Raw genomic sequence first — 57,671 nt, 5'->3', positions numbered from 1 at the left:
TGGACAACGATGTCGGCGCCATGTTTGATCGGTTGGACAAGATAGGGCGACGGTAAGGTGTTGTCGACGATGAGAGGAATGCCTGCCTCATGGGCGATGGCCGATACGGCTTCAAAGTGAAGTGTATCCAGTTTCGGGTTTCCGACAGACTCTGCATAAAGAGCTTTCGTTTTCGCCGTGATGGCTTTGCGGAAGTTTTCCGGATCTTTGGGGTCCACAAAATGTACTTTCACGCCCAGTTTCGGCAGTGTATAGGCAAAGAGGTTGTATGTTCCGCCATAGAGGCTGTTGGCAGAGACGATTTCGTCTCCGGCATGTGCGATGTTGAGGATGGCCAAGGTAATGGCGGCCGAACCGGAAGATACGGCGAGAGCGGCCACACCGCCTTCCAAAGCAGCGATGCGCTGTTCCAATACATCTGTAGTGGGGTTCATGATCCGTGTATATATGTTGCCGAATTCCTTCAGCCCGAACAAGTTCGCGGCATGATCGGAGTCCTTAAAGACATATGATGTAGTCTGGTAGATGGGTACAGCACGAGATCCTGTGGTAGGGTCAGCTTTTTGTCCCCCGTGCAAAGCGGTTGTGGCGAATCCTTTTTCGTTGCTCATAGGTAAAACCTCCTGCTAATCTATATTCCGTCTCCGTAAGCTCCTTCTACTTGAGGGAACCGTAGTTTTTCCGTCCGTTCCAGTTGAACGATACGGCCGTTCTGTACGACGATGACCACTTCGCCGTATTTCAATCCACGAACGGCCTCGATAATTCGCGCTCCTGTGGGGCTTACGTTGTGATTATTTTTTTGACTGGACGTGCTCGGACGAGCTTGCCGGTTTTCAGACATGAGACTGCTCCTTTTCACCCAGATTCCCAGCCCACTTTCGAGTAGGTTACTCAAAATCCTGATTGAGGCTTTATCGAAAGCGGATCTTTTCAAACTTGTTCATTTGGATGACATGGGAATCTTGAATGATTAAGGTGATCGTCCCGTGCTTTATCTTTTTGATTTCTTTTTCGATCCGTTCAAGCACTTCCAAAGAAATGATATCTTTATCGTTATCTTTATCTCTGTTTTCTTCCACTCCGCTTTCCACCTCCTCAAGATATCAAACAAATCCGATTTGATTACTTGAATTAAGGTGAGTATAGAGCCAACAGGAGTGGAGTGTCAACACATTTTTGCCACCTGATTACACTTCTTGGAAGAGGGCGGTGCTGAGATAGCGCTCTCCTGTATCAGGCAGTATGGTCACGATGAGTTTTCCTGCGTTTTCCGGTCGCTTGGCGATTTCTAGAGCGGCGAAGGCAGCGGCACCGGAAGAAATTCCGACGAGGATTCCCTCTTCACGGGCTAAACGACGGCCCGTTTCCAAGGCTTCTTCATTTTTGACCTTGTAGATCTCGTCGACAATAGCGAGATTTAATACGTCTGGGATAAAGCCGGGGCCAATTCCTTGAATCTTATGAGGTCCCGGCTGTCCACCCGAGAAAACAGGAGAATCAAATGGTTCTACCGCAACCACCTGCAAATCGGGTTTGCGCTTTTTCAGCGTCTCCCCTACGCCGGTGATCGTTCCTCCTGTACCAATACCACCGATCAGGATGTCGATCTGGCCGTCTGAGTCGTTCCAAATCTCCTCCGCTGTCGTATGCCGGTGGATCTCCGGGTTCGCCGGGTTCTTGAACTGTTGCGGTATGAAAGAGTTAGGGATCTGGGCTGCCAGTTCCTCAGCCTTGCGAACAGCGCCTTTCATGCCTTCTGAGCCAGCGGTGAGAACGAGTTCAGCTCCGTAGGCCTTAAGGAGGTTCCGTCGCTCTACACTCATCGTCTCGGGCATCGTCAAGATCAGCCGGTAGCCCCGGGCCGCCGCAACCAGGGCAAGGGCGATACCGGTGTTTCCACTCGTCGGTTCGACGATTACCGTATCTTGATTGATAAGTCCTTTTTCTTCAGCGTCTTTAATCATGGCATAGCCGATGCGGTCTTTCACGCTGCCGCCAGGGTTAAAGTACTCCAGTTTGACGACGACCTTACCAACGACTCCCTCCGTAATCCGGTTGAGTTTTACCAGGGGAGTCTTTCCGATCAAATCGGTTAAGTTCTCAATGATTTTAGCCATTTTGGTTCCCTCCATGTTTATAAATTTTCCTTGTTAGACTTTTTTCATGTTACTGCTTTCCAAAAACAAAAGGAGGCCGAGGGTAACCTGACCTATCCTCGATAGGTTACCCACCGGCCTCCGGTATTTCCGGTCAGCACGTAATTCCGAGTTATTCGATTTATATTTATGATATTAAAGGCTGTTCGTCCTGTTGTCAACGGGTTATTTCACAGAATTCTTTAACCGAGGTGTAATGACTCCGCTCGCTAAGGGCTTCGTCATTGCAGTTTAGATTTTCATTGAAGTGAAATAGCCCTCTTATATAAAACTCAACATTTATCCTTACAGCGCCTTTAAAGCCTCTTCCAAATCGGCCTTTAAATCATCGGGATTTTCTAGGCCTACAGACAAGCGGACCAATCCGGGCCCGATACCGCGCTTCTCCCGTTCAGCCGGTTCCATCGCCGCATGGGACATCGTCGCCGGATAGGAAAGAATGCTTTCCACCCCGCCGAGGCTGACCGCCACGAGGGGTAACTTGATATGAGCAAACAGTTTTTTCACTTCATCTTTGCCACCCAGATCAAAGGAGAGGACAGCTCCCGCTCCCTTGGCTTGTTGACGGTGGATTTCCTGGCCCCGATGGCTGGACAAACCGGGATAATAGACGCGCTTTACTTTGGGATGACCAGACAAGTATTCTGCCACCTGAGCAGCCCCCCGCTGCGAAACTTCCATCCGTACAGCTAAGGTTTTGATTCCTCGCAGGAGCAGCCAACTGTCATGGGGACTTAAGATTGCGCCAAAGGCGTTCTGTAAAAAACCGATTCTTTTTCCGAGCTTGTCGTCTTTAACGACAATAGCGCCGGCGATCAAATCACTATGACCCCCTAAAAATTTGGTCGCACTATGTACGACAATATCGATTCCCAATTCAAGAGGCTTTTGTAGACAAGGTGTCATAAAGGTATTGTCTACAATCGTCAACCAGCCCCGTTCCTTGGCTAAGCTGGCACAAGCCCTCAGGTCGGTGATGGACAATGTGGGATTGGAAGGCGTTTCTAAGACGAGACCACGGGTATTCGGCCGGGCTGCAGACCGGATCGCTTCAATGTCAGTGGCATCGACAAAGGTCGTCTCTACGCCGAAATTCGACCAGACCTTGTCCAATAAACGATAAGTCCCGCCATAGATGTCCCTAGTAGCTATCAAATGATCGCCGGCACCGAACAATCCAAGGCAGGTAGACATGGCTGCGATCCCTGAGGCGAAAGCAAACCCTCGCGTCCCCCCCTCCAGCAAAGCGATGGTCTCTTCTACGGCTTGACGAGTCGGATTGCCGGAACGGGAGTAATCAAAGGGCTGAGGGGTATCGATGTCTTTTTGATGAAAGGTAGAACCCATGAAAATCGGCACCGAAGAGGCTCCCGTATGTTCTTCCGGTTCAACACCCGAGTGGACGACCAAAGTGGATGGATGGAGTTTCATCGTTCATCAGCCTTTCAAAAAATCATTCTAGCTTTCATTCAAATGCGAGTGCCTGGTCCAAGTCAGCGATCAAATCCTGCACGTTTTCGATCCCCACCGACAGCCGCAACAGCGAATCGGTCACGCCGCAGCGCTCCCGGATTTCCAGGGGGATATCGCCATGGGTCTGACGGGCTGGAAAGGTGAGCAATGATTCTACACCGCCCAAGCTTTCGGCAAAAGAGATCAGTTGAATCCGCTGAAGCACTCGGGCGATGATGGCCGGGTCTTTGACTCGAAAAGAGATCATAGCACCTGGCCCCTTCGCTTGTCGAAAGTGAACTTCTCTCCCCGGGTGATTCTCCAAACCGATAAAATCGACGCCTTCCACAGCAGGATGAGTTTCCAACCAGCGGGCAATTGTAGCCGCGTTTTCCTGGGCCCGATCGAGACGGAGTCCCAACGTCTTTATTCCTCGAACGAGCAGCCAAGCATCCCAGGGCGCCAACACGGCACCGGATGCATTCTGATGAAAGGCCAGCCGTTCCCCAATGTCTTCCGTCGCCGCGACGACGAGTCCGGCGACTACATCATTATGGCCACCCAGATATTTAGTCCCACTGTGGACAACGATATGGGCGCCTAAGGCGATAGGCTGCTGCAAATAGGGACTCATAAAAGTGTTGTCCACGATGAGCAGTAGATCCCGCTCTCGGCAAATCTGGCTGACGGCAGAGAGGTCTGTAATTCTCATCGTCGGATTCGTTGGCGTTTCAATGAATATGGCCTTCGTTTGGCTGGTTATGGCCCCATAGACTTGTTCCAGATCGCTCGTGTCGACATAACTGGCTGTCAAACCCCATGGTCCATAGACCTGTTCCAGAAGCCGGTATGTTCCTCCGTAGAGGTCCTGACAGAGAACTAGATGGTCACCTGGACGAAACAAGGATAAGACGTTCGTGATCGCTGCCAATCCGGAAGCAAAAGCCAGACCCCGTGCTCCCCCTTCCAAGTTGGCGATCAGATCTTCCAATACCTGACGAGTCGGGTTTCCCGAGCGGCTGTAATCGTAACCTGTACTCTCCCCTAAAGCGGGGTGACGAAAGGTGGCTGTCTGATAGACAGGAAAGCTGACGGCGCCAGTGACTTGATCTTTTCCATTGCCTGCTTGGGCCAAGAGGGATTCAATATGCATGTTTGCTTCTCTCCTTCGTTTTCTTGTCTTACTGCCTGCCTATCAAAAAAATCCTTCTCGGGAATATGAAAACGGGTCTTCTCTCTGAAAGAAAAGACCCGTAAATCGGCAGTAAGTCTTATCTTTCAGGGTTTCCCCTGCAGGAATTGGCACCATACAAGCATAAGCTTGCTGGTTGCCGGGCTTCATCGGGCCAGTCCCTCCGCCGACTCTTGATAAGAAACAGGTTATTCGGTTGTATTTCGTCATTTCGGTTGCGACTGCTATAAAAATAAATGGGAACTGCCGATCTCGTCAAGACTTTTTTAAATAGTTTTTTTCACAAATCGAATTTATAGCTTTTTCATAAGGAAAAGAGCCTATTCTCTTGACAGTCATGACGGCCTCACGTATCATGGAAATAATAATTTATCATATTCCGACCTAAATAGTCGGATTGTATCGATTGGGAGAGTGATCGTTATGGGCCCTATCGCCAAAGATGTTACGGAACTGATCGGCAATACGCCTCTCGTTCGACTGAACCGGATCGCCGGTTCCGAATCTGCAGAAATACTCGCGAAATTGGAATTCTTCAACCCCGGTGGCAGCGTGAAGGATCGTATCGGCCTGCACATGATTCAGGACGCCGAAGAAAGAGGTTTGCTCAAACCGGGCGCCGTTATCGTGGAACCGACCAGTGGAAATACAGGGATCGGCCTCGCTTTGGCTGCTGCGGTAAAGGGCTATAGACTTGTCCTTACCATGCCGGAATCGTTCAGTATGGAACGGCGCAATCTTTTAAAAGCTTTTGGCGCTGAACTGGTATTGACGCCGAGCATTGAAGGGATGCGCGGAGCCGTCTTAAAAGCCGAGGAGATCGTGAAATCCACTCCCGGCGCCATCATGCCCCAGCAGTTTGCCAACCCAGCCAATCCGGCCGTACACCGTGCTACCACCGGTGAAGAGATTTGGCGGGATACGGAGGGAAAAGTGGATATCTTTGTCGCCAGTGTGGGAACAGGCGGCACTCTGACCGGTACCGCTGAGGTGTTAAAAAAATACAATCCCGCCCTCCAAGTGATCGCCATTGAACCTTCCGGATCGGCGATTCTCTCCGGTGGCAAGCCCGGCCCTCATCAGATTCAAGGGATCGGCGCTGGATTTGTGCCGGAAGTCTTAAATACCGATATCATCGACGAAGTCATTCCTGTCGACGATGACGACGCATTGAATACAAGCCGCCGCCTCACTCGTGAAGAAGGCTTGCTCGTCGGTATCTCGTCAGGGGCTGCCGTCTTCGCAGCTTCCGTCATCGCCCAACGCCCAGAGAATCGAGGAAAACGCATCGTCGTCATTCTCCCCGATACAGGAGAACGCTACCTGAGTACAGCCTTGTTCGCTGATCTTTCGTAGGAACTCTCTATTTTATTCTTCTTCCCGTTGACTTCACGGCATAACTCACCTATTGTAGATAAAGAGTCTTTATTTCAGATGGGAGTTATGTCATGGATAGTTTGTATTTTGTCGCCGTCGTTTTAGGAATCGTCGAAGGGTTGACCGAGTTCATCCCCGTATCGTCGACAGGTCACTTAATCCTGGTGGGAAATCTTCTTGGTTTTACCGGTGAAAAAGCGGCCACCTTTGAGGTCTTCATCCAGTTAGGAGCTATCTTGGCTGTCGTTGTGCTCTACCGGCAGCGTTTTTTAAATATGATTCTCAATCTCTTTGCCGATGGGTTTCGATTTGACGGCCGCGGACTCACCCTTTGGCATGTGCTTGTGGCTATGCTTCCAGCATCAATTTTAGGCCTGTTGGTGCACAAAGCGATCAAAACATATCTTTTTTCGGTCCAAACGGTGCTCATCGGTCTAGTTCTTGGTGCCATACTCATGCTGGTGGCTATGAAAACAGGTCCAAAACGGCCTGTGTCGGACTTAGATGATATGAATTACCGTCAAGCTCTTTGGGTGGGCCTGGTACAGTGCCTTTCCTTGTGGCCCGGCTTTTCCCGTTCCGGCTCCACCATCGCCGGCGGAATGCTCGGCGGCCTCACTTCTAAAGTGGCCGCAGAGTTCTCTTTTATCGTCGCCGTTCCGATGATGATCGGTGCGACAGGGGTAGATATGATCAAATCCTACCAGTACCTTACCGCCAGCGATCTCCCCGTCTTCGCCATCGGCTTTGTTGTGTCATTCTTCGTGGCCTGGGCCGCTATCGTATGGTTTTTAAACTTATTGCAACGAATCGGCCTAGCTCCTTTTGCCTACTATCGTTTTCTTCTTGCCTTTGTCTACGGCGTTTTTTTCTTGCTCTAATCTGATTAAGAAAATCTAATATGCTCTGACGGTTAAAAGGTTAAAGATTCAAAGTGTAGATTCGATGTGCTCTACTCTAGCACTAAAGAATTGACCAAAATGATAAACAGGGAAAGCACCGCAAATGTGCCGCGATGCTTTCCCTGTTTCTTTATTAACCGGGATCCTTTTGTATCTCCGGGATGGCGTCTATCTCTTCTATGCTGCTCGCTACATCTAACTCTTGAATTTCTCCCAGCCCGTCCGGATCTGTTGACGCTCGGAGATCGCCGCGGTCGCTTTTTTTGGGGTCTGTCGACATGGCATCCATCCTCCTTTGGTCACAGTATCCCCTGACCCTGCTAGGTCTATGAAATTACTGTCTCATCATCATGCCTAGGAGATTGAGACGTTACGTCCCAAGTCCTGCAGCATTTGAATATCTTCCGCCACTGTTCTGCCGCTGGTGGTTAAATAGCTTCCGACTAAAGCCGCGTTGGCACCGGCCATAAAACATAAGGCCTGCAAGTTTCGCAATGCCCCTTCGCGCCCTCCAGCCATACGCAGATAAGCTGACGGGAGTATGAGACGATAGATGGCGATAGATTTAAGAATCTCCATCGGTTCTAAGACTGGTTGTCCCTCCATCGGTGTTCCTGCGATGGGATTGAGGATATTGATCGGGATAGATGGGATATTTAGATCGCGCAACTCAAAAGCCATGTCTATGCGGTCCCGAATCGTTTCACCCATGGAGAAGATACCACCGGAACAGACCTTCATGCCCACCTCTTGAGCCGCTTTGATCGTCTCGATGCGATCTTCATAGGTATGGGTTGTGCAAATGCTGGGAAAAAAGTTCCGGCTCGTCTCCAAATTGTGGTGATACATGGTTACGCCACAGTTCCAGAGACGTTGTAGTTGATCCTTCGATAATATACCTAAGGATGCGCACAGGTGGAGTTTCGTCTTCACACGGAGTTGCTCATATATGTACAAAACCTGGTCCAAGTCGTCGTCACCCATCCCCTTGCCGCTGGTGACGAGGGAAAAGCGGTGGGCACCAGCTTGTTCCATTTCTTTAGCTCGTTCTAAGATTGGTTCCACATGAAGCAGGTCATAATGTTCCACATTTGTGTTATACCAGGCCGATTGGGCGCAAAAACGGCAGTCTTCCGAACATGCCCCGGACCGTGCGTTGATAATAGAACACAAGTCTACATGCTTTCCAGCGAACTGTTCCGTCACCCGACGGGCTGAGTCCATCAAGCCATAGATCTCGCTTCCTGCGATTTCAGACAATTGATAGGCCAACTCCCGATCGATACCTTTTCCGGCAAAAGCCATCTCTTCGGCTTGGTGTAATCTTTTTTGCATGAATGATTCGCCCTCTCTGTCTTCGTCGTTTGTCAACTTTTTAGTCTTGTAATGGTATACAATTCGATTATACCCTCCCCTTTCCCACCTGTCTATAAGGGGAACTTGTCTGACCCCTTGCGAAAAGGCACACTTCTTGTTAGGCTTGATCTTGAGAGCGCATTTGCGGTATCATATATGTCTTCTGGAGAGGAGGCTTTTTCATGTTTGAACATCAAATCCTGTTATTCTTGGCACAACGGATGACGATTGTAATCACGATCGCCTTCCTTCTATCCAGACATTCCGCCATTCGCCGCTTTTTCGCCTACCAGCGAACGACGACAGGCGACGTCATTCGTTTGATCGGGATTTTCGGGACCGTTTCCATCTTGGGAACCTATTCGGCCATTCCCATCGACGGTGCCCTGGCCAACTCCCGAGTCATCGGACCAGTGCTGGCTGGACTGCTCGGCGGACCTGCAGCAGGTATCGGAGCCGGCCTGATCGGAGGGATTCACCGTTACTCCATGGGTGGCTTTACCGCTTTGGCCTGTGCTCTTTCAACGGTCACAGAGGGTTTGATCGGCGGTCTGATTCGACGGTACCACCCTCATTCCTTAAATGGATTGAGCGCCTTTATCACTGGGCTCGTCGCTGAGACTTTACAAATGCTGATCATCCTGACCGTCGCTAAGCCTTTCGAGGATGCCGTGACTCTCGTTACCCATATCGGTGTGCCCATGATCCTCGTCAATGCGACAGGGATTGCCGTTTTCGTTCTGCTGATTCAAGATATTCGAGCGCAAGAAGAGCAGGCTGGTGCCCTTGTAGCTCAAAAGTCCCTGCATATCGCCAATATCACCTTGCCTTTGCTGCGACGAGGTTTAACGGAAACATCAGCCCAAGCCGTTGCTGAACTCGTCAAGAACATGACCGATTTGGACGCCGTCGCTCTGACAGATCGGGAAAAAATACTGGCACATGTCGGAGCTGGAGCCGATCACCATCTACCTGGAGAACTGATTATGACTCGTGTGACTGCCGAAGCATTAGAAACGGGAAGGGCTGTTGTCGCCTCTTCGAAAGAAGAGGTCCAATGTGTACACCCGAAGTGCTCTTTGAACGCGGTGATTGTGGTCCCCTTGCTCTGTATGGACAAGCCTGTCGGTGCACTAAAGCTGTACCGTACAAAAGAAGTGGGTTTGGTGGACCAAGAGTTGGCGAAAGGACTAGGCCATCTCTTTTCGACGCAGTTAGAAATTGCCGAATTGGAAAAAGAAGCTCGCCTGAAAACGACCGCCGAAATTCGGGCCTTACAGGCACAGATCAATCCTCACTTTCTCTTTAATGCATTGAATACGGTCGCTTCCTACGTGCGGACACAACCGGAGACTGCCCGAAGACTGTTGATTCAATTGGGAGACTTTTTTCGAAAAAACCTTCGTGAACCGGCTCAATTCGTTTCACTGCGGGAAGAACTGCGGCACATTGAATCTTACCTCGCCTTAGAACAAGCTCGCTTTGAAGATCGTCTCCAGGTGGAGTATGACATTGCCGATGATGCGGCCAACTGCCAGGTACCGCCTCTGCTGCTGCAGCCTCTCGTGGAAAATGCTGTTCGCCACGGGCTCCTTCCCCTGCATGAGGGAGGAACCATAACGATTCGAGCCTATCGGGATGCTGAGATTGTCTTTATCACCATCGTAGACGACGGGGCAGGCATGACGTCAGAGCGGATGGCACAGCTTTTTGCGGAACGTCCGCCTTCTGCCTCCTCTTCCAGCGGTATTGGGTTGCGCAATGTGAATGAACGGCTCTGCAGCATTTATGGTCCTGACTATGGCTTGCATATCGATTCGAAACCGGGTTTAGGGACCGTTTGTTCTCTTCGAATTCCCGATGCTCCTCAGTCTCTTTTAATGGCTGGTTAGGAGGTGACCTTGATGGCGATTCGTACGCTTATCGTCGACGATGAGGCGCCAGCTCGACGGGAGTTGCGCTTTCTTTTGGAAAAGTTGCCCGAATGCCAAGTGATCGGGGAAGCTTGCAGCGGTGAAGAAGCCTTGGATTTTCTGTCCACTACAGCTGTAGATGTCCTTTTTCTCGATATCCAAATGCATGACCTGGATGGGTTAATGGTAGCCCGCAGACTTTTGGAACAAGGGCAACTGCCTTTAGTCGTATTTGCGACAGCCTTTGATGCCTACGCGCTTCAAGCTTTTGAAGTCCGGGCCTTGGACTATATCTTAAAACCTTTTGATCCGCAACGGTTGGAGACAACCTGGAAACGGGTTCAGGAACGGCTGCTTCAGCCCAGAGGCTTGGAGGAGCAGTTGGGACAATTGCGAAGCTTGTTGCTCAGCCAGAGCGATCCCGTCCATGGGGCGGTAGACCACCGGCAAGCTGAGGCCGAATCCCCTTGCCCCCGCCTGTTTCGCTGTGTCGCCGTTAATAAGGATGGTAAGATGTTACTTGTCGATACGACGAAAATCCTCTACGCCACTGTGGAAGGACGGAAAGCTATCGTCAAAGTCGATGAGGAACGGCTCGAATTAAACCTGACTCTACAGGAGTTGGAAGATCGCCTCGATACGAATCAGTTTTGCCGTACTCACCGGGCCTATTTGGTAAACATCTCAGCCATTCGAGAAATCATTCCTTGGTTTAATGGGGCTTATAATCTTATTTTGAACGACCAAAGCGAAGTTCCTGTCAGCCGCCATTATGCAAAAGCGTTAAAAGAACTTCTGGGACTTTAATCGCTAAGAGCAGAATTCTTCTACCGAACGGATAAGTGTGGTACATTACGGTCTCATGATTCAAAGATCTTGTTATGAACCGAAGGATGTATTCCATGTGAGAATGCGTGCACGTTGTGCACGCTTTTTTGCATTTTATACGGGGTTCATAGACGATTGTGCATATTATAACTATTATAAAAGCAAGGTGACTGTTCTACGCTCTGATCACGATTTTTCAAAAAGGAGGAACTTTTATGAGTGCATTGACTTTGATCATTGCCACAGCCTGCATTCTAATCTTGGCTTACCGCTTCTATGGCGGTTTTGTTGCCGCCAAGGTTCTAACCCTTGATCCGGCACGGAAAACGCCAGCTCACGAGTTCAATAACGGTACAGACTATGTTCCGATGAACAAATGGGTCGCCTTCGGTCATCACTTTGCCGCGATCGCCGCTGCTGGTCCCCTTGTCGGACCGATTTTAGCAGCTCAATTCGGCTATCTCCCCGGTACCCTCTGGCTGCTCATCGGGGCCGTACTCGGTGGTGCTGTCCATGACATGGTTGTCCTCTTTGCTTCGGTACGACACAAAGGTCAATCCTTATCGGAAATTGCTAAAGAAGAAATCGGTCCCATCGCTGGTTTTGCAGTCGGCTTAGCCATCCTCTTTACCATCACTATCACCATGGCTGGCTTATCTCTCGTAGTTGTTCATGCCCTAAAAGAAAACCCTTGGGGAACCTTTACCGTCGGTATGACCATCCCGATCGCCATGGTAGTTGGCCTAATCATCAAAGCACGACCAGACAAACTCCGGGAAGCGACGATTCTCGGGATGGGTCTCATTATTCTGGCTGTTGCCTTTGGCCCCTATATCAAAGGCACTTGGATCGGCCATCTGTTCACCCTCTCTGAAACAGGCGTCAAACTTGCGCTTCCCATCTATGCCTTCTTCGCAGCTGCCCTTCCTGTATGGTTCCTTCTGGCTCCACGAGATTATCTCTCTTCCTACATGAAAATCGGTACGATCGGTGCTCTCGCTCTTGGCATCATCTTTGTCAATCCCATTTTGCAGATGCCAGCGGTGACTCAGTTTATCAACGGCGGCGGCCCCATCATCAAAGGACCGGTCTGGCCTTTTGTCTCCATTACCATCGCTTGTGGTGCCATTTCCGGATTCCACGCTCTGGTCGGTTCTGGAACGACGCCCAAGATGATTGATTCTGAAAAGGACATTCTCTTAGTCGGTTTCGGTGGTATGCTGATGGAAACTTTCGTCGGCATGATGGCGCTCATCGCAGCTTGTGTTCTGCAACCTGGTGATTATTTCGCCATCAACTCCGCTCCTGCCGTCTTTGCCAAGTTAAATATGCCCATCGTCGATCTCAATCATCTGTCCCAATTGGTCGGTATGGATCTGGCCGGCCGGACCGGCGGCGCTGTCTCCCTGGCTGTCGGCATGGCCTCCATCTTCTCGAGCCTCCCTGGCATGGATCATCTCATGTCTTACTGGTACAACTTCGCCATCCTCTTTGAAGCGGTCTTCATCCTGACCGCCATCGACGCTGGTACCCGGGTAGCCCGGTACATCGTTCAAGATTTCTTTGGTCAAGTGATTCCTAAACTAAAAGATAATGATTGGAAACCAGGCGTCATCGGTTCTAGCGTTCTTGTCTGCTTCCTCTGGGGGTACTTGCTCTACGGCGGCGATATCGCTACCGTCTGGCCGCTCTTCGGTGTGTCCAACCAATTGCTGGCTTCGCTGGCTCTGGCGATTGGAACCAGCCTCATATTGCGCAGAAGCAACGGCAACATCCTCTACGGCCTCGTCACGGCAATCCCTATGGTGTATCTGTTCGCTTCTGTCATGACGGCTGGCTACTGGACCATCGTCAATCAGTACCTCCCGGCCAACAACTACCTGAATACAGTCTTGTCCTCTATCATGATGGGCCTGTCCGTCATCGTCATGGGCGATGCGCTGATCAAGTGGTACTCCATCATTAAATCGGCTTCGAAGACTAAAGTCGGTCAAGAGGTGAGCAAGTCTCTGTAGAGATTAACTCGCCCTATGGATGAAAAGTCATGGCACCTTAATCGTTTACTTCTATAAGAAAAAGAAGCCGGAGATGTTACATCTCTAGGCTTCTTTTTTTATAATTCGAAGATTTTCTTGATAAGCATAAAACTGGGTCTGTTGGCGTAGTGAGCGATTTGAGCGTAGCGGCGTCGCTAATTCTATATCTCCAAGCCGATATTGACCTCGATCCGACCAATCGAAGTATCCACCGGCACAGATACCGTCTCGATAGAACTGATGATGAAATAGATGTCTTTACCGAAGATAATAGAGGGCGGAGTAATATCGAAAGTGGTCTTTTCACCAGACAGCAACAAGGACAGGCTCGATGAGATGGCATTACCGGTGATCATATTGGCCATTTCACCAATTGCGCTGCGGGCGATCGAATCGATCTCTTCAACGGGCATGCCATACATCATGGCCGATACAGTTTTCTTGGCCGTTTCTGACGACATGGAGTAGGCCACGTTTCCCCGTAAATTTCCCACCAAACCTAGGACGGCGGTAATATCGGTGTCTACATGCATCGTCTCTTTTCGTTCGGGCTTACCAAAACGGATATCGGTCACACCGAACTGACTGATGACGTTTTTCAAGGCCTCTAAAAAGGGGCTTATGTACTTATCTTCCATGATGACTATCCTCCTCGGTACCTATGCTTTGCTGATCGCCACACTGGCTTTCAGTTTTCCGCAGGCGGTCGTACAGGTAACCGAAGCCGACGCGACCTTCGGAATGGAGATTACCACATCCGTTCCGGCAAATACGATGGGTGGCGCTAATCGAAGACTTAATCCGTATTCATTATTGAGCTTCGTGATGGCATTGCCGGAGATGATGTTGTTCATCTCAGAAACTACGGCCAACACCATTTGTTCTTTTGGAGAATCATAGCTTGAGCCCGTAATATTCTTTGCTGCTTGCAGAGCTACTTGCGTATCTAAGTCGATCAGAAAACGTCCTTTGATTTTCCCGGCAAAAGTGATGATCGAAGAGACGCCGTACGAATGCACTTCTTCATTGTCGTTAAAAGGGTCACCATCGGTTTGAACTTCAATCATGGCCATCTGTTTGAAGATATCCTGCAGAGCTTCCACAAAAGGCACGGTCATGCGCATATCCATAGAGGCTGCCCCCCTTAAATTACTTTAGCGATTGCGCTAATGATCTTGTAATCATCAAAGGGTTTTTGCAAGAAGATATCGATGCCAAGCGCTTTGGCTTGGGACATGATTTCCTCATCGCCCATAGCGCTAAGCATGATGATTTTCGCAGTCGGCTGTTGGCTTTTGATGGCTTTAGCAGCCTCCAATCCATCCACGATCGGCATGGTGATATCCATAAAAACTAAGTCTGGCGATAATTGGGCGAAGAGTTCCAGCGCTTCTTTTCCATTCATGGCATCGCCCGCCACTTCATAACCGTGTTTTTCCAAGGTCTTCCGCAATAGGTTATGGATCAATGGAGAATCGTCAACGAGCAAAATCCTTTTAATCATGCTTACCCCTCCAAGTATACGAGTTCCAGAATCGCCTCAATGTCACCGGCGAAGTAATGCCTGCACCGGTCCACAGGTTTGCTTTTATAGACAATGTGTTGATTTTCCCCAACCAGGACGAAAGGAAGTGTGATTCGAAAATGAAAATCGGTTCCGACGAGAGAGGATTTGCTGCTTCCGGCGATCATATTGACGAGTTCCGCCATGCCATCGGCCACGTCGTCCTCTCCGAGTTCAGTCGGAGATATACCAGTCATATAGGCGACGACGAGCGTCGCTGCTTCCCGGTTCATACTGAGGGTAATCATAGCGGTGCGACGTCCGATGACCAACATGGCTCCCGTGTAGTCACAGGTTGTTTTGAAACCGCCACCGACTGGGCAAGGCTGTTCATCGACGAGGATACCGGCCATCGAGCGCAATACTTCTTTCGTAGATCCCGCTAGTGAGTTGCGCAATCGCGTTAGTTCGACGATATGTCACCCCTCCCTAGACATTCAAGGATTTTTTTCTGCAGATCTTCCATGGTAAAAGGTTTCACCAAGTAATGGACCGCTCCAGCACGTATGGCTCGAACGATGTTTTCCCGTTCCCCTTCGGTGGTCACCATCATTACCGGAATGTATTTATAAACCGGATGGCTTTTTATCCGGTTCAATAACTCCCATCCGTTCATTCCAGGCATGTTCCAGTCCAACAGGATCAAGTCAATACCATCATGTTTGTCCATAATGTCTAAAGCTTCCACACCGTCGGAAGCTTCTAACAACGTTCCTTCCAGGACTTCTACAGCCCCCCGGATGATCTTGCGGATGATGGCGGAGTCGTCTACTGACAATACGATCATATGCTTACCTCTTCACAGTATAGTAGATGCCGCCCATATGTTCCTTAACGTTGAAATGATCCCTGTAATCAGTATAAATCTCTGAATTGCCTAAAAACAACACACCGTCTCTGGAAAGACTGCGCGCCATTTTTTGTAAAACATGGCGTTTGAGGGTTTCCGCAAAGTAAATGGTTACATAACGGCAAAAGATGATGTCAAATTGACCGAAAGTGCTGTACTCATCTTGTAGGTTGAACCGTTCAAATCGAATCATCTTTTTGATTCTCTCGTCGATAGACCAGATGCGTCCCTCTTGTCGAAAATACTTTGCTTTGTACGATTCGTCCATTCCTCGAATCATGGAAATGCTATCATATCTTCCCAAACGAGCTAACTGAACCACGGCAGGCGATATATCGGTCGCGAAGATCTCGAACCGATCCGTCGTGATATCTTTGATTCCATGTTCTCTTAAATATCGTTCGATACACATCGCGGTGGAATATGGCTCCTGCCCGGTGGAACAGGCAGCGCTCCAGATTCTCACCCGAAAGCGCTTCCCTGCCCGGAACTGCTCCACAAAGTTTGGTAGCAATACTTCCTCTAAGACTTTCCAAGGCGTTTTATCGCGAAACCACATGGTCTCGTTCGTCGTAATGGCGTCGATGACTTTTTCCGCCATCGCACGATCCCGCTGCTGATGGATCCGATAATAGAACTCTTCAAAGTCTCGGGCACCTGATTCAGCCAACAGACGTCCCAACCGTCCCTCGATGAGATAGGCTTTGTCATCACCAAGGTGGATGCCGCATTCCTTCTCAATATATTCCTGAATCAGACGAAATCCTTTTAGATCGGTAGAAGCCATCGGCTATTGTCCTCCCGAAACGAGCCGGTTAATCCGTGCCGCTATCTCTTCGATGTCGACAGCCTCATCGGAAAGACCAGCCTCAGCGACACTACGGGGCATGCCGTAGACGACACAAGTCTTTTCACTCTGGGTCAGGCAATAGCAATCACAGTGTAGCTTCATTTCTGTCACGCCCCGCAATCCGTCGTTTCCCATGCCGGTCAGTATGACCGCCAGTATTCGATCTCTCTTACATCCTTGAGCCAACGATTCAAAGAGTACGTCAGCAGCAGGACGTACGCCGTTGACGAGGGGACTATTGTTCAGCTTGATGACTTTGCTTGCCCCTTTTCCGGGCTGCACAGTCATATGCAGTCCACCGGGAGCGATCATGATTTTTCCTGGCCGAACCAATTCTCCTTCTCCGGCTTCTACCACCGGAAGTTGGCACTTTCGGCTGAGGGATTGGGCCAAAATTCGGGTGAAATCGGCCGGCATGTGCTGAACGACAAGGACGGGGATGGAAAAATTCGCCGGTAATTGTTGACAAACCTTCTCCAAGGCTACTGGTCCTCCGGTAGAAGATGCGATCACGACGAGGTCAACACCGTTGAATTTCCTTTTCTGATTTATGGAAAGGGATGCAGTCGTCCTTTCTTTGGCGACAGGCAGTGCCACGGAAAGGGGTTTTTGCGTTTGTTCGCGGGTTAGGGCAGACGATTCCTTGTCAGAGGATAGTTTCTTGATTTTGATTTGAGCGAATAACGCTTGAAGTTGGCTTTTCAACTTTTCCATGCTTTTGTTGGCGTCGGACTCTTCCGGCTTAAGGATAAAGTCTAATGCACCGAGACTTAAAGCACGCACAGTGGCGCTGGCATTGTCCGGTCCTCGGCCGCTGATCAGGATGACGGCGATATGGGGGTGTTCGTTGCGGATTTGTTCCAAGACAGCCAATCCATCCATCTCAGGCATGAACATATCTAGTAAAGCCACGTCGAGTTTATTGTGTCTGATGCGCTCCATGGCGAGCAATCCGTTCGACGCCGTAAACTCGACAGTAGCTAACCCGGTACTTTCCACAGCATGTGTAAGAATCTTGCGATAGACCAAGGTGTCATCGGCGACAAGGACCTTTAGCTTTTCCAAGCCTACCACCTACTTAATTAGACCTTGAACTGTTTTACCAGCGTCTCCATCGTTTTCGCCATATCGGCCAGGTTCTGCGCCGCACCACTGGTCGATTCGGCTCCGGTCGCTGTTTCTGTAGAGGCCATACTGATCTCTTGAATGCTGGCCGTGATTTCGTCAGCGCCTTTGGCCACTTCCGTTGCCGAACGGGCCACTTGGCTGACTTTTTCGGAAGCATTTTCTGTATTGCGAGCGACATCATTCGCTGCGATTGACAGTTCCTGGGCAGAGCGGGCGATTTCCTGAACACCTTTGGAGGCTTCCTGGCTGCCACGGGCTACCTGCTGAGCGTTAGCAGCTAAGTCGCTGATTTCTCGAGTGATGTTGTTGACCCGTTCAGCTGCAGCCACGATCGACTTGGAAATCTCGCCGGTGATGGCCGACTGTTCGGTCACAGCCGAGGCAATCGTGTTCGTGATTTCGGTAATTTCTCCGATGACGTCAGTGATCTTCTCTACAGCTTTAACGGCTCCAGCCATGTTGTCCTGCATCGCTTCGATCTGCTGGCTGATCTCGTCGGTCGCCTCAGCCGTTTGTTTGGCCAGTTCCTTCACTTCGTTAGCTACGACAGCAAAACCTCGCCCGGCCTCACCGGCGCCGGCTGCTTCGATGGCCGCATTGAGGGCCAGCATGTTCGTCTGCTCGGCGATATCGTTGATCACATTGACGATTTTACCGATTTGCTTGGAAGATCCGTTAAGTTTTTCAATGATGGTATTGGTTTCTTTTGCCCTGCTGCCAGCGTCGCTGGTGATGTGGATGGAACGCTCACAGTTATGGCTGACCTCGTTTAGGGAGATATTGATTTCCTTGACAGCGGTGGCAACGCTGTTGACAGAACCGGATACCTCTGATGACGAATGGGACACGCGGTTAATGCCGTTGGAAATCTGTTCAACCACATCGCTCACCTGATCGACACTAGCCGAAATTTCCTCAGAAGCGGCAGCTAAGTTCCGGACGGTTCCGGACATTTCCTCCACAGCCGACGCGATGACATTGATATTCTTGCTGGCGTCTCCTGCCGCCATCGCGGTAGATTCGATACTCGTCGTGATCTGGGTGGTTGCAGCGCTGACGATACTTGTCTTTGCGCTCATTTCTTCACTGGTAGCTGCCATAGTGCTCGATGTATCGAGTAGGTTTTCAGAAGCTTGATTGAGAGAAACAGAGTTTTGGTAGATCTCTTTCATCATCTCCTGGAACCGACTCATCAACCGGTTATAGGATTCAGTAAGTTGTCCAACCTCATCTTTAGAGACGCTTTCTCCCCGAACGGTAAGATCGCCTTTTTCCGCTTGGGCCATGAGTTCTTGAATTCGTACAATCGGCCCTTTGATATTATTAGATATGTACAATCCGAGCACAATGGCAATGAGTATGCCAGCAGCCGACAAAATGAGCATAAAGTTGATCGCCGATTCCCCTTCAGCCTCGTTCGTCTTCGCCTTGGTGTCCGCTTGAGCGACTTTCATTTCAATCAGGCGCTGCATGGAATCGCTGACGTCGTTGGCCTGATTTAAACCGTCTTTCATGACGGAGAAAGCTTCATTTTTTTGCCCCGTCGCTGCAACTTGTAAGATGTGTTCTTGCAAGATTAGATACTTTTCAAAAGCTCTGTCTAGTTTGTCGACTTCTTTACGTATCTCTTCCGCCTTAACTGTTTTGGCAAATACATCAAGATTCTCCGCAACGATCTTGTCGTTGTCCTTTAACTTGCTCTCGTAATCTCTTCGACTCATAGGGTCATCGGCGAGGATAAAATCCCTCATATTGACCCGGCTTTTATGAAATGCGATGGCCGCGTTACTGATGTAGGATAAAGGTTGCGTATTCGTCCCGTACATGTCCTTTAGGGCTCCATCCAAATGCTTCACATTCAAATAGCCCTGGACACCGATTAAACCGGCGATGCAGGCGATCAAGATGAAACTGCTGATCAGCTTTGCTCCGATTTTCATGTCCTGAAACCACTTCATCTTCGATTTCCTCCTTTTCCTTTCTCTTATTGTTCAAAAATGACTTCCGAATCGATAACCATCAGCAGTTCCTCATTGAGTTTGACCACTTCTTTGACAAACCGCGTGAGTTCTCCGCTCATGTTGGCCGGCGGGCCTTCCGAGATGTCATCGTGGATATCGACGACAGACCCTGTCCGCTCGATGAGAAAACCGATATGATCAGGCGCATCAGCTTTCGGCTTTAAAACGATACAGACTGTTCTTCCCTTTTCCGGCTCTTTTTCGTTATTCAACAAATAGGCTAAATCGAGAAGAGTGACAACCTGTCCCCGCATGTTGAACAACCCGACAATATGAGCCGGTGAATCCGGAACGGGCGTATATTCGATATTGCGCTGGATTTCTTTCACGGCAACGATGTCCAAGCCGAAGAGAAGCCCGCCCAAATAAAAGGTGAGTACTTTGCCGGTCATCCAGCTTCCCTCCTCAACCGGAGTGCTTCTTCCAACCGATCCAGGATCCGTTCTTTGTCTAACTTTGCCTCGTAGAAGTCAAATCCGGCTTCTCTGCCGAGTTGGCGGCTTCGCTCGTCCGTCATCGATGTGAGGGCAATGACCGGCAATGAGGCGAACCCTTGGTCGGCTCGAATTCGTTTGACCAGCTCATAACCGTCCATGATCGGCATTTGGATATCAGACACAACCACATCGACAGAGGAATTTTGCAGGATCTCCCAAGCCTCTTTTCCGTTTGACCCGTAGAGAACGCGATAACCGGCCCATTCCAGGTAGCTCCGTTCCATTTTCGCGAAAAAGGGCGTATCCTCCACGAGCAGCACTGTCCTCCGGTTTCCACTGTGACTGTGTCTTTCGTGGACTTGATATTGATCCGGCGCAGCCAGTTCGAAGAGATCATAGATATTGATCACCAGCACGATTCGATTATGCAGGATCGTCGATCCCACTAAGCCTTTGGCTTTGATGTTTTCCTGGTTGAATTTGACCCGTGTCTGGATGATGTCGTCAATCCGATGGATAAGAATACCCATGGGATATTTGACGAGTTTTGGGATGATGACGTAAAGCTTGTCCGGTTGGCCCTCTCTTCGTGTAACGGGAAGGTATTGTTCCGGACGAATAACACGGAGCGAATCTCCTCGAAATTGGATATACTCCTTCTCTCCGATCCGTTCGATCTGGCTGGCCTGGATCGGTTCGACTCGGGCCACCATGGAGAGATCGAGGCTGAATGTTTCCGTGCCGGAGCACTGAAAAAGCAGCAGGTTTTGGGATTCGGCCATGCTCTCCATGGCTGATTGTTCTTCTTCAGCGCTCTTTTTCGGTTGTTCCTCCGTAAATCTCAAGTTTGCCTTGCCTGAAATGCCTTCCGGATTCAGGATCATGGCGACCTTGCCGTCTCCTAGGATAGTCACTCCTGAGTAGCATGGACATTCGCCCAAGTGCTTTGGAAGAGGTTTTACGAGTATTTCTTCACCATCATGAATCGCATCGACAGCCAGACCGTATTGTTTCGTCCCGATCTTGAGCACGAGGACGCGAACCACTTTTGTCGTATCCAGAGGTTCTTTGCGCAAGCCCAGCACATTGCCGAGGTGAATAATCGGCAATAAGCGGCCTCGTAATCGCAGCACTTGGGCGCCTTGACAGCGTTCGATTTTCCGGTTGGGATCACCCGGCTTAATTCGAACCATCTCCTGAAGGTTCACTTGAGGCAAAGCAAACTTTTGACCAGCTACTTCCACAATGAGGGATGGAATGATCGCCAATGTTAAAGGCAGTGCGAGCCGGAAGGTCGTACCTTGTCCAGGTCGGGTCATGATATCGATAGCTCCGCCCAGCTTTTCAATGTTTGTCTTGACCACGTCCATGCCGACACCTCGGCCGGACACATCGGTGACTTGCTCAGCCGTAGAAAAACCGGGCTGGAAGAGCATGTTCAGAATTTCCCGTTCGCTCATACTCTCCGCTTCGGACGCTCGCATCAGCCCTCTCTCTAAAGCTTTCGCTTTGATCTTTTCCACCTTGATGCCGGCACCGTCATCGATGATGTCGATATTGACCCGGCCGCCTTCGTGATAGGCTTTAAGAAAGACATGACCCGTCTTTGATTTGCCCTGAAGTTCACGCAGCTCAGGTCTTTCGATCCCATGGTCAGCGGCGTTTCGAATCAAATGGGTCAGTGGGTCAGCTAGCGATTCAATGATGGACTTATCAAGCTCAACTTCTGTGCCTTCCATCTGCAAATCGATATCTTTGCCAAGCTTTTTGGACAGTTCCCGGATGATCCGTGGAAATTTGTTAAAGACTTTCGCCACAGGCTGCATGCGGGTCTGCATGATTTTCTCCTGTAGTTCCGTGGTGATATTATCGATGTTTTGCAGGACACTGTTCAGTCCGGCGATCTCTTTGCGGTGATCTTCCAGGCAACGCAGCAGTTGGTTCCGTCCCAACACCATTTCGCTGGCGAGATTGAGCAAATCGTTCAACAAGGAGACGTGAACACGTACCGTATCATCAACAGCCACCGCTTGGGCTTTCTTCACCATATCTCCGGCATCATCTACATTCGGCGATGCTGACGATATCATCGACGAACCAGGCGAATTTACCGATTTCATTTCCTCTATTGCCACGGAGTGAGCAATAATATCTTTGGTAGTACCTGTGTTGCTTTCCCCGATTTGCCTTTGAACGCTCAAAGGCTCCAACTTTTGGACGGCATTTGAAAAGTCCAAATCCTTCATAAGAATTTGGGCTAAATCCTCTTTCTTCGTGTCTATGTCTAACTCCACGATATCCTCTTCGGGGATATCAAGGGCTAAAGAGATCAGGGTCTTTTCCAAGACCGTCGTGAAAAGAAATATGAAGTTGATGTCTGCGTTGAGAATGTCATCGAGCCCGCCTACTTCGCTGATGTCTGTATAGGAATCGATGATCTGTCCAATCGATGACAATTTATTAAAAAACATGACCGGAGAAGGGTTGGCCTTGATATTTTCATTCAGTCGCAGGCGAATTTTATATAAGCCATGACCATGCTTCAGCGCATCAGTGATGATCGTTTTTTCGTTGTCGGCGAAAAGAACCTCCTGATTTTTTTCGTCCGTGATGACAAACTCTACCACCGGTTCAATCGAAGGATTGGGCTTGCGATTTTCCAGGATGGCCGTGATATTCTCAATATGGACAGAGACATCTCGATCGTCACTGTTTTCCACATCGACGATCATCTCTTTTAAACAGTCATTGGCCGCCAAAAGATAATCGACCATGTCATTGGTCATAGCGAGATTACCGTTGCGAACCTCACCGAGCAGGTTCTCCATGACGTGGGCGATCTTGATGATATTTTGTAAACCAAAAAAACCGGCGGTACCTTTGATGCTATGGACAGCACGAAAAATACCATGTATCGTATCCGGTTCGTCGGTTCCGTTGCCAAACAACAGCAAGCCGTTTTCTACCGTTTCTACATGTACAGTTGCTTCTTCAATAAACTCTTTGATGAACTCCAGGTTTTGCAACTGTGAACCACCCCTTTACTAGGCAGTTTCGATTTCGAGGATTTTGTCGAGCTTCATTAAACGAAATAGCCCGAATATATCTTCATTAAGTCCTGTCAATTTGAAGGCTTTACTGTTGCTGCATGCTGTCTTGTAAAGACCGATGATAAAAGAAATACCCGTCGAATCGATGTGCTGTACCTGCGATAGATCCAACGAGATTTCACTGTAATTATCGATTTGGCCCACCATTCGTTTTGCCTCGTCGACCAATCCTTTTACCCGGTTAGCTGTTAGATCTTTCTCTATTTGAATACATAATTTTGCTTGTTTAACTTCGCTTTTCACTTGCGATTACCTCCCTCTTTTCGACCGTTTCCAAGTTGAGTTCAGCACGAACAGAACTGCCTAAAACCGAAACAGTAAAACCCATCAGCGAAATGATCTGCAATCCCCGGTTTCGTTCCCGAGTCAGATCTTGCAGTACATCCTCAGGGATGGCTTTATTCAATTCAAAACCCGATCCTTCGTCAGTGATAGCTAGATAAATCCGCTGTTCCTCTACATAAAAGTCACAAAGAACTCTCTTGTTCACATCCATACGGTTTCCGTGTTCTACCGCATTGTTCATGATTTCCCTGAGGGCAAAGTCAATGATAAAAGCCGTCCTGGGAGGGTGATTTGGAAAATCATTTTTGAATGTTTTAACGATTTGTTGGACGACCTGATCGACCGCTTCAAAGGTTGATGCGATTTCAAAATGAAGTTTCAATCTTTGCTCGCCCCCCTCGTTACCCGCTCACTTCGATGTCTAGATTCATTATAACTGCGTCGATTTCGTCGTACAATGATTCCAACCAATGGATGTTCAAGAAGTTGCTAAAGTTTTTTAAAAAAGAAAGAGACAGGGCAATGCCTGTTCTCTTATTTAATAAATTTCTTTTAATCATCAATAGAAAAAACAATGAGTGACGGCGTTTCATGTAATCCTTACCGCTCCGGAACTAAGAGAAACTGGATGTGAGGATTTTGCTCGGTGGCCCAGCGTACAGACCACTCGTTACGGAAAAGGGCTACGGGGCGATCTTGAATGTCGCGGATGATCACACCGCTATCCAATCCTTTGACTGTTTTACCTTCCTGGTACCCATCGAGCCAACGGGCGACGCTGTAAGGAAGGTGATGCATAGAAATATCAACACCGTACTCGTTTTTCAGACGATATTCCAAGACTTCCAACTGCAACACCCCGACAGCACCGACCACAAATGATTCCACACCGATTTCCGGCTGCCGGAAGACTTGAACAGCTCCCTCCTGGGTCAACTGAGTCATGCCTTTGACAAACTGTTTTCGCTTCATCGTATCTTTAGCTTGCACCCGTGCAAAATGTTCCGGTGGGAAGACAGGAAAATCAGCAAAGTGGACGTTCTTCCCTTCCGAACAAATCGTATCGCCGATGCCGAAGACGCCAGGGTCGAACAACCCGATCACATCACCGGGAAATGCTTCATCGATGATGACTCGCTCTTGCGCCATGAATTGTTGCGGCTGGGCCAGTTTGACAGACTTACCGGAAGGAACATGTTTGACAGACATCCCCCGAGTGAACTTTCCCGAGCAAACTCGAATGAAAGCGATCCGGTCCCGGTGGGTCGGGTTCATGTTCGCCTGTATCTTAAAGACAAAGGCGGAGAAGTCCTCATTCGTAGGGTCAATGGGACCATCTACGGTTTTCCGGGCCAGAGGTTTGGGAGCTAACTTCAAGAACTCTTCCAAGAAGGGACGAACACCGAAGTTTGTCAATGCGCTGCCAAAAAACATGGGCGTCAACTCGCCCTGCAAAACCTTGTCGATATCAAATTCATCACCAGCCATGTCCAGCAGCTCGATATCATCGCAAAGCGCCCGATGAGCATCAACACCGAGAATATCAGCAAAGGCCGGATCATCTACTGTCCCTACCGTAGAAGGCATGACCCACTGCCCATGAGCGCCGCCTTTTTCAAAGAGTTCCACCTGAGCCAGGCGCCGGTTGTAGACACCTTTATAGTTGCCATCGACTCCGACAGGCCAGTTCATCGGATAGGAGCGTATCCCCAGGACGTTCTCGATCTCTTCCATCAGCTCAAAGGGACTCTTTCCATGGCGGTCCAGCTTGTTGACAAACGTAAAGATAGGGATCCCCCGTTGCCGGCAGACGTGGAAGAGTTTTTTGGTCTGGTCTTCGACACCCTTGGCCACGTCGATGACCATGACGGCGCTGTCTGTAGCCATTAAAGTCCGGTACGTATCTTCACTAAAGTCTTGGTGACCCGGTGTATCAAGGATATTTACGCGAAAACCATCGTAATCGAACTGAAGCACACTGGACGTAACGGAAATGCCCCGCTGCTTCTCAATCTCCATCCAGTCCGAAACGGCATGTTTGGCTGCCTTCCGAGCTTTAACGGTTCCAGCCAAGCGGATGGCGCCGCCATACAAGAGCAATTTTTCCGTCAAGGTGGTTTTCCCCGCATCAGGGTGCGAAATAATGGCAAAAGTTCGACGCCGTTGAACTTCCGAATGCAATTCCGTTGCCATTTCAGACATTTATCTTTCCTCCAAAATGTATAATCAGCATATTCTTAAGGACTAATTGCACTTGAAGGTAAAATCCGGGCTCTACGCTCTGATTTACCACAATGGAGCACCTAATGGACTCTCTACCACTTGAGTAGTAAGCCTAGCCAAATTCACCAGCTAGGAAAATCACATTATAATAGTATACATTTTATTCGCCCAAAGGAAAAGGCCGGCGACAAAGAATCTTCGCGCACGGCCACGATCATCGTCATTCGCTTTTTTCGCAGTTACAACCAGACAGATACAACGTGAATTTGCTCCCCCGGCCGGATTGACTTGTCTCGAAAAACACCATGCTTACCAAGAGTGAATGAGCGGAACAATCAACGGCAGATAGACAAACTCCAAAATCAGAAAGAGCATGGCTCCGACCATAGATCCGACGACCGAGCCGTTGATCCGTATCCACTGCAGGTCATTGCCTGCTTTCTCCTCAATAAAGCGGTTTAAATCGTCGTTCGTAAAGGAACGTAACACTTCATAAACAATCTGCCCAACAAGCTTATGTTCCCCTTCGATGATGATGCACAAGATATCTTTTACCTGCGACTCAAGCTGATCTTGCAATTCCCTTTTCGACTTGAAATAGAGCCAAAGGCGCTCCACAGGGCCTTGCAACCACAATGAGGACGTTCCCTCTTCTCCCGTCTGGTCATTATCCATCAGAGCCATCAACTGCCGGATCAAGTCTTCTAATTGCATACGGTCGATGAACTGCCTCTTCCAATTTTCAAGGGCTTCCACCCAGTCACTCCGGACAGCCAAATCGTCGAGCTTCTCAGCGATAAGTTCTTTGATCTTCAAACGCAAGGGATGATCAAGATTTTTTAGATCCCGCAGTGTGTCGATAAGTTGACGGTGCATGGAATCGGCAGCAGCCGCCGGATTGTAGCTATTCGTCAGCAAGGCCGTCGTCAAAACAAGCGCCGGAAGTAGCCCTTCCACTTGGCGCTTTTCTGTATTTCGAACCATCCGGTAGATCTGCCTTCGTGTCTCCGGCTTTTCAGCGATTCGGATCAACTCATCGAGTACATCATCGAGCCACCGATCCACCTCTCCCCGTTCGAGGGCCCCATGAAGTAAAGGGATCAACTGTCCTGTTAAGGATAATTTTTGCAATTCTTCCTTGAGGGGTCTCTCTAAATAGCGGGCTAGGACTCTCGGTTCTAACGAGAGCATTCCCTCACGAAGCAATTGGTGCAATATCGAAACAAAATAGGACAATCCTTGACGCTTTTCTACCCAGTCGATCATCCCGTCAACGAGGCGAATGTGAGCCAAACGGTTCTTCAACACTTCGGCGCTCAAGAGATCCTTTTCCACAACTTTTACGATCGCTTCGATAGTCTTTTCTCGATTCCGAGGGATCAACTCCGTGTGCCAAGGAAACCCCAAAGGACGACGAAAGAGTGCCGTTATGGCAAACCAATCGGCGATCCCGCCGACTAGAGCCGCCTCCGCCGTAAAAAAGCCGAATCGAATCCAAAAAACGTGAGGATAGACATACCGCAAGAAGACGAACAGCGCGAAAATCGCCGCTGATGCAGCCAAAATGATATCTGCTTTTTTCCATCTCATATGCATTCACCCTTATGGCATCCAAAAAGTCAACAGGAATATGAGTAAACCGACGAAACCACCGACGATAGAACCGTTGATCCGGATCATCTGCAGGTCATTGCCTGCTTTCGATTCGATCAGTTCCACCAGTTCGTCATTGGAAATTCGCTGCAAGTTCTCTTCCACCAGTTTCCCAAGCTCTCCATGCTTTTCGTCGATCCAGAGAAAAAGAAATTCTTTGATGATCCGGTCCAGTCCTTGCCGCTGCTCTTTGTCGCCTTTCCATTCAGCGAGCAATTTTAAAAACCGGCTGCGCAGGAGTTTCAACCATTTAGGCTCTTCATCGGCCGCCGAGTTCTTATAGCTCCTAACCCCCTGAATGACCTCTTCCAGCATAGGACGCAAATGCAATCGCTCAATTAGCCTTTTTTTCCATTCTTCCACCTTCTGTTGCCTAACAGGGTCTCTTCGCAGATCTTCCGCCCACTCCTGAATGCGTTGCAGCAACCGCAACCGCAGGGGATGATCGGCGTCATGAATTCCCGCCAAAAAGTTCTCCATATCCTTCTGTAAGCGGACAGCTAACGTTTCCGGTGTCATCCCTAAAATCGATTCATTAAAAAAGCGGCGCCTTTTCATCCCTGACTCATAATTCTGTTTGGCCTCCTTGATTAACCGGATCACTTCCGGCGTCACCGCTGGATGACCGATAAGATCTTTCAATTCATCGACAGCCAAATCGACTAATCTTCCTGCGTGGCCTTTGTCCAGGGCCGACTCGATATGGTCAGCCAGTACCGGTGCCAACGGAACCTCCATGAAGATTATCTTCATGGCATCTTCCATGACCTCGACCGCTTTGGGATGTTCCGACCACTGGGTCACTTTAGTGCTCACAAAGCGGGTTAAGTCGCCTGCTTGCTGAGCGTCAGACAAGTGTCTGAAAAGTAACTCGGTCAGATCAAAGCGGTTTAATTGCTCTTTTAGATTGGCCTTCGTCAACAGTTCCCCTTCGACCATATGGATGAGCGCTTCGAAAATCCGCTCACGGTTGCGGGGGATGATCTCAGTTCGAAAAGGAATCCCTAAAGGTTTTCGGAAAAGGGCCGTTACTGCGAACCAATCGGCTAATCCCCCGATCAAGGCGGCACTACAAGTGCTGGCGATAAGTCCGCCGGCAAAAGATTCATGAAAGGGATAGCTCCCCAAAAAGCCGACAAATGCGACGAACAACAGAAAGGTCGCTTTATGACGGTTGCTCACTTCGAATCGTCCCCCCGTACTTCGGGTCTTCTCTCGTTCAAGCTCTTTCCTATTGATTATAAACATTTTTACAATCCCATTGTAACGCAAAAAGACCTGTAGTAAAAATAAAGCTACCGTCGACATAATTTGGTCATCCATTGTATTCGTCCTAACATTAAAAAACCTGTTATTATAAATGTGAACCAAAAAGGGGGGGAGATGACTTGCTAACCCGTAAAGAAGCGCAGGAAGAGGCTGTTTTATCGGTCATCCATGTCAACGATGAACCGATAGGTTCCGGAAGCATCCGGCAGATGGTGGCCGATCGCGGCTTGGCGATCAGTGAAGCTACCGTCGGTCGCATTCTAAAAGAACTGGATCAGAAGGACTATACGGTAAAAAAAGGCTTTCAAGGCCGTATATTAACGCAAAAAGGCTATGAGCGGCTCTGTGAGTTAAAACATCGCCGGGAACATACAACGATTCGCAAAGAACTGGAAGAGACCTTAAGTCCAGAGAACAAAAAAAATATGCTAGACATGCTGGTGGCTCGCCGGGCTATTGAAGGTGAAATCGCCGCTCTGGCAGCGATACACATCACCTCCCAAGAGATCGAGGCCATGGAACGGGTACTTGCTCACCATGAACTTCATCGTCAGCGCGGACAATACGGTGTAGAACAGGACATCCATTTTCACCAACTCTTAGCTCGCGCTTCCCGGAATCGCGTCTTGGAAAAGGCGATGGATCTGATTCTCCAATCGGGCCGTCGTTCCCCCACCCTAGAATTTATCCGCAAAGAAGTCAACGGCAACATCATCGAAGACCACCTCCGTATTTTTGAAGCGATCAAGGAAAAAAATCCTGACAGAGCCCGTTCCGCCATGATCAGCCATATGGAAAACGTCACCCGCGATGTCACCTTGTACTGGAAAAGCCACTGATCTATTGCTCTCTGTCGTGGTTGACTTCTTTTTCGGAAAAATGCAATTGCGGGAACAGTCACAAAAAGCATTCGATTGCAGCAGGAATTCCTGATTCAAAGGAGAATACTTATCTCATCAGTCGCTCATCACCGATGAGTACCTAGTAGTTACCGAATACACACATTATGGAGGTAACCATCGTGGCTAAAGTCGTCATCATCGGAGGCGGTTGGGCCGGTTGCGGTGCCGCTGTCACTGCGGCCAAAGCAGGTGCAGACGTCCTGGTTCTCGAACGGACAGATATGCTCTTAGGTACCGGACTCGTCGGCGGGATCATGCGCAACAACGGCCGCTTCACTGCCACCGAAGAAGCGATCGCCCTTGGAGCGCCTGAACTCTTTATGGCCGTCGATGAAACGGCAAGACACAAAAACATGGAATTTCCCGGTCATAAACACGCTACCCTCTATGATGTAGCTAAAATCGAGCCAGCCGTCCGGCGTGTCCTTGATAAATTAGCCGTCCACGTACGTTTTCTGTCTCGCGTCAAAGATGTGAAGATGAACGATAGAACCGTTGAAGCCGTCGTCCTTGACTCGGGCGAAGAGATCCGTGGCGATGTCTTCATTGAAGCAACCGGTAGCGCCGGACCCATGGGGAATTGCAGCAAATACGGCAATGGTTGTGCTATGTGCATTCTTCGCTGTCCTACCTTCGGCGGGCGGGTCAGCATCGCCGCCAAGGCTGGTGTGATCGAGATCATGGGTAGAAAAGCTGATGGTACCGTCGGTGCCATGTCTGGCTCCTGCAAGCTGCACAAAGAATCCCTCGCCAAAGAGATCGTCAAAGAGTTGAACCAAAAGGGTGTCTCCGTCATCCCCATTCCAGCCAAACTGCAAAAAAGCGACAGTTTGGGTATGAAAGCCTGCCAACAGTACGCACTCAAGGAATTCGCCGAGAACATCATCCTTTTAGATACGGGTCATGCTAAGCTCATGTCTCCTTACTACCAGCTGGACAAGCTTCGTCAAGTTCCTGGATTTGAAAATGCCCGCTTTGAAGACCCCTACTCCGGCGGCATCGGCAACTCGATGCGCTACCTGGCTCTCCCCCCCCGGAGCAACGCCTTGAAAGTCGATGGTGTAGACAACCTTTTCTGTGCAGGTGAAAAAGCCGGCCTGCTTGTTGGACATACAGAAGCGATCGTCACCGGTTCCTTAGCCGGTCACAACGCCGTCCGCTTCGTAAAAGGCAAGGAACTATTAGAACTGCCGACGAACTTGGCTATCGGCGATGCGATCGCTCATGTGAAAGAGCAGATGCAAACCGAAGCGGGTCTTGGGAAAAAGTACACCTTCTCCGGCTCTGTCTATTTTGAACGAATGAAAAAACTCGGTCTTTACAGTACCGATGTGACAGCCATTCAAAAGAAGATCGAAGATGCCGGTTTACTGAATATCTTCGGAGCGTCAATTCAGTTCGTGTAAGATCTCTTGCATCATTCCATCCACCCTCCTTTTCTTACCCTTTGGGCCGGTCAAAACCGGCCTTTTTGTTTTTCATACAAAAGATATCCTTTCGGGAATACTAGGACCGACCGAAAACACCACCGGAAGGATGGGGATATTCATGCGTTCCGACCTCACTCATAGTCAAACGCCGCGTGATTTAGTCGCAGCAATGACCAACGCGAGAAACTTCCGAGGCGGCTTTAACCTGCAAGCCTCTGGCTTCAATCCGCAAATGCCTGGACACAGCACCAGCCATGACATGATCCTGCGACAAGAACCGCGTACGGTCAAAAAGGTCGGTGCCGGCATCGGCCTGCCTTATGAAGTCCGATTGGAAATGGCATTGATGCTCGATGATCATCAATGCGCCTTGACAGTGGCCCTGCACCAGTACAACAAGCACCACTGGATGACAGAAGGTGCAGAAGCTTTTTTAAGCCTTCACGAATTGCTCAATGAACACCGTGAAAAAACGAACGACCATATCGATATGATCGGTGAGCGAGTGACCCGGTTAGGCGGTGTCCCCACAGCCCATCCCGTGACGCAGCATGAATTGTCTTATATCAAACACGAGGTAGAAGGTCGCTACAGTATACGGGACTTCCTGCGCAACGATCTGGAACACGAACTCAAGATCCAGGAAATGATACGTATGCAAATCCAACGAGCCCATGACCTCAAAGACTTCGGTACGGTAGAAGTGCTTGAAGAGGTGTTGCGAGATCGGGAAGATCTGGCCTATCACCTCTACAGCGTCCTGGAAGACGATACGCTGGTGAGAGGAATGCACCACTTGCTCGATCATCGGCAAGATATCGCCGGCGACCGTCCCTTCCCCCCCGGCTCGAAGCTGCAATAGTCTCATTTCCTGCCGTTGCTTCTCGCCGAATCGAAAAAGAAAACTCACCGGTTTTTTCCTGACCGGTGAGTTTTCTTTTCTACATAGGCTTTATTATCCGAGCATGGCTTTCAGATCGTCGTCCACATTCCCGATGAGTTTCAAACCGAAGGTATTGACGAGGACGTTCACCACATTGCTTGTAAGGAATTCAGGCGGGCGTCCGCCGAGGTACATGTTTTTCACGCCTAGACTAAAGAGTCCTAACAAAATCGCACAAGCTTTTTGTTCAAACCAACTCAAAACAATCGTCAGCGGCAGATCGTTGACACCGCAACCGAAGGCATCGGCCAAAGCCAAGGCGATTTTGACGGCAGAGCCCGAGTTATTGCACTGACCCAGGTCGATATAGCGAGGGATTCCGTCGATATCACCGAAATCAATATCATTGAAACGGAACTTACCGCAAGAAGTAGTGATGATGACACAATCCTTCGGAACTTTCAAAGCCAGTTCGCGGTAGTAGTTTTGTTCTTTGATAGGCGCATCACAACCGGCGATGACAAAGAAGCGACGGATCTTTCCGGCTTTAACCGCTTCGATGATCTGCGGCGCCAGTGCCAGCACATTGACATGATGGAATCCTGTCGTCATCACTTTGTCAGATTCCTGATTAGCTTCCGGCAGCGCTAGTGCTTTTTCGATGATCGCTGTGAAGTCATCATTTTCAATTTTTTGGACCCCTTCGAGACCGGCGGTACCATAAGTCCACATCCGGTCAGAATAGCTGCCGCGAATCGGCATCAAGCAGTTTGTCGTGCCCAAGATGGCGCCAGGGAACTCTTCGAAAAGTTTACGCTGATCATGCCAAGCTTTGCCCACATTCCCCTTCAAATGCTTATACTTTTTCAGTTCAGGGTAGCCGTGGGCCGGCAACATTTCCGAATGGGTATAGACGTTGATTCCCTTTCCTTCCGTCTGCTTGAGCAGTTCCAACAAGGCATGTAGATTGTGCCCAGTGACGAGAATAGACTTGCCTTCGATTTTGTCGGACGACACGGTGACCGGTACAGGAATGCCGAATTTGTCCGTGTGGGCGCGGTCAAGCAGATCCATCACCTTGACCGTCGCTTCACCTACTTTTAAGGCCATGCCCACATGTTCATTCAGATTGAAGTTGGAGTTGGTCAGCGTCATATATAAAGCTTCTTGGGTGATAGCGTCTACTTCTGCATCGGAATATCCCAATTCGCGGGCGTGTACCGCGTAGGCAGCGACCCCTTTTAGCCCGAAGATGATCGTGTCCTGCAAGCTGGCTATATCCTCATTTTTCCCACAGACGCCGATTTTGGTGCATCCACCTTTCAGGGTTTGCGAACATTGATAACAAAACATATTTCCAGGTCCCCTTTCGTTTTTAATAACTAACTTACTTACTTACTTATATAATAACGAATACTCTTTTCAGCTTCTGTGATTTTCATCACACTTTCAAAAAATATGTGAATTTTAACATTGCTCTCCTGTCCCAGCCGGTGCTAAAGTAGACTGCAGATACTCTGCATAGACAAAGATGAAGAGAGGGATTATTCACTTGTTGGTTCATGAGTTGATCCATTGCGGTGCATCTGATAAAATCGCCATTTTCGAAAAAAACGCACAATACACCTACGGCCAGGTCCAACAGATGGTTGACCGTTTTCGCCGGTATTTTTATGCTCAGGGGATCCGTCCCCGGGACAATGTGGGTCTGTTTTGCCGAAATTCTTCTGACTTCCTCTTTTCTTATTTAGCTATCGTCAGTCTGGGTGCCGTCGTTGTTCCCTTAAATATTATGTTCCGCTCTCGAGAGATAGCCTACATCTTGAGCGACGCCCAGGTAAACCATGTAATCTCCGACAAACATCTAGAGTTAGCCAGTGCCGAACTAAATGATTCCGACTTACCAGTACAATTGTATCTTCCCCACATCAAAGAATTATTGACCAAGGACAGTTCCGCGGCCACCCCCTCTGAGTTGCCATCGATCATTGTCCAACCGTCCGATCCCTGTGTCATCCTATACACTTCAGGTACGACCGGTCGACCGAAGGGCGCTGTTCTAAGCCATTCCAATTTAATCAGTAATGCTCGTTCCTACACAGAAACGATCCACGCCTCTGCCGAAGACAACTTCCAGTGCGTGCTTCCCATGTTTCACAGCTTCGCTTGGACCTGCTGTGTCACTACAGCTTTGTTAAACGGCGCCGCCATCACCATCATGGAGTCCTTTCTTCCGAAAGAAGTCCTGACCATGATCAAAGAACAGGGAGTTACCGTCGTAACGGGGGTACCAGCCATGTACGGCATTTATACCACCATCGCCAAACCGGAAGATTTCTCGGGAGTCCGTCTCTTTGTATCCGGAGGAGCTTCCCTGCCTGTTGAGATCATCAACAGCTTCTATGAAAAGACAGGAAAGCCTATCGTTGAAGGCTACGGTCTCTCCGAATCTTCGCCCGTGGTGACCTTTAATCCGGTCGATGCTACCAAACCCAGCTCCATCGGTCTGCCGATTCAGGACGTGGACGTGAAAATCGTCAATAATGAATCGCAAGCAGTCGGTCCGAGAGAAGTAGGTGAACTGATTTGCCAGGGTCCCAATATCATGTCTGGTTACCTCGGACTCCCCGCAGAGACGGCGACAGCCATTCGGGATGGATGGCTCTATACGGGCGATCTAGCTTATACCGATGAAGAGGGCTACATCTACATCGTCGACCGCAAAAAAGACCTTGTCATCGTCGGCGGGCTCAATGTCTATCCCCGGGAAGTCGAAGAGATCCTTTATCAACATCCTGATATTAAGGAAGCCGCCATCATCGGCGTTCCGGACAAGACCCGCGGTGAAGCTGTCCAAGCTTTCGTCGTACCGAAAGAAGGCGCCTCCATAAATAAGAAAGAACTCATGTCATTCCTGAAGGCAAACCTAGCCACTTACAAGTTGCCTCGTGAGATCATCGAACTGGAGGCGCTGCCGCGAAACGCAACAGGAAAGATACTAAAGAAAGAATTACGCAATCTAAAACGCTAGCTGGTGACAACTATCATTTTATAGATAACCAAAAAAGTTTGGCACACTCCGGACTTTCGCAATTAAAAAGGAGGCGGCAACAAAAGATGCCGGCCTCCTTTTTTCATTTTTACAATTTGGCAATCGGCTAAATCCACCGTGATCAGGCCCTACGATTCTTTTCGAGAACCCTCCAAAGGCAAGCATAAAGGTCATTGATCGATATGGGCTTTGCGATCAGTTCTTCCGCATAGGTGCGCCACTCATCAGTCAGGTTTAACTGGAACACATCGCTCGTGACCAAGATCGCCGGCGGGCTGGTATTGGCGATTTTGGCGACTCCTCCTACGATCTCACGAGCTTCCCCGTCGTGGAAGTCGTATTCCATCAAGATCAGATCAGGCGGCAACTGTTGAGCAGCCTCTATCGCCTCAGTCACACCTCGGGCCACGGTGACCTTCCCTCCTAGAAGTCCGATAACCCGGCTCAACAGCATAATCGAAGCGTGATCTTCGTCGACGATCAATACGTTTCCCCCAACCATCCGGTCCTTCAGCATCTCCAGACTGAAGGGACCGGGCGTTTCCTGTACAGAAGGCATTTCCATGTAGCGAACCGGGAAAGACACGGTGACCGTCGTGCCCGAGCCCTCTTTCGATTCAACCACGATTTCCCCCTGTAACGTTTTTACCAACTGCTGGGTAATGGCCATGCCTAGCCCGGAACCAGCGATTTTCGTCACGCCTTTCGCACGATAAAAAGGATCAAAGACATGTTTTACTGTCTCTTCATTCATGCCGATACCATAATCACGAATCTTCATGTGTAAGGAGTCGTTCTCTTTCCAGATGGAAAAAATCACTTCGCCACCGGGCAAGGAATATTTTACGGCGTTGTCCAACAGGTTTAAGAGTATCTGGCATATCTTACCGAAATCACTTTCCACGAGATACTGCGCCGGGATCCCGTTGTCGACACGGTATACCACCTTTGCCCGCCGGGCTTTGTAACTGATGACAGCACCGACCTGATCGGTCAACTGGTCCATGGAGAAGACCTTATTCTCGACGGCCTTTTTCCCCAACTCGATGGAAGACAGTTCGAGAACCTGTGTCATCAAGTTGTTCAGGTTATCGGCAGCTTTCCGGTTCATATCAAAATAGCTGGCGATCTCATCCCGAAATTCAACGGGAACCTGAACAGACTGGGCTGTTGTGTCCGTACCTAACTGGCTGACCCCGAGGATGACATTTAGGGAACTGCGTAGATCATGAGATAATTCGGCGATAAAACGGGTTTTCATATGGTTGGCGCGCTCGGCGTCGGCCTTGGCCAGCGTCAGTTCTTCTGTCAACTGACGTTCCGTCAGTAATGTTTGCTGCAGCCGGCTTTGCAGTTCATATTGTTCCGTAATATCATAGGCCACAATCAGCACGCCCATGACCTGTAGTTCCTCACTGTGTAAGGAAACGAAGTCCACATTGAGTGTTTTGTTGCGCCAGGGGATGACCGTACGGTCGATCGATCTTGTTTCTCCTTGGATGAGTTGTTCTAAGTGGTTCTTCAACTCATTAAAGATAGGCGGAACGGGAAGGCCGAATAGGTTACGGTTGATCGCCTTCGTATCGGGAATGTCAAACAAATCGCTGGCCGCATGGTTCCATTCAAGCACACGACCCTCCAAATCCAAAGCGATCACAGCGACATTCACGCTGGAGAGCACACTGTTTTTCAACGCAGATACAGACTGCAATTCCAACGTGCGCACTTCGAGTTCTTCATTGATCGTCTCCAGTTCCTCGTTGGCCGCCTCCAGTTCTTCGTTGGTCGTCTCCAGCTCTTCATTGGCCGATTCGAGTTCCTCGTTGGTCGTTTCCAACTCCTCGTTGGCCGCCTGCAGCTCTTCATTCGTCGTCTCTAATTCTTCGTTCGTGGCTTGCAGCTCTTCCGCCAAGGAGAGGGCGTCTTCCAGTTCCTTCTCCATGCTATCCATTTCCCGGTCCAGGAAATAACCGATGCTGGGCTGCCGGCGAGCCACCGGGGTAAAGAGCAGCAGCATGATCGGCAACTGTTCCTCGTCCTTGTCCAGCACCACCGTCAACCCGTAGTTCCGGTTTACATCCCGGTAAGGAACGGAAATCTCCTGAAAACCAGGAACCAAATCCGTTCGGAAGCTATCCCGTAACTGTTCCAGGATTTCTTTGTCGAGCAATTGAGCAACAGCTGCTTCTCGATCCAATTTGCCTTTGTCCACTTGGATTCCCGTGCCGGCCAGCATCTCTTCGGCTCGACGGTTATAGAGGACCACTTCCATCTGCTCATTCAGGACAACGACCGGTGTCGGCATATTTTCTAGCGCAATTTCCGCCGCATGACGCAGATTCAACTTACTCCCCACAGGAGCATCGGCCCAACTGTTCCGGCTCTTTACATAAGTCAAACGCCGCCCCGGTACAGGACGAGCCTTGTACAGTTTCCACCGGCGGTCTACCACGTCATAGTACTCAGGCACAACCGATGTCGATTCCGACTTGCCCAAGAACAGATATCCACCAGGATTCAGAGCGTAATGAAACATGGTCAGAACTTTTTTCTGCAACTCTTTCTCAAAGTAGATCAATAAGTTCCGGCAGACGATAATATCGACCTTGGCGATCGGGGCCGAATGGGTGATGTCTTGAACGCCAAAGATGACCCATCCCCGGATATTTTTTTTCACTTTGTAAAAATCGCCGCAGGCGATCATATATTTCTCTTTATACCCTTCCGGCAGGGTTCGAATCCGCGTTTCATTGTAGAGGCCGCGACGGGCTTCCAGAATCGCCGCTTCGTCCATGTCGGTCGCATAAATCTTGACTTCCAACTGTTTGCGCTGCTCTTCCAGGATATCGGCGACCATGAAGGCTACCGAGTAGGCCTCTTCCCCGGTGGAGCAACCGACCGACCACACCCGCAAAGCATCACCATTGCTCATCCGGTTGATCAGCGGCTCCAGGCAATTGACCCGCAAGGAATGATAGGCCGCCTCATCACGGAGAAACTGGGTTACGTTGATGAGCAAATCGTCATGGAGCATTTCCAGCTCTTCCGGCTGATATTTTAGATGTTCGATATAGTCTTTTACAGAGCCCACATGAAGCTGCGCCATCCGTTTGCGCACCCGCCGTTTAAATGTAGAACGGCGGTAATTTAGCACATCCACATTAAGTTTTTCCCGGAGCATTTCAGCGATTTCTTTATGTTCATCAAGGGTCAGTTCCTTACGAACCGACTCAGGATCCTTCATGATCTGGGAGACAATTTTAGGGATTTCATTCAGCGGGAGGACGAAATCAATCGCCCCTGTATTGATGGCATTTTGAGGCATGGCGTTATAGAGATTGTTCGACGAGTCCTGGGCGATGGTAAAACCGCCTTGTTCTTTGATGGCTACAATCCCATTGCTCCCGTCCGATCCGGTGCCGGAGAGGATTAAGCCGATCGCCCGGGTACCATAGGCTTCTGCCGTCGATTCGAAAAGAACATCAATGGAAGGACGGGCAAATTTTACTTTCTCCGATTCAGCATCTAAATGAATCCGGTTCCCATGCAGGACGAGATGATGGTTGGGAGTCGCGACATAAATCGTGCCTCCTTGAATCGTCTCATCATGGACCGCTTCTTTGACTTCCATCTGCGAGGACCGTTTTAATATGGCTGTCAAGTGAGAGGGGTACCGTGGAGACAAGTGTTGGACGACGATAACAACCAGATTCTTGTCTGGTGTCAGTCGATTCAGTACCTCCTGAATCGCTCGCAATCCCCCTGCCGAAGCACCGATCGCCAGTACCCACAATTCCTGTTTTTGCTCTTCCGATGGATAGTCCGCCATAAATCCTCCCCCTCTCCGCCAACCAAACAAAAGGACTCTTAAGTAACCAGAACCGTTATATCATTAAATCTGTTTAATATTTGTATAATCTTAGTTATTTCTTTTATTAACCATCAATTCGCCTCGCAGAGCAGAATTCCTGCTTCATCCCCATTTATATAAAAAAAGAAGACGCTCAGCGTCTTCTTTAGCTTATCCGTCGATCTGCAAGCCGGCATGCTGCTCTTCGGTTAAGTCGATCGTATCCAAAATTTGATTATTTTCAATTAAGCAAACGACGGGCCGCAGCGGATTTCCTGAATTCTGTTTAACGACAAGGGCTTTCTTGCCATTCGTCAGTTGTACCATCGTTCCATTCGGAAATATGGCGACGGTCTCCGTGAAAAACTTGATGATTTCCGGATCGAATTGTTTCGTCGACTGCAACAAAAGATACTCGTATGCCTTATTTCCCGTGATCGGGGAGCGGTAGGGTCGCTTGGACGTTAATGCGTCATATACGTCCGCTACCGAAGTAATCCGTGCAAAAAGATGAATATCTTCGCCTTTAAGGTTTCTTGGGTAACCTGTACCATCGAACTTTTCTTGATGCTGAAAGGCTACATGGGCGGAAAGCAGGTTAGAATTCTTACGCAGTAAATCGAAACCCAGGCTGGGATGCTGCATCATAATTGTGCATTCTTCTTCAGTCAATTTCCCCGGTTTGTTCAATATCTCAAGAGGCACCTTTGTCTTGCCGATATCATGGAGCAACGCGCCCATTCCGAGAATATACAGTTCCTGACGAGAAAGACCTTTCTGCAACCCGATAATGATCGATAGAACGCACACAGAGACGGAATGGGTAAAGGTGTACTCGTCGTAGTCATGCAGTGCATTGACATCGAGCAACGTCCCCCGGTTACGCAAGAGTTCATCAACAATGAGTTCTACCGACTTTTTGGCTATCGACAGGTCAGAATGGGACCGGGACGAACCGAGCACATTCACGAGGCTTCGAGTATTCTTCATGACTTCGACATATATTTTGTCTGAAAGTGCGTTTTCATAACTAACGAGTTCTGAAAAAGGACCTTCGATGTAGATGGAACCAACTTCTAGCAATTCCAACCTTCGAAGGTAGCTCGGGGTCAACGTCACTCCTGGTGCAAGCAGTATATTGCCTCGCCCGTCATAGACTGGTCTGGCTAAGACTGCACCCGGTTCAACTAAACGAGTAGAAATACGTATCATTCCGCCAGATCCTCCTGAGTAGGGGCTAACCTTTTCTATATATTATAGGAGAAAAAATACTGCGTAAACAAGTTCGTTGTGAGAAGAGGTCATATTTAATTATCTTTTCTGTCTTTTCGAATCACCGATTTAAGAACCTGGGAGAAAGGTTTACCCTTTCCCCTACTTCCCGTCGCTTCTCTCTTTTTTTCTTTGTCATCTCGGTTGTCGGGGAATGCGGCAGGGAGAACAGGGATGATTCGTAGGCCCTCCATGGCATTCATCTCCTTTGGGTTACCTTGCCTTCGTTGTATCCCTTACTAATTTTATCGTGAACGATAACACAAACCCTTAATAGCTTTTGGTGAAATATTCTTGTTTTTCACAATTTGAAAATTGTTATTGTGATTTTATGCACCAACTTGTATAATTGCGCCTGTATCTTTACGAATATACAAACCTTAAGACGGAGGAAGAATTGATGAAAAAGTGGAAGCTCCTTGCATGTGTGGCTTTGGTGACGTTCGGACTATTCAGCTTGACCGGTTGCGGAAAAAGCACAACCCCGATCACGACATCGAAGAAAATCGTCGTTGGAACGGAAGCATCTTTCCGACCTTTTGAGTGGCGAAATGAGCAAGGTGACATTATCGGATTCGATATTGAACTCGCTAAGGAGATCGGTGCGCAAATCGGTGCAGACGTTGAGATTCAAAATATCCCCTTCGATGGACTTATCGCCGCCCTGAATAACAAAAACATCGATATGGTTTCCTCAGCCATGACGATTACGGAAAAACGAAAAGAAAGTGTAGACTTTTCCAAACCTTATTTTGAAGCCACACAGGCTATTGTCCTCAAAAAAGGTTCTTCTTTCAAAAGCCTTTCTGACTTAAAAGGTAAAAATGTGGGCATCCAAAACGGTACGACCGGACAAGATGTCGTCGAAACATTGATGGGCAACCGGGATCCCCATATTAAACGCTTTGAAAGTGTTCTCGACGCCCTGAATACATTACGGATCGACGGACTGGACGCTGTGGTCGCCGATAAACCAGTCGTTCAAAACTATCTATTGAGCAACCCTGAATCTCAATTGGTTCTTCTGGACGATACTAGTTTTGTCAAAGAAGAATACGGCTTCGCCTTCCGTAAAGGTGATACAGAACTCCAGACACAAGTGAACGAAGCGCTTGATAAGTTGGAAAAAAACGGCAAGATTAAAGAGTTAGCTACAAAATATTTGGGAGAGAAATAAATTAATTCGAAAAATCTTGAGTGCGTCAGTAGTTCAACTGACGCACCTTTTGTTTAAGATAACAAGTCGCCAATGTTGTAATCAACCATTTTTTGAAATAAACGGAAATTGCATCATCATTATTTCCCACTACACCGAACTATACTGACGGTACTATTATCATTTTGCAAAACACTTTGTGTCTTATTATCTCGAAATTTCACTATCAAAGTCGAAATACCCGTATCACTTATATGTTTCCCTGCATACCTAACAAACAAGGCAAATATAAGATAGGCGATGCATCAAAACTTTCTATAAATTTATAAAAATAATGTTTTGAATAGGCTGCTTTTGATATATAATATACTTAAAAAACTAGGTAAAGGACGGTATTCCACATGCGTCAATCGGAAGAGATGTCCCCTCAAGATAAGGCTTTACAGCAACTAGATGCAGATTATCAACGCTATCGCCAGTCTGTAGAATTTGCATTTAAAATGGCTCAAGAACTAGTAAATCGTGCTCTTGACCCTGTGGTCAGTGAATTAGCTTCCGTACGTAATGTTTTACAAGATCTCCAGACGACGATCCAAGTGGAAAAGCAAGAACAAAGCAATTTGGCTGAGACGCTCGGAGAGGCTGCTACCTCTTTAACCGCTGAAGAAACTGATTCCGAAGCTACCGAGACTATGGAAGCACCTCGTCGTGGACGTCGCAAAAAAGTAGTTGAACCGATTAAAGTCAAACCCAACCGGATTCGTTGGGGAAGCACCGAAGAAGAGATTAAAAACACCATTTTCGAACAACTGCGTCTTTTAGAGGAACATGGTAAGGAAATCACCGTGACGAACATAAAAGAAGATGTCCCCAGTATGATGCGTTTTCTTTATGGAAAAGATGCCCTGTTCCAAGGAATCAATGCACTCATCGAAGAATACGAACAAATTAAAAAAGGCGGCAACGCAGTTCCGGAAGAGATCAAGGAAACTGAACCGGCTTTTCCTGAGGTCGAACCAGAAGTAATTCCGGAAACGGCGGAAACAGAAGAAATGGGCATCGGGGAAGAAACAGCTGAATAACTTTTACGCAAAAAAAACGCTCTCGGAGAACAAGATCGCCGGGAGCGTTTTACTTTACTATTTTGGAGTCTTGTCTATAAATAGATGAATGAGGAAGGTTTCTTTTCTTTCAGTTCCGATAAGAAAAAAACGATCTTTTCTTCTGGCATCTGTTCCAAAGCGTCTTCAATCATCGCTTCCAGATCCATCCCCGTTAAAAGCATCGGCGCCAAGGGATGGTCCGATAAACCAAGAAACCGGCAAAGAAACACTGGGGATGCGGCCAAAATATCCTCGATTCGTTGATGTCTCACTTCTTCTAGCAAGTCCATTTGACCTAACATTGTGCCCCCTCCATTTTCGCTCTTTTCGCTTGCCGTTCAGTTCTAAATATTTCTTTCACATTATCTTTTCCGCAAAGAAGTAGAAAATCCTCCTCGCTAACCCATCTGAAATAAGCTATTTTCATGAATCATTGTTAACTTTAAAAAGTCAGCTGCCAGGAGCAACGATTCTCAATGGATTTGTACAGAGATTCCCTAGGTATTCGGCTCGCGAGAAAGACCAACGAAACCAGATCGTGCTCTCTACATCCCACCCTATGAGGTTATAGGGATATCCATACTTCGTCTCTGACAACCCTCGTTCGGTCAGATGGACGGCATCATAATCTCGGCTGATCGCTTCAAAATCCAACTTCGCCTTCCCCATCGGCAATTCACCACAGAACAACGAATAGATTTCACTAAATCTTTTAGCAGGGATAAATGGACCGTTCCAGGCGGGATTGACATGATACCTACAGAGCAGTTCTTCAAAGTCATAATAGCCATCGATTCTGTATATCCGTGCATCGGGGTTGGCTGTAACGATCCAAGCCTCTAAAGCCGTTCCCTTCCAATAGGTCTCATTCGTATAAGAAAAAAGAACCCAATCAGACATGAGGGTCTCATGATAGGTTGAAGTCCAAAAACCGCCGAAAGGTTTGTTTTGAGGCGTATTGGTGACGGGATTGATTTTGGCAGGGTCTAGCGGCGAACGTCCGAGCCATAACTGATGCGGTAAGATCGTAGGACAAGCCGAATATCGACGTTCTACCACTGCCATAAAAACACCCCTTATCTCCCTTATTCTTAGTGCTTAGTTTGCCCAGAATGCATCTATTCGCAATATTCTGCCTTTTTATTCAAATCCCTTTATTTCATCAACAAAAGGTTTTGCCACATATTCAATCCGTCTAGCGACAACAAAAATGTATAACGCACCACCGTTAAATCAAGAAAAAAGCGCTTAAGAACCTAATGGATTAAAATTCTTAAACGCCCTATTGTTCAATTTTTATTACCTAAGCAACTCTGATACTTTAAGAGTTATGATTATACAACTGATCTATTTTGTTTTTTGCATTCCTGATGGCTTCTGCCTTCAAATCATCCACTTGCCAGTAGAGCAACGCTTTAGTCGGGCACGCTTGAACACATCGGGGGATTTTATGCTCACGCAGACAGTCTTGATCACACTTAATCGGTTTATGAGTTTCCTCGTCTTGAATGATAGCACCAAAGGGACAACTCATTATACACATCCAACATCCATTACATTCAGATGGCCCATCTTCATTCGTCACAATGCCGTCATTACGGCGATGCATGGCACCGGTTATGCAGTAGTCAATGCAAGTCGCGTTGGTACAATGGTTACAGTTCAAGGGGACCTTTTTTCCTGGCACCTGATGGACTTGTATTCGTTTTTTGGGAAGTTCTCCGGCCAAAACCGCTTCGACAACCGATCTCTTTGTACTGTGAGCCACAGCACAGGCAAGTTCGCAAGCTTTACATCCGATACACCGTTCTACCTTGGCAACTATCTTTCCTGCCATCGTCATCCCCCCCTACCAAAGACGGGTCAAAAGCCCAAGACCTGCTCGGCGCTCTTGAATAGCCAGAAACAGTTTTTTCGCAGCTTCCGACGGATTTGTCTCCACGATAAAATACCCGCCTGTAATTTCCCTAATATCTTTGGTCAAGGTTTTAACCACTTGTTTAGAACCCGCAACAGGCGGAACCATTCCAAGGTGCGTGGGGAGACCGAGCGCGACGGCGTAAGTCCCGATAGAAAAAGCTTTTTCCGTCTTGTACTCGGGCGCTGAAGCAACAACAGGCAGCATATCCGTATCTACACCCAATTTTTCCGCGATGGCAACTGCAATATCAACAGCCCGAGAATTATCTACACATGATCCCAGATGCAAAACAGGTGGAAGAGGCCCCTCTAACCCATTGGCCTCTCCGATTGCTGACAAGACATCCTTCATCCCATCCCCGGCGTAGGCCTTTGTCGCCTCTCCATTCATAAAACCGAGGCGACCGAGTGACCCGGCGCCACATCCTGTAGCTAACAGAAGCACATTTCGCTTTGCCAGTTCCTTCGCCATAATGATATAGTTTTCATCTTGACGAACCTTCACGTTATTGCATCCAGCAAACAAACATATCCCCTGTATGTTTCCATTTACGATATTATCAATCAAAGGCTGTAATGGTTCTTCTTGGTTCAACTTGGCAAGAGCAGCGACGATCGCTTCTTTGGAAAAACCGGCAACCACCTTTTCTTTATACCGGGGTATCTGGTACAACCTCCCAGCTCGTTCTTTAAACGCTTCTATCGCGAGCCGGAGAATCTCTTTCCCCTTTGCCCATGCACCTTCCTCGTGAATTTCAATATGTATCGCTCCTGGAATTTTGGCCATGGACATGGTCGTAATCACTTTCGTCGAATAACAACCGGCTAAGGTCGCGATGGATGGATATACGCATTGATAGTCCACCACCATCGCGTCGAGGACACCAGTGAGGATAGGTAGCTCTTGAGACACGGAGTGAGTACAGGATGGCACCCCATGTCGCATGAGCACTTCACTGCCGGTACAACAGATGCCGACGAGATTTATACCTGTCGCACCGGCCATTTTTGCCTCTTCTCTCATCTCTCGCGATACTTGAACTAACAAATCCGAAAGGACCGGATTGTGACCATGAAGTGCCACATTCACCTGTTTCGGATCCAACACAGCCATATTCATTTCGGAAATTACGGGAGCAGGGGTTCCGAAAAGAATATCAGATAGATCGGTTCCCATGCGGCACCCAGCATAATCGGCAATTCCTGCAGCTATACTTCCTAACAATAGGTTGTTTGCATCAGCATCTACACCAAGAGTCGTACGGTGCATCATTTCCGCGATGATGGAATCGATGCCTACAGGGTTGACACCAAATTTATTCCACAGTTCCGCTCGATTTTTCGTGACCGTCCGATTTGCAAAACCGATCGGAGTATTTCGTTCGGAAAAATCCTCCAGTGCCACTTCCGCCACCGAGCGGGCGATCTCCTTAATTTCTTTTCCTTCTACCTCAATCCCATGACGCTGGGCGACGGCCAAAAGCTTTCTCTCATCTTTTACCGGATAATCAGGCGCTTTCCCATCGGCCCATTTTTTTAGCACATGAGCCAAGTGTTTGGAGTGCCCTGAATGTGAGGCAGTTCCAGCGACAATAGACCGGGCCAAGTTGCGAGCAACTAACGTATCTGCATCAGCGCCACAAACACCTTTGCGAGGTCCATCTCCAAAAGGATCGATTCGACAGGGGCCCTGAGTACAATTCCGACAGCATAGACCTAACTCTCCAAAACCACATTGGGGCTGTTGGAAATTTAAGCGGTCCCAAGCAGTTTCAATTTTATTTTGCAAAGCCACTTCTAGCATCTCTTGTACAGCTAAATCAACGGATCTTGTATCCATACCAACACTCCCACCTTTTACGTTAAACGAGTCAAAATGGTTTTCAACACATTTCCTCGCAGCAAATCCTTGGCGTAGTGACGAACAGGCAACCCTCGAATGATCAAATTGGCATAAGGACCCGCTTGGTCTACATCCCCTACTAGTGCTGCCCCAACTAATCGAGGCCCTTTAAAAACCAAGTAGCGGTGAGCACAGGGAGATTTCAGACTCGGTCCTCCTTTAAAAATCTCCACGTCCTCACCCTGCGCGTCTATATGTCCCACCGATACCACAGGTATCCTGTTAAATTCTGTGGCATTCATCCGGGTCAGTCTCGGAATATACCGTTGTAGCGGTTTCCCCCGCATAGCCGCGAGTGCATTATAGCCTGCTACACGTCCCTGCACCGATGCTAATGACCACAAGGCAGAAGTCGTAAATTCGCCCGTTATCGGATCTTCTACTTCGATCACGTCGCCAGCGGCAAATATGTTCTCTCTGCCTATCGACAGAAAAGGCTCGACTAGAAGGCCCCGATTTTGTTTCCCTCCAACCGCTAAAGCCAACTCTTGATTCGGAGTCACACCTTTTCCCACGACCGCTAATTGAGCGGATAACCGGCTGCCGTCTTCCAAAATGATTTCTGACAGTCCCCTTCGCCTGTCTCCCTCAAAGGCAATAGGATTGACGCCAAAAACAAACTGGAGTTCCAGCTTTTCTAGTGCTCTTTTGACAATTTCCGCAGATAGGGGATCCAGTTGACGGCTGAGGATTTGCCGCGATTTGATCACCACGGTCACTTTTTGAACGCCCCGTTCTTTTAGTGCCGCAGCAGTCTTCAACGCGATAAGACCGCCTCCAACGGTTACTGCGGAAGATACTTGATCACATCGACGTACAATGGCTTTCGCATCATCATAGGTTCGTAGTGTAAAGACGCCGGGTAGATCATCGCCGGGAATATTCAAACTGGATGGCCGAGCACCTGTGGCCAAAACCAAGCCGTCGTAATTCAAGGAAGTTCCATTTGATAAAAGGACTTTCCCCTGTTCAGAGCATATTTTTTCAACTCGTATTCCTAGAAGTTCTTTTATATTTAGTCTTTGAAAGTGATCAGACTTCCGGATTTGCAATCCGGTTAAGTCTTTTTTTTACCCGATATTACCTCCCGGATTACACATCGGGAATAGGAAGCGTACGGTTCAGCAGATACCATAGTCACGTTAACGGAGGGATCCATTTGGCGAACAGTTTCTGCAGCCGCAACTCCTGCGGCACTGTTACCGATAATAAGAATGCTCACTGGATTCAACCACCCTTTCGTGCAAAAAGTCGTAACCAAAAATTTGAATACACCTATTTCCTCTTTCTACACTAAGGTTGCTTTTACCTTCAATTAAAAGAGGCAAAAAAATCTTTATTTTCCTTAATTTGTTGCCCCATCTTTAACCTATTAGTGTATATTATTATATATATAAGGTAATAAAAGGAGGCGCTTTTTCTTGAAGGGTGTCATACTAATGTGCGTAAAAGAATTGGTTCAAAAAAACTTCGGAGACAATAAATGGGAGGAAATTCTTCACCAATCGGGAGTTCCTCGACAAATTTTCGTCCCCATGGGAGATATTACAGATGAGGACACCATGAAGGTAATCACGACGGCTTGCACCGTTTTGCACCTATCTCTCCAACAAGTAATCGACGCCTTTGGTCATCATTGGTCGACCCTATTTGCCCCAAAGATGTACCGCCTTTATTTTACGGGTGCGAAAAGTTCAAAAGAATTCTTGTCAAAAATGGACTCCGTCCATGTAACTATGACCCAGCGTATGAATGGTGCGAAACCACCGCGCTTTAAGTACGAATGGCAAAATGACAAAACCGTTATAATGACATACTCCTCACAGCGGGGACTTATCGATATTGCCATCGCTTGTATTCATGGAGTCGGCGAATATTACAAGGAAAAACTTCAAGTTACCAAAATGGGCAGCGATAAAATCAAGATTGTTTTTCCATAATTGCTAGAACATACATAAGTTAAGCCGGGGAAGATAATCCCCGGCTTTTTTCGCTATGCTCAAAGATATTTGCGCTGCACCTTTTCCCCGTTAAAACTAAAGAGAATCTTCTTTCCGTCTATGATCGTCTCCAGGTTTACCGTCTTGCCCCAGAGGGTATAAAAGTGAGGCAGCGTCCTTTCCAAATAAGGAATATCCAGTTCTGCACTCTCAAAGGCATGGCGGATCAACAGTTCCCCACTCCGGTTGTAATCACCATCATCTACATATAAAACCGGTATTCCTCCGTTGGTCATCCGGTTGACCATCTCATCGCGCACCTTTTCCCAGTCCTTCTCGACGATCTGCCATTGGTTGCCTATCTTCTTATAGACGTATAAATCCATCTCATCGACCAGTTCTTTGGTCAGGTAGTTGCGGAGGAAGGATTGATCTGTTTCAATCTCCCGGACTTCGAAGATTTTTTCGCGGTTCCAGCGCTTATCGATATCCTCAAAAATCTTCAGTCCCAAGTAATAGGGGTTGAGCGACGTCTTAGACGGCTGCACCACCTGGGCATGCATCTTGGCGAATTCCCAGGCATCTTCCTCATTCATATCCATCTCTCGTAAGATACGCACATGCCAAAAACTTGCCCAGCCTTCGTTCATGATTTTTGTACGCATTTGAGGCCAGAAATAGAGCATCTCATCGCGCATGATCGATAGGATATCGCGTTGCCAATCTTCCAAAAAGGGACTATGGTTCATCAAAAAGAGCATGATATCCTTCTGCGGCCGTTCCGGTAATCTCCGATTCGGCTCCTTTGCCTTTTCATCATTCGTACCTGTTTTAGACGCCTTTGACGGTGCCTCTTGTCCCGAATGATGATCCCTTTCGAGAGAAAACAAATCCTCATAGGCGCTGTCAGGCTGAACTTTCGGCTTTGGCGGAAGAGCGTCTTTCACGGTCCCGTGATGAGGATCGATGTGTTCTTGAATGGCCATCACCGCATCGAGGAAGCTTTCCACTTTATCGAGACCGTGGCGAATCTCGTATTCTCGAATACGGTCTGCAGAAGAGGCCATCGATTCGACCATAAACCTTGACGTCCCGGCAAAGGCAGCATTGTTTTTAAAGAAATCACAATGGGCCAGCACATGCGCCGCCACCAACTCGTTTTGAATGGGACTATTCCCCTCCAATAAAAAGGCGTAGCAAGGAGATGAGTTGATCACGAGTTCATAGATTCGGGACAGATTGTAGTCGTAGGACATCTTTAAACGATGAAAGCTCTTGCCAAAAGACCAGTGGCTAAACCGCGTCGGCATCCCGTAAGCACCGAAGGTATACAATACGTCTGCCGGGACAACTTCGAAGCGCATGTCATAGAAATCCAACCCAAACCCCTTAGCAATATCCATGATGACCGGCAGGGATTTTTCCAACCGCTCCAAGTCTTGTATAGCTTGAGATTTTTCCATTTTGAGGCCTCCTTCTTCCCTATCGTGTCTTTTATATGTCTATGCACATGGGAGGCCTGCTTGCTTCTAAAGAAAAGTTTAAGGGCACACCGGTCACTCAGCCGTATATACTAACGGATGTTTAACAAGAAAAAGCCGGCCTGTTCACTGCTTGAACAAACCGGCTTTTTCCTCATTTTAAAAAGGATATCTCTCCGATATCCTGGCGGTCAAAGGAGCTAATGAAGAGTGCGATCACTGCTCCCGACTTCTCCGTAATATCGAATCCCCCGAGAGATGGTTTCATCGATCAGTTCCCTTAAACTGAATCGGCAGTCCTGAGCCGGGAAACGTTCTATCGCCTCTTCTAGGTAATCCCGGCAGGTCTCCTGAAAAATACCTATCATATCACTCGGTGTGATCTGGTCGACAGAACTAACAAAAGGATGGTGCCGCAAATAGTAGATCCTTGTCCAACCAGCCAAGTATTCGGCTAGGTTCCCACTGTTGACTAACGGAAGCACCTTTTGAAGTAAGGGATGATTCTGAACCTCCCTTGGAACCTCTGGGTGGGAAAATGTTTCAGCCTTCATTCGGGCCACCTCTTTTATACGGGAATTGGGCTACGCAACTTACCTTTTGCCGATGAAACGGCGCAAAGCCCTTATCACTGTAGCTATCCCCGACAAAGGAAAGACTATGCCCATCGGAGAGACTCCCTTACCCTCACTGCCATTCAACCCGGTTACGGCCATTCCGCTTCGCCTGGTAGAGGGCTTTATCAGCCCGGTCGATGAGACTTTGTACGGTTTCATTATGCTTTCGACATTCTGTGATGCCAAAACTCGCCGTCACATTGATCGTCAGTTCATCAGAAATCACATAAGCTTCAGCGCTCACGATCTCCCGGATCTTCTCGGCGAGCACAAAAGCCCCTTTCAGATCTGTTTCGGCTGCGACAAGGGCGAACTCTTCCCCTCCAAAACGGCAAATCGTATCGGTCGCTCTCACCCTTTGATTCAACCGCCCGGCTAGGTTAATCAAAATCTTGTCCCCTACCAGGTGCCCATATGTGTCGTTGATGTGCTTAAAATGATCGATGTCGATCATCATTAAGGCGAGCATGCTGCCAAAGCGGTCAACCCGAGCCAATTCTTCCGTCAATTTTTGATCAAAGTAACGGCGGTTATACAACCCGGTGAGAGTATCCCGTACGGAACCGGCCCGCAAAATCCCTTCTCGACGCTTTAAACTATCAATCGAAATCTTATGCCGGAGGGCGACTTCAATGCGAAGCAATAGTTCTTCATAGTCAATCGGTTTCGTAATATAATCGGAACCGCCTGCTTTGAGACTTTCGAAGCGGTCGCTTTTATTTTCACTGGAAGAAGCAAAAATAATCGGCACATCACTCGTGTCGACATTTTCCTTGAGGCGTCGGGCCAAATCCCAACCATTCAACCGGGGTAACACGATGTCGGCGATAATCACGTCGGGCTGAAAGCTGTCGATCATCGCGAGAGCCATTTCACCATCCCGGGCATTTTCCACCTGAAAACCGCTGCGAGACAGTTCATCCATTAAGATACGAGCTTCCAACGCCGAGTCATTCACGATAAGTATTCTTGCCATCCCCGGTCACCTCCCTTAAGGCCTTGTTTCTTTCCTTGAACATACTCACACTAATCATATATACCAGATTCAGCCAAATCGAACTGAGTATTTTATTCTTTCTTTTTGTCAAAATTCCTTTTTTCTGAAAACAATAATTACTGTTAGTAAAAAAGGATGACTACGGATAGATTGTAAAGGTCGAGATATATGTTGAACTGATTAGACCATTATATATGTCTTTGCATTTTAAAATGGAAAGAGATCTGCATTTTTTGCAGATCCCTTTCCGCCGGCCAGGCAGGCCGGGCTACAATAAGGAGCAGCCATTTCGATCCGCCGTCCCTTTTCGCCTCTCCCACCTGCATCGGAGAGAGGTCGCAGCCGCTATGGCCGTTCCTCTTGATTACATCTTACGCCGTACTTCCGATTTTGTCAATCCTTTTTGTTCGCATTTTCCCATACACTTACTGCCATCTGAAAGACCAGCGGGTGATTGTAATCTTCGATACGGCCTTCTCGAGCGAACTCTGCCAGCTTTTTCGTCCAGGGAAAACATCCCACCACTTCGGAGTCTTCTGCTAATAATTCCTCTTGATCACCAAGGCAAATCAGGGAACTGCAGGAAGGACACTCGGTCTCTCCCCCATTTTCGACGACACCCAAGATGGGCACAGCTCGTCTCGCCAAAATGGACATGACGTTGCGAACCGCCAAGCGGTCTAATTCTCGTTGAGATGTCACCACGACGACGCCTGCCACCGGCAGTTCGTCGAATAGAAATCGGTGAACATCATTAAAACCGGCGGGCATATCGATAAGCAAGACATTCAAAGGAGCCCACTGCACATGAGGTATTACGGCTTGAATGACCTTGTCCGGTGCGTCCGCTGAAAGGTCGACAGGCTTCTCCGGTAATAGTCCCGCTGAAACGATTTGGAGACCATCACGGCTTACGGAGGGATGCAGCTTTCTTCCTCGCCGCTCCATCACCTGGGTCATTCCAAACATCATCGGAATCACTGGTCCGACCGCATCGGCATCTAAAACCCCCGTCTGCAGTCCCGCTTTCGTCAAACCGGCCCCTAAGAGCGCCGTGATGGTCGACGTGCCGACGCCGCCTTTGCCGCTCATCACGGCGATGATCTTCGGTGGGTGGTTCAATCTGACTCACTCCCGGTAAAAGTTATGCTCTATTTTATCAAATCCTGTGAGGCTATCCAACCAGTCAAGGGAAAGCGAAAACCCTCTGCCGAAGGTAAAATTCATTCCGACAGAGGGCCGAGGGCTCATCCTAATCATGATGGCTAACCTCTTTATCCCATTGCCATACGTTGTTCTACCAAACGGCCCAAACGGGACATGGCAAAGTTGATGATAAAGTAGATGCAAGCGACCAAGAGGAGAGTCTGAATCGGATTGTTGTACTCAATAAAGGTCAGTGACGCCTGACCCGTCAGTTCCTGGAGCCCGATAATCGTCGCATAAGAGGTATCTTTCGTCAAGGTGATGAACTGGCTCAAGAGCGGGGGAATCATCTTTCGCAGCGCCTGCGGCATGATGATGAAGACCATCGTCTGCAGGTACGTAAATCCTTGAGAGCGAGCAGCTTCCCACTGTCCCTTGGGGATCGATTGAATCCCGCCGCGAATGATTTCCGCCACTAAGGCCGATGTAAAGATAGTGAAGGCAACGACAGCCGCCCAAAACTTCGATAGGTTGACCCCGATGACTGGCAGCGCGAAATAAGTGAAAAAGATCAGCAAAATCAACGGGAGATTGCGCAAGGACTCAATGTACAAAAATGCCGGATACCGCAAGAACCGGAATTGGGAAATGCGCAATGCACAGATCACCATCCCGAAGAAGAGGCTCATGGCGATACTGACAAGGGCCAGTTCTATCGTCCATTGCAGCCCTTGCATCAGGAATTTTAGATTCTTCGGCTCGAATAAGATCATCCATTTAGACGCTTCCATAGGTCCCCTCCTCTCTTAGGAACTTCGCTGCAACCGCCGTTCCAGTAGGTTAGCGAAGGTGCTAAGCGGTACGGTAATCGTTAAGTACAGCAAAGCGGCGAAAATAAACACCTCAAAGACGATGAACGTATCCGAGGAAATTAAATACGTTTGATACATCAAGTCGGTCACAGCGATCGTGCTTAAAATGGCTGAGTTCTTGACCATATTCACCATCTGGTTGGTCAAGGGCGGCAAAATGATTTTCACGGCTTGCGGCAGGATGACATAGCCCATCGCCTGCAGGTAGTTCATCCCCGATGACCGAGCCGCTTCCATCTGTCCCTTTGGCACCGCCTGGATTCCGGCGCGGAACACTTCACCCATATAGGCGCCAGTGTACACGGCCAGACCTAACGTACCACAGGCTAAGCCGGAGATGTTCAAGCCCATAGCCGGAGAACCGTAATAAAAGAAGAAAACTTGAATAATCAATGGCGTGTTTTGAAAGAACTCTACATAGGCCGCCCCAAAAGCATTGAGCAGCTTAGAGGAAGTAACCCGAAATATAGCGATGACGACGCCGATCGCCAGGGACAACAGCAGCGCATACAGGGAAACTTCCAAGGTAATTCCTAAACCGGATAGATACTTTCCCGAATAGCTCAGCACATCATTCCAGTTTCCCATGCCGGACCTCCTTTCTATAAAAAAGGGGAGTGAAGCCTTCTCCACTCCCCGGCAGACTCATTTGTTCCCTACTTGGGCGGATCTTGCTTAAACCATTTCTTATAGAGCTCAGCATATTTCCCGTTGGCTTTTAGTTCCTTGATAAAATCGTTGACATATTGAACCCACTCTGGATGACCTTTTTGCATACCGAACCCATAGGGTTCTTCTGTAAACAACCCACCGACCAACTCATAGTTGGTATCTTCTTGGAGAAAACCAAGCAAAATAGAGTTATCCGTCGTCATGGCATCAGCCCGGCCTTGCTTGACCGCCAAAAAGGCTTCCGTATATGTGGGGAATTCCAACACTTCTGCACCAGGTGCTTTTTCCCGTATGTTCTTCGCGCTCGTCGATCCTTGCGCCGTAGATACCTTTTTCCCTTTAAGATCATTTATACTTTTAACCGGACTGCCTTTTTTCACCAGCAGAGACTGCCCTGCGAGGAAGTAGACATCGGAAAAATCAACCTGCTTTTTCCGCTCCTCGGTGATCGTCGTGGTGCCGGCGACAATGTCGATTTGGCCGTTTTGCAACATAGGAATGCGTGTTTTTGACTCGACTTTTTCCAGTTTCACCTTGCTGGCATCGCCGAAGATCTTTTTCGCTAATTCCTTCATGACGTCCACTTCAAAGCCTTCCGCTTCTTGGGCACCGGGCTTCAGTTGCCCGAAAAGGGGTACGTCGTTCTTGACACCCGCGATGAGGTATCCCCGGTTTTTAATGGTCTGCAGGTAGTCCCCCGACTGACCCGATGAGGTTGGGGCGCTCGATGACGATCCACACCCTGTTGCGATAGTCCCCATGAGCACGATGGAACAGACAAGAGCGACCCGCTTGGCCCACTTTTTGAGCATGTACTCTCCCCCTTAAGAATATGTTTTTTATCACATTCAGCGGCCAAAAAAAAGCGCACTGAATACTACCGCTTTGAGGCTCGTCCTCCCGTAAGAATCTTGCTCAAAAAGAGCTTTGCCCGCTCTTCCCGCGGGTTTGTGAAGAAATGCTCCGGTGTTCCTTCTTCCACGATCATGCCGTTATCCATGAAGATGACCCGGTCCGCCACTTCCCGAGCAAAACCCATTTCATGCGTCACGACGACCATGGTCATCCCCTCTTTGGCCAAGGCCTTCATGACATCAAGCACCTCATTGATCATCTCCGGATCTAGGGCCGATGTAGGCTCGTCAAAGAGCATGATCTTCGGCTTCATCGCCAACCCCCGGGCGATTGCCACCCGCTGCTGTTGACCACCAGACAATTGGGACGGATAGGCTTGGGCCTTTTCCGGAATTCCCACCTTTTCTAAAAAGAAAGTGGCCGTCTTCTCGGCTTCTTCTTTGGCAATTTTCCGGACCTTGATAGGAGCCAACGTGATGTTCTCCAGCACTGTCTTATGGGGATAGAGGTTAAAATGCTGAAAAACCATTCCGATTTCCTGTCGCAACAGATTTATGTTCGTTTTTGGATCATCAAGCCGGAAGCCATCGACCGTCAGTTGACCTTCACTGATGGCTTCCAGCCGGTTGATACAGCGCAACAGGGTACTCTTTCCCGAGCCACTGGGGCCGATGACAACGACGACTTCCCCTTCGCGGATTTGTAGATGGATATCGCGGAGAACGTGCAACTTTCCGAACCACTTGTTCACTTTGTCGAAACGAATCAGCGTCATCGCCCCCTGGATTAGAAATATTTATCGCATAATGCTCTAATTATAACATTATCTTTTAGATTTTGCCGTATAAAACTTGCTCGATAAAGATGTAAGTTTTTTCCTTTAAATGTACCAGGTAGGGGCTGATAAGCTTTTCTCCATGAAGGGTATCGGTGACCAATACGGTCGGTTGCAGCGGGGACTCTTGATAAAACTGAACCACATAACCCTCGTCCCCCGTAGACAATCGCACACGGGTGTTTAACATGAGATCGCGCAGACGGTTCATGAAAGTAGAAACGATATGTTTGTCGAGATGACCGGCAGCGTCTTTATTCAGTATGTCTACAGCGTGGATGTGATCCATGCGGGACCGGTAAGCCCGGTTGGTCGTCAAGGCCGAGTAGACATCGGCTACAGCGACGATACGGGCAAAAAGGTGAATTTGAGCATATTTTAACTTATGGGGATATCCCTGACCGTTACACCATTCCTGATGCTGCAAAATACAGGACTTCTGTTCCTCGGGCAAAGGGATTCCACCATCTTGAAATATTTTCAGCCCTGCTTCCGGGTGGGACTTGATGATCTGGAACTCTTCATCAGTGAGTTTGCCTCTCTTGTTCAAAATGGCATCGGGGATATTAATTTTACCGATGTCATGTAGGATAGCTCCTGCAGCAAGACTCTGTATTTCGTCACCGGAGAGTCCGAGATTCATTCCGATCATCGTGCTTAACAGGCATACATCGACAGAATGGTGTAAGGTGTAATCGTCTGATTCCCACAAACGAGACAAGCGAAGTCCGATTTTCTCATCCTTGGCGATCGCCGAGACCATATTCGATGCCGTACTCCGAATCGCTTCTTCGTTAAAACCATGACCCTCACGCATATCGATAAAGACATCGCGAACGGTTTCAATAGACTGTTCAAAGAGCACCTGTTCCTGATTTACTCGTTTCAATGCCTCGAATTGGTCGGTTAGGGATTCAACAGTCTTGGGCTTCTGACCTGTTAGTATGCCGATCTCTTCCCATTTGAGGATTTGCTTGTATATGGCATCTGTCAGAAAGGTGCCTTTCGGGATCAACAGGCGCCCATCGACGGTAAAGACATCTTTAGCCAATTCTTCCCCGACGTTATATTGTTCCGATACTTTTCGGACATACATGTACCTTCCACCGTCCCCTATTCCATTTTCCTGCTAGAATCGTTCGACAAAAGCAATAGTTTTCCTTTTTTACATAAAAGAAAGCAGACGCGAAAATACCGCAGTTAATCCCCCCTCGCTTTCTCAAACGCATGGAATCGGAAGAATCGACGGTTTTACAAAAGCAGCGATGGTCTTGTATGATTTATAGTATGAGAAAAAAATCTTAAAATTCGTAAAAACAGCTCTCTGCTATGGGTCATCTCCGCTGGAGAAAGGAAGAAAAGGATGAATATCGCCTTTTTCTTGATTCCGAAAAAAGAAGTAGTTCACCTACCCATCACATCGACGATGCGACAAGCGATTGAAAAAATGGAATATCACCGTTATACTGCCGTTCCCCTGATCGACCGTGAAGGAAAATACGTAGGGACGTTGACTGAGGGAGACCTGCTCTGGAAATTAAAAAACACACCCGGTCTCACTTTTGAAAACATGCACCGCCTGTCTCTGACAGAAGTCCCTCGGAGGATGAACAACAAGCCTGTTCATATCTATGCACAGATGGAAGAATTGGTTTCTTTGGCTGTTGAGCAGAACTTTGTACCCGTAATGGATGATCGCGGGGTCTTTATCGGAATCGTCCGGCGTAGAGAAATTATGGAGTATTGTGCGGGGATGTTGGAGACTCGAAATTTCGGTAAGACCGTTTGTTCTTCCTAAAGGACCAAAAAGGTCCTTTTTTTCTTTTCCATTGCAAGGATAAGGGGCCTGTTTTGTATAACTAAAGCTTCAATACCTGGCAGAAAGTGCAACGCACACTGGTCAATTACCAGTGCGCGTTGACAAAGATGACTTTATGGATACTTCACAGTCAGCGTCACAGCAGAAGCTTCTTCAATACTTCCAACTCGTAGAAATCGGTGAAGTCTCTGTGCGAGGCATGGTTCAGCCCGTCAAAATTTACACTTTACCCGCTTATAACGTTGATTCATTCGTGTTCGGTTAACTAGTAATCGCATGGTAATAAATGTTATTTAAAGGTTTTTTCATAATTATGTCGAAAGTATAAGTAGAATAATGCTTATGTTGGAGGCATCAATAA

55 protein-coding genes and 1 riboswitch (1 of these 56 running past the window's edge) are annotated in these 57,671 nt (G+C 48.4%); of the genes, 13 read left to right on the top strand and 42 right to left on the bottom strand.

The window, feature by feature from the left end; translation table 11 throughout:
• The 6 genes from GJ688_RS07895 to GJ688_RS07870 form a co-directional block, all read right to left on the bottom strand.
• Positions 1-611, bottom strand: the 5' portion of a protein-coding gene (locus tag GJ688_RS07895; RefSeq protein ID WP_155476011.1) for a homocysteine synthase. It extends 676 nt beyond the left edge of the window; only the first 611 of its 1,287 coding nucleotides appear in the window; its start codon is at positions 609-611; its stop codon lies beyond the left edge, outside the window.
• Positions 612-631: 20 nt separating this feature from the next.
• The gene (locus GJ688_RS07890) at positions 632-844 is read right to left on the bottom strand and encodes a YezD family protein (RefSeq protein ID WP_155476010.1); all 213 of its coding nucleotides are present in this window, start codon (positions 842-844) and stop codon (positions 632-634) included.
• 70 nt (positions 845-914) lie between these two features.
• Positions 915-1,082: a DUF2292 domain-containing protein gene (locus tag GJ688_RS07885; protein WP_170291784.1), complete on the bottom strand. Its 168-nt coding sequence runs from the start codon at positions 1,080-1,082 to the stop codon at positions 915-917.
• A 108-nt stretch (positions 1,083-1,190) separates the two neighbouring features.
• Complete coding sequence (gene cysK / locus GJ688_RS07880; protein ID WP_155476009.1) at positions 1,191-2,120, bottom strand: cysteine synthase A; 930 nt, start codon at positions 2,118-2,120, stop codon at positions 1,191-1,193.
• Positions 2,121-2,444: 324 nt separating this feature from the next.
• Positions 2,445-3,590 carry a trans-sulfuration enzyme family protein gene (locus tag GJ688_RS07875; protein WP_155476008.1) on the bottom strand — a complete coding sequence of 382 codons (1,146 nt, stop codon included), beginning with the start codon at positions 3,588-3,590 and terminating at the stop codon, positions 2,445-2,447.
• Positions 3,591-3,624: 34 nt separating this feature from the next.
• Entirely contained in the window at positions 3,625-4,764 is a 1,140-nt protein-coding gene (locus GJ688_RS07870; protein ID WP_155476007.1) for a trans-sulfuration enzyme family protein, read from the bottom strand.
• A gap of 115 nt (positions 4,765-4,879) precedes the next feature.
• Positions 4,880-4,986, bottom strand: a riboswitch (SAM riboswitch).
• A 240-nt stretch (positions 4,987-5,226) separates the two neighbouring features.
• Between GJ688_RS07870 and cysK (GJ688_RS07865) the strand changes: the two genes are divergently transcribed.
• Entirely contained in the window at positions 5,227-6,159 is a 933-nt protein-coding gene (gene cysK / locus GJ688_RS07865; RefSeq protein WP_155476103.1) for a cysteine synthase A, read from the top strand.
• A gap of 92 nt (positions 6,160-6,251) precedes the next feature.
• A complete protein-coding gene (locus GJ688_RS07860; protein WP_155476006.1) occupies positions 6,252-7,061 on the top strand; it encodes an undecaprenyl-diphosphate phosphatase in 810 nt (269 codons plus the stop codon).
• A 154-nt stretch (positions 7,062-7,215) separates the two neighbouring features.
• On the opposite strand, the gene GJ688_RS07855 is transcribed toward GJ688_RS07860, so the two are convergent.
• The gene (locus GJ688_RS07855) at positions 7,216-7,362 is read right to left on the bottom strand and encodes a hypothetical protein (RefSeq protein WP_155476005.1); all 147 of its coding nucleotides are present in this window, start codon (positions 7,360-7,362) and stop codon (positions 7,216-7,218) included.
• Between the two features lie 74 nt (positions 7,363-7,436).
• Positions 7,437-8,417: a biotin synthase BioB gene (gene bioB, locus GJ688_RS07850; protein WP_155476004.1), complete on the bottom strand. Its 981-nt coding sequence runs from the start codon at positions 8,415-8,417 to the stop codon at positions 7,437-7,439.
• A gap of 203 nt (positions 8,418-8,620) precedes the next feature.
• Between bioB and GJ688_RS07845 the strand changes: the two genes are divergently transcribed.
• The 3 genes from GJ688_RS07845 to GJ688_RS07835 all read left to right on the top strand — a co-directional run bounded on the left by GJ688_RS07845 (position 8,621) and on the right by GJ688_RS07835 (position 13,194).
• Positions 8,621-10,330, top strand: coding sequence for a sensor histidine kinase (locus tag GJ688_RS07845; protein ID WP_155476003.1), 1,710 nt, complete (start codon positions 8,621-8,623; stop codon positions 10,328-10,330).
• A 12-nt stretch (positions 10,331-10,342) separates the two neighbouring features.
• Entirely contained in the window at positions 10,343-11,158 is an 816-nt protein-coding gene (locus GJ688_RS07840) for a LytR/AlgR family response regulator transcription factor (protein ID WP_155476002.1), read from the top strand.
• A gap of 236 nt (positions 11,159-11,394) precedes the next feature.
• Positions 11,395-13,194 (top strand): carbon starvation CstA family protein, encoded by a 1,800-nt coding sequence (locus GJ688_RS07835; RefSeq protein WP_155476001.1) that lies wholly within the window; start codon positions 11,395-11,397, stop codon positions 13,192-13,194.
• Between the two features lie 182 nt (positions 13,195-13,376).
• Here GJ688_RS07835 and GJ688_RS07830 read toward each other — a convergent pair whose 3' ends face one another.
• From GJ688_RS07830 to GJ688_RS07760, 15 genes are all read right to left on the bottom strand, one after another.
• The gene (locus tag GJ688_RS07830; protein WP_155476000.1) at positions 13,377-13,853 is read right to left on the bottom strand and encodes a chemotaxis protein CheX; all 477 of its coding nucleotides are present in this window, start codon (positions 13,851-13,853) and stop codon (positions 13,377-13,379) included.
• Positions 13,854-13,874: 21 nt separating this feature from the next.
• Positions 13,875-14,345, bottom strand: coding sequence for a chemotaxis protein CheX (locus GJ688_RS07825; RefSeq protein WP_155475999.1), 471 nt, complete (start codon positions 14,343-14,345; stop codon positions 13,875-13,877).
• A 14-nt stretch (positions 14,346-14,359) separates the two neighbouring features.
• Complete coding sequence (locus tag GJ688_RS07820) at positions 14,360-14,719, bottom strand: response regulator (RefSeq protein ID WP_155475998.1); 360 nt, start codon at positions 14,717-14,719, stop codon at positions 14,360-14,362.
• 2 nt (positions 14,720-14,721) lie between these two features.
• Positions 14,722-15,132 carry a chemotaxis protein CheX gene (locus GJ688_RS07815; RefSeq protein WP_170291783.1) on the bottom strand — a complete coding sequence of 137 codons (411 nt, stop codon included), beginning with the start codon at positions 15,130-15,132 and terminating at the stop codon, positions 14,722-14,724.
• A 50-nt stretch (positions 15,133-15,182) separates the two neighbouring features.
• Positions 15,183-15,566, bottom strand: coding sequence for a response regulator (locus GJ688_RS07810; protein ID WP_155475996.1), 384 nt, complete (start codon positions 15,564-15,566; stop codon positions 15,183-15,185).
• Positions 15,567-15,570: 4 nt separating this feature from the next.
• Complete coding sequence (locus tag GJ688_RS07805) at positions 15,571-16,416, bottom strand: CheR family methyltransferase (RefSeq protein ID WP_155475995.1); 846 nt, start codon at positions 16,414-16,416, stop codon at positions 15,571-15,573.
• A 3-nt stretch (positions 16,417-16,419) separates the two neighbouring features.
• Positions 16,420-17,544, bottom strand: a complete 1,125-nt coding sequence (gene cheB / locus GJ688_RS07800; protein ID WP_155475994.1) for a chemotaxis-specific protein-glutamate methyltransferase CheB — start codon at positions 17,542-17,544, stop codon at positions 16,420-16,422.
• 17 nt (positions 17,545-17,561) lie between these two features.
• Positions 17,562-19,565, bottom strand: coding sequence for a methyl-accepting chemotaxis protein (locus GJ688_RS07795; RefSeq protein ID WP_155475993.1), 2,004 nt, complete (start codon positions 19,563-19,565; stop codon positions 17,562-17,564).
• 26 nt (positions 19,566-19,591) lie between these two features.
• Positions 19,592-20,020, bottom strand: a complete 429-nt coding sequence (locus GJ688_RS07790; RefSeq protein WP_155475992.1) for a chemotaxis protein CheW — start codon at positions 20,018-20,020, stop codon at positions 19,592-19,594.
• Complete coding sequence (locus tag GJ688_RS07785) at positions 20,017-23,091, bottom strand: hybrid sensor histidine kinase/response regulator (protein WP_155475991.1); 3,075 nt, start codon at positions 23,089-23,091, stop codon at positions 20,017-20,019. Before GJ688_RS07785 ends, GJ688_RS07790 begins: the two co-directional genes overlap by 4 nt.
• An 18-nt stretch (positions 23,092-23,109) precedes the next feature.
• Positions 23,110-23,418 carry an STAS domain-containing protein gene (locus GJ688_RS07780; protein WP_155475990.1) on the bottom strand — a complete coding sequence of 103 codons (309 nt, stop codon included), beginning with the start codon at positions 23,416-23,418 and terminating at the stop codon, positions 23,110-23,112.
• Positions 23,402-23,842, bottom strand: coding sequence for an ATP-binding protein (locus GJ688_RS07775; protein ID WP_155475989.1), 441 nt, complete (start codon positions 23,840-23,842; stop codon positions 23,402-23,404). Before GJ688_RS07775 ends, GJ688_RS07780 begins: the two co-directional genes overlap by 17 nt.
• Before the next feature lie 218 nt (positions 23,843-24,060).
• Positions 24,061-25,662, bottom strand: a complete 1,602-nt coding sequence (locus GJ688_RS07770; RefSeq protein WP_155475988.1) for a peptide chain release factor 3 — start codon at positions 25,660-25,662, stop codon at positions 24,061-24,063.
• A gap of 330 nt (positions 25,663-25,992) precedes the next feature.
• Positions 25,993-27,273: a DUF445 domain-containing protein gene (locus tag GJ688_RS07765; protein ID WP_170291782.1), complete on the bottom strand. Its 1,281-nt coding sequence runs from the start codon at positions 27,271-27,273 to the stop codon at positions 25,993-25,995.
• A gap of 12 nt (positions 27,274-27,285) precedes the next feature.
• Positions 27,286-28,518, bottom strand: a complete 1,233-nt coding sequence (locus tag GJ688_RS07760; RefSeq protein ID WP_170291781.1) for a DUF445 domain-containing protein — start codon at positions 28,516-28,518, stop codon at positions 27,286-27,288.
• 206 nt (positions 28,519-28,724) lie between these two features.
• On the opposite strand from GJ688_RS07760, the gene GJ688_RS07755 reads away from it, so the two are divergent.
• The 3 genes from GJ688_RS07755 to GJ688_RS07745 all read left to right on the top strand — a co-directional run bounded on the left by GJ688_RS07755 (position 28,725) and on the right by GJ688_RS07745 (position 31,799).
• Complete coding sequence (locus GJ688_RS07755; RefSeq protein ID WP_155475985.1) at positions 28,725-29,444, top strand: FCD domain-containing protein; 720 nt, start codon at positions 28,725-28,727, stop codon at positions 29,442-29,444.
• Positions 29,445-29,626: 182 nt separating this feature from the next.
• Positions 29,627-30,913, top strand: coding sequence for an FAD-dependent oxidoreductase (locus tag GJ688_RS07750; protein WP_170291780.1), 1,287 nt, complete (start codon positions 29,627-29,629; stop codon positions 30,911-30,913).
• A 142-nt stretch (positions 30,914-31,055) separates the two neighbouring features.
• Positions 31,056-31,799, top strand: a complete 744-nt coding sequence (locus GJ688_RS07745; RefSeq protein ID WP_235910849.1) for a ferritin-like domain-containing protein — start codon at positions 31,056-31,058, stop codon at positions 31,797-31,799.
• Positions 31,800-31,892: 93 nt separating this feature from the next.
• Here GJ688_RS07745 and hcp read toward each other — a convergent pair whose 3' ends face one another.
• A complete protein-coding gene (hcp, locus tag GJ688_RS07740) occupies positions 31,893-33,173 on the bottom strand; it encodes a hydroxylamine reductase (RefSeq protein WP_155475983.1) in 1,281 nt (426 codons plus the stop codon).
• 199 nt (positions 33,174-33,372) lie between these two features.
• On the opposite strand from hcp, the gene GJ688_RS07735 reads away from it, so the two are divergent.
• On the top strand, positions 33,373-34,851 hold the full coding sequence (locus GJ688_RS07735) for a long-chain-fatty-acid--CoA ligase (protein WP_235910848.1): 1,479 nt from the start codon (positions 33,373-33,375) through the stop codon (positions 34,849-34,851).
• Positions 34,852-34,993: 142 nt separating this feature from the next.
• Here the strand turns inward: GJ688_RS07735 and GJ688_RS07730 are convergent, their stop codons facing one another.
• From GJ688_RS07730 to GJ688_RS07720, 3 genes are all read right to left on the bottom strand, one after another.
• The gene (locus tag GJ688_RS07730) at positions 34,994-38,701 is read right to left on the bottom strand and encodes a chemotaxis protein CheB (protein WP_155475981.1); all 3,708 of its coding nucleotides are present in this window, start codon (positions 38,699-38,701) and stop codon (positions 34,994-34,996) included.
• A 192-nt stretch (positions 38,702-38,893) separates the two neighbouring features.
• Positions 38,894-39,934 (bottom strand): HD-GYP domain-containing protein, encoded by a 1,041-nt coding sequence (locus GJ688_RS07725; protein ID WP_155475980.1) that lies wholly within the window; start codon positions 39,932-39,934, stop codon positions 38,894-38,896.
• A gap of 95 nt (positions 39,935-40,029) precedes the next feature.
• Positions 40,030-40,188, bottom strand: coding sequence for a hypothetical protein (locus tag GJ688_RS07720; protein ID WP_155475979.1), 159 nt, complete (start codon positions 40,186-40,188; stop codon positions 40,030-40,032).
• 206 nt (positions 40,189-40,394) lie between these two features.
• Between GJ688_RS07720 and GJ688_RS07715 the strand changes: the two genes are divergently transcribed.
• Positions 40,395-41,171 carry a basic amino acid ABC transporter substrate-binding protein gene (locus tag GJ688_RS07715; protein ID WP_155475978.1) on the top strand — a complete coding sequence of 259 codons (777 nt, stop codon included), beginning with the start codon at positions 40,395-40,397 and terminating at the stop codon, positions 41,169-41,171.
• 380 nt (positions 41,172-41,551) lie between these two features.
• Positions 41,552-42,232 (top strand): hypothetical protein, encoded by a 681-nt coding sequence (locus GJ688_RS07710; RefSeq protein WP_155475977.1) that lies wholly within the window; start codon positions 41,552-41,554, stop codon positions 42,230-42,232.
• A 74-nt stretch (positions 42,233-42,306) separates the two neighbouring features.
• Here the strand turns inward: GJ688_RS07710 and GJ688_RS07705 are convergent, their stop codons facing one another.
• The 6 genes from GJ688_RS07705 to GJ688_RS21530 form a co-directional block, all read right to left on the bottom strand.
• The gene (locus GJ688_RS07705; protein WP_155475976.1) at positions 42,307-42,555 is read right to left on the bottom strand and encodes a hypothetical protein; all 249 of its coding nucleotides are present in this window, start codon (positions 42,553-42,555) and stop codon (positions 42,307-42,309) included.
• A 148-nt stretch (positions 42,556-42,703) separates the two neighbouring features.
• On the bottom strand, positions 42,704-43,318 hold the full coding sequence (locus tag GJ688_RS07700) for a hypothetical protein (RefSeq protein WP_155475975.1): 615 nt from the start codon (positions 43,316-43,318) through the stop codon (positions 42,704-42,706).
• Between the two features lie 256 nt (positions 43,319-43,574).
• Positions 43,575-44,090, bottom strand: a complete 516-nt coding sequence (locus GJ688_RS07695) for a 4Fe-4S dicluster domain-containing protein (RefSeq protein WP_155475974.1) — start codon at positions 44,088-44,090, stop codon at positions 43,575-43,577.
• Between the two features lie 12 nt (positions 44,091-44,102).
• Entirely contained in the window at positions 44,103-46,013 is a 1,911-nt protein-coding gene (cooS, locus tag GJ688_RS07690) for an anaerobic carbon-monoxide dehydrogenase catalytic subunit (RefSeq protein ID WP_155475973.1), read from the bottom strand.
• Positions 46,014-46,030: 17 nt separating this feature from the next.
• Positions 46,031-47,128: an NAD(P)/FAD-dependent oxidoreductase gene (locus GJ688_RS07685; RefSeq protein ID WP_155475972.1), complete on the bottom strand. Its 1,098-nt coding sequence runs from the start codon at positions 47,126-47,128 to the stop codon at positions 46,031-46,033.
• Between the two features lie 5 nt (positions 47,129-47,133).
• Positions 47,134-47,298 carry an FAD-dependent oxidoreductase gene (locus GJ688_RS21530; RefSeq protein WP_407928945.1) on the bottom strand — a complete coding sequence of 55 codons (165 nt, stop codon included), beginning with the start codon at positions 47,296-47,298 and terminating at the stop codon, positions 47,134-47,136.
• 199 nt (positions 47,299-47,497) lie between these two features.
• Between GJ688_RS21530 and GJ688_RS07680 the strand changes: the two genes are divergently transcribed.
• Positions 47,498-48,016: a heme NO-binding domain-containing protein gene (locus GJ688_RS07680; protein ID WP_155475971.1), complete on the top strand. Its 519-nt coding sequence runs from the start codon at positions 47,498-47,500 to the stop codon at positions 48,014-48,016.
• A 59-nt stretch (positions 48,017-48,075) separates the two neighbouring features.
• Here the strand turns inward: GJ688_RS07680 and GJ688_RS07675 are convergent, their stop codons facing one another.
• From GJ688_RS07675 to GJ688_RS07635, 9 genes are all read right to left on the bottom strand, one after another.
• Positions 48,076-49,479, bottom strand: coding sequence for a SpoVR family protein (locus GJ688_RS07675; RefSeq protein ID WP_155475970.1), 1,404 nt, complete (start codon positions 49,477-49,479; stop codon positions 48,076-48,078).
• 218 nt (positions 49,480-49,697) lie between these two features.
• Positions 49,698-50,051: a hypothetical protein gene (locus GJ688_RS07670; protein WP_155475969.1), complete on the bottom strand. Its 354-nt coding sequence runs from the start codon at positions 50,049-50,051 to the stop codon at positions 49,698-49,700.
• 133 nt (positions 50,052-50,184) lie between these two features.
• Positions 50,185-51,090, bottom strand: coding sequence for a diguanylate cyclase (locus tag GJ688_RS07665; protein WP_155475968.1), 906 nt, complete (start codon positions 51,088-51,090; stop codon positions 50,185-50,187).
• Positions 51,091-51,504: 414 nt separating this feature from the next.
• Positions 51,505-52,233, bottom strand: coding sequence for a P-loop NTPase (locus GJ688_RS07660; RefSeq protein ID WP_155475967.1), 729 nt, complete (start codon positions 52,231-52,233; stop codon positions 51,505-51,507).
• 152 nt (positions 52,234-52,385) lie between these two features.
• Positions 52,386-53,048: an amino acid ABC transporter permease gene (locus tag GJ688_RS07655; protein WP_155475966.1), complete on the bottom strand. Its 663-nt coding sequence runs from the start codon at positions 53,046-53,048 to the stop codon at positions 52,386-52,388.
• 15 nt (positions 53,049-53,063) lie between these two features.
• Positions 53,064-53,717: an amino acid ABC transporter permease gene (locus GJ688_RS07650; RefSeq protein WP_155475965.1), complete on the bottom strand. Its 654-nt coding sequence runs from the start codon at positions 53,715-53,717 to the stop codon at positions 53,064-53,066.
• A gap of 68 nt (positions 53,718-53,785) precedes the next feature.
• Positions 53,786-54,613 (bottom strand): ABC transporter substrate-binding protein, encoded by an 828-nt coding sequence (locus GJ688_RS07645; RefSeq protein ID WP_155475964.1) that lies wholly within the window; start codon positions 54,611-54,613, stop codon positions 53,786-53,788.
• 65 nt (positions 54,614-54,678) lie between these two features.
• Positions 54,679-55,425 (bottom strand): amino acid ABC transporter ATP-binding protein, encoded by a 747-nt coding sequence (locus GJ688_RS07640; protein WP_155476101.1) that lies wholly within the window; start codon positions 55,423-55,425, stop codon positions 54,679-54,681.
• Between the two features lie 61 nt (positions 55,426-55,486).
• On the bottom strand, positions 55,487-56,587 hold the full coding sequence (locus tag GJ688_RS07635) for an HD-GYP domain-containing protein (RefSeq protein WP_155475963.1): 1,101 nt from the start codon (positions 56,585-56,587) through the stop codon (positions 55,487-55,489).
• Positions 56,588-56,854: 267 nt separating this feature from the next.
• Here GJ688_RS07635 and GJ688_RS07630 point away from each other — a divergent pair, with 267 nt between their 5' ends.
• Positions 56,855-57,289, top strand: coding sequence for a CBS domain-containing protein (locus tag GJ688_RS07630; RefSeq protein WP_155475962.1), 435 nt, complete (start codon positions 56,855-56,857; stop codon positions 57,287-57,289).
• Positions 57,290-57,671 lie beyond the last annotated feature (382 nt).

This window comes from Heliobacterium mobile (genome assembly GCF_009720735.1).
GTDB classification, from domain to species: domain Bacteria; phylum Bacillota; class Desulfitobacteriia; order Heliobacteriales; family Heliobacteriaceae; genus Heliobacterium; species Heliobacterium mobile.
This window is presented reverse-complemented; position numbering and strand designations above follow the sequence as displayed.

What these genes read in the sequence shown, in the direction of transcription:
- GJ688_RS07845 (WP_155476003.1), top strand. Translation starts at nt 8,621, where the DNA reads ATGTTTGAACATCAAATCCTGTTATTCTTGGCACAACGGATGACGATT.
- GJ688_RS07665 (WP_155475968.1), bottom strand. Translation starts at nt 51,090, where the DNA reads ATGGCAAGAATACTTATCGTGAATGACTCGGCGTTGGAAGCTCGTATC.
- GJ688_RS07695 (WP_155475974.1), bottom strand. Translation starts at nt 44,090, where the DNA reads ATGGCAGGAAAGATAGTTGCCAAGGTAGAACGGTGTATCGGATGTAAA.
- GJ688_RS07765 (WP_170291782.1), bottom strand. Translation starts at nt 27,273, where the DNA reads ATGAGATGGAAAAAAGCAGATATCATTTTGGCTGCATCAGCGGCGATT.
- GJ688_RS07870 (WP_155476007.1), bottom strand. Translation starts at nt 4,764, where the DNA reads ATGCATATTGAATCCCTCTTGGCCCAAGCAGGCAATGGAAAAGATCAA.
- cysK (WP_155476009.1), bottom strand. Translation starts at nt 2,120, where the DNA reads ATGGCTAAAATCATTGAGAACTTAACCGATTTGATCGGAAAGACTCCC.
- GJ688_RS07890 (WP_155476010.1), bottom strand. Translation starts at nt 844, where the DNA reads ATGTCTGAAAACCGGCAAGCTCGTCCGAGCACGTCCAGTCAAAAAAAT.
- GJ688_RS07710 (WP_155475977.1), top strand. Translation starts at nt 41,552, where the DNA reads ATGCGTCAATCGGAAGAGATGTCCCCTCAAGATAAGGCTTTACAGCAA.
- GJ688_RS07650 (WP_155475965.1), bottom strand. Translation starts at nt 53,717, where the DNA reads ATGGGAAACTGGAATGATGTGCTGAGCTATTCGGGAAAGTATCTATCC.
- GJ688_RS07795 (WP_155475993.1), bottom strand. Translation starts at nt 19,565, where the DNA reads ATGAAGTGGTTTCAGGACATGAAAATCGGAGCAAAGCTGATCAGCAGT.
- GJ688_RS07655 (WP_155475966.1), bottom strand. Translation starts at nt 53,048, where the DNA reads ATGGAAGCGTCTAAATGGATGATCTTATTCGAGCCGAAGAATCTAAAA.
- GJ688_RS07820 (WP_155475998.1), bottom strand. Translation starts at nt 14,719, where the DNA reads ATGATTAAAAGGATTTTGCTCGTTGACGATTCTCCATTGATCCATAAC.
- GJ688_RS07815 (WP_170291783.1), bottom strand. Translation starts at nt 15,132, where the DNA reads ATGGCCGGTATCCTCGTCGATGAACAGCCTTGCCCAGTCGGTGGCGGT.
- GJ688_RS07855 (WP_155476005.1), bottom strand. Translation starts at nt 7,362, where the DNA reads ATGTCGACAGACCCCAAAAAAAGCGACCGCGGCGATCTCCGAGCGTCA.
- hcp (WP_155475983.1), bottom strand. Translation starts at nt 33,173, where the DNA reads ATGTTTTGTTATCAATGTTCGCAAACCCTGAAAGGTGGATGCACCAAA.
- GJ688_RS07700 (WP_155475975.1), bottom strand. Translation starts at nt 43,318, where the DNA reads ATGGCAGTGGTAGAACGTCGATATTCGGCTTGTCCTACGATCTTACCG.
- GJ688_RS07805 (WP_155475995.1), bottom strand. Translation starts at nt 16,416, where the DNA reads ATGGCTTCTACCGATCTAAAAGGATTTCGTCTGATTCAGGAATATATT.
- GJ688_RS07630 (WP_155475962.1), top strand. Translation starts at nt 56,855, where the DNA reads ATGAATATCGCCTTTTTCTTGATTCCGAAAAAAGAAGTAGTTCACCTA.
- GJ688_RS07645 (WP_155475964.1), bottom strand. Translation starts at nt 54,613, where the DNA reads ATGCTCAAAAAGTGGGCCAAGCGGGTCGCTCTTGTCTGTTCCATCGTG.
- GJ688_RS07715 (WP_155475978.1), top strand. Translation starts at nt 40,395, where the DNA reads ATGAAAAAGTGGAAGCTCCTTGCATGTGTGGCTTTGGTGACGTTCGGA.
- GJ688_RS07720 (WP_155475979.1), bottom strand. Translation starts at nt 40,188, where the DNA reads ATGGAGGGCCTACGAATCATCCCTGTTCTCCCTGCCGCATTCCCCGAC.
- GJ688_RS07730 (WP_155475981.1), bottom strand. Translation starts at nt 38,701, where the DNA reads ATGGCGGACTATCCATCGGAAGAGCAAAAACAGGAATTGTGGGTACTG.
- GJ688_RS07705 (WP_155475976.1), bottom strand. Translation starts at nt 42,555, where the DNA reads ATGTTAGGTCAAATGGACTTGCTAGAAGAAGTGAGACATCAACGAATC.
- GJ688_RS07670 (WP_155475969.1), bottom strand. Translation starts at nt 50,051, where the DNA reads ATGAAGGCTGAAACATTTTCCCACCCAGAGGTTCCAAGGGAGGTTCAG.
- GJ688_RS07825 (WP_155475999.1), bottom strand. Translation starts at nt 14,345, where the DNA reads ATGGATATGCGCATGACCGTGCCTTTTGTGGAAGCTCTGCAGGATATC.
- GJ688_RS07790 (WP_155475992.1), bottom strand. Translation starts at nt 20,020, where the DNA reads ATGACCGGCAAAGTACTCACCTTTTATTTGGGCGGGCTTCTCTTCGGC.
- GJ688_RS07875 (WP_155476008.1), bottom strand. Translation starts at nt 3,590, where the DNA reads ATGAAACTCCATCCATCCACTTTGGTCGTCCACTCGGGTGTTGAACCG.
- GJ688_RS07635 (WP_155475963.1), bottom strand. Translation starts at nt 56,587, where the DNA reads ATGTATGTCCGAAAAGTATCGGAACAATATAACGTCGGGGAAGAATTG.
- cysK (WP_155476103.1), top strand. Translation starts at nt 5,227, where the DNA reads ATGGGCCCTATCGCCAAAGATGTTACGGAACTGATCGGCAATACGCCT.
- GJ688_RS07840 (WP_155476002.1), top strand. Translation starts at nt 10,343, where the DNA reads ATGGCGATTCGTACGCTTATCGTCGACGATGAGGCGCCAGCTCGACGG.
- GJ688_RS07675 (WP_155475970.1), bottom strand. Translation starts at nt 49,479, where the DNA reads ATGGAAAAATCTCAAGCTATACAAGACTTGGAGCGGTTGGAAAAATCC.
- GJ688_RS07770 (WP_155475988.1), bottom strand. Translation starts at nt 25,662, where the DNA reads ATGTCTGAAATGGCAACGGAATTGCATTCGGAAGTTCAACGGCGTCGA.
- GJ688_RS07860 (WP_155476006.1), top strand. Translation starts at nt 6,252, where the DNA reads ATGGATAGTTTGTATTTTGTCGCCGTCGTTTTAGGAATCGTCGAAGGG.
- GJ688_RS07725 (WP_155475980.1), bottom strand. Translation starts at nt 39,934, where the DNA reads ATGATACGTATTTCTACTCGTTTAGTTGAACCGGGTGCAGTCTTAGCC.
- GJ688_RS07830 (WP_155476000.1), bottom strand. Translation starts at nt 13,853, where the DNA reads ATGGAAGATAAGTACATAAGCCCCTTTTTAGAGGCCTTGAAAAACGTC.
- GJ688_RS07810 (WP_155475996.1), bottom strand. Translation starts at nt 15,566, where the DNA reads ATGATCGTATTGTCAGTAGACGACTCCGCCATCATCCGCAAGATCATC.
- bioB (WP_155476004.1), bottom strand. Translation starts at nt 8,417, where the DNA reads ATGCAAAAAAGATTACACCAAGCCGAAGAGATGGCTTTTGCCGGAAAA.
- cooS (WP_155475973.1), bottom strand. Translation starts at nt 46,013, where the DNA reads ATGGATACAAGATCCGTTGATTTAGCTGTACAAGAGATGCTAGAAGTG.
- GJ688_RS07745 (WP_235910849.1), top strand. Translation starts at nt 31,056, where the DNA reads ATGCGTTCCGACCTCACTCATAGTCAAACGCCGCGTGATTTAGTCGCA.
- GJ688_RS07835 (WP_155476001.1), top strand. Translation starts at nt 11,395, where the DNA reads ATGAGTGCATTGACTTTGATCATTGCCACAGCCTGCATTCTAATCTTG.